This window comes from Kitasatospora sp. NPDC004240, assembly GCF_053603215.1.
Genome location: NZ_JBSGFD010000014.1, coordinates 1 through 55,194 on the forward strand (window position 1 = coordinate 1; position 55,194 = coordinate 55,194).

General features: G+C 74.4%; 53 protein-coding genes and 1 pseudogene. 29 read left to right on the forward strand and 25 right to left on the reverse strand.

The window, feature by feature from the left end:
* Positions 1 to 1,213, reverse strand: a 1,213-nt coding sequence (locus tag ACWEQL_RS06210) for a M20/M25/M40 family metallo-hydrolase (RefSeq protein WP_452148992.1), incomplete at its 3' end; no start/stop codon positions are given.
* 564 nt (positions 1,214 to 1,777) lie between these two features.
* A complete protein-coding gene (locus ACWEQL_RS06215; protein WP_452148993.1) occupies positions 1,778 to 1,987 on the reverse strand; it encodes a hypothetical protein in 210 nt (69 codons plus the stop codon).
* 52 nt (positions 1,988 to 2,039) lie between these two features.
* On the opposite strand from ACWEQL_RS06215, the gene ACWEQL_RS06220 reads away from it, so the two are divergent.
* The 4 genes from ACWEQL_RS06220 to ACWEQL_RS06235 all read left to right on the forward strand — a co-directional run bounded on the left by ACWEQL_RS06220 (position 2,040) and on the right by ACWEQL_RS06235 (position 6,252).
* A complete protein-coding gene (locus ACWEQL_RS06220) occupies positions 2,040 to 3,059 on the forward strand; it encodes an aldo/keto reductase (RefSeq protein WP_452148994.1) in 1,020 nt (339 codons plus the stop codon).
* 150 nt (positions 3,060 to 3,209) lie between these two features.
* Entirely contained in the window at positions 3,210 to 3,797 is a 588-nt protein-coding gene (locus ACWEQL_RS06225) for a TetR family transcriptional regulator (RefSeq protein WP_452148995.1), read from the forward strand.
* A gap of 151 nt (positions 3,798 to 3,948) precedes the next feature.
* Positions 3,949 to 4,899: an ADP-ribosylglycohydrolase family protein gene (locus ACWEQL_RS06230; RefSeq protein ID WP_452148996.1), complete on the forward strand. Its 951-nt coding sequence runs from the start codon at positions 3,949 to 3,951 to the stop codon at positions 4,897 to 4,899.
* Positions 4,900 to 4,995: 96 nt separating this feature from the next.
* Positions 4,996 to 6,252, forward strand: a complete 1,257-nt coding sequence (locus ACWEQL_RS06235; protein WP_452148997.1) for a glycosyltransferase — start codon at positions 4,996 to 4,998, stop codon at positions 6,250 to 6,252.
* A 52-nt stretch (positions 6,253 to 6,304) separates the two neighbouring features.
* On the opposite strand, the gene ACWEQL_RS06240 is transcribed toward ACWEQL_RS06235, so the two are convergent.
* The 4 genes from ACWEQL_RS06240 to ACWEQL_RS06255 form a co-directional block, all read right to left on the reverse strand.
* Positions 6,305 to 7,867, reverse strand: a complete 1,563-nt coding sequence (locus ACWEQL_RS06240; protein ID WP_452148998.1) for an NCS1 family nucleobase:cation symporter-1 — start codon at positions 7,865 to 7,867, stop codon at positions 6,305 to 6,307.
* Between the two features lie 127 nt (positions 7,868 to 7,994).
* Positions 7,995 to 9,017 carry a TIGR03842 family LLM class F420-dependent oxidoreductase gene (locus ACWEQL_RS06245; RefSeq protein WP_452148999.1) on the reverse strand — a complete coding sequence of 341 codons (1,023 nt, stop codon included), beginning with the start codon at positions 9,015 to 9,017 and terminating at the stop codon, positions 7,995 to 7,997.
* A 166-nt stretch (positions 9,018 to 9,183) separates the two neighbouring features.
* Entirely contained in the window at positions 9,184 to 10,587 is a 1,404-nt protein-coding gene (gene hydA, locus ACWEQL_RS06250; protein ID WP_452149000.1) for a dihydropyrimidinase, read from the reverse strand.
* Between the two features lie 13 nt (positions 10,588 to 10,600).
* Positions 10,601 to 11,443, reverse strand: a complete 843-nt coding sequence (locus tag ACWEQL_RS06255) for a nitrilase-related carbon-nitrogen hydrolase (protein WP_452149001.1) — start codon at positions 11,441 to 11,443, stop codon at positions 10,601 to 10,603.
* A gap of 497 nt (positions 11,444 to 11,940) precedes the next feature.
* Between ACWEQL_RS06255 and ACWEQL_RS06260 the strand changes: the two genes are divergently transcribed.
* The 9 genes from ACWEQL_RS06260 (at position 11,941) to ACWEQL_RS06300 (ending at position 19,958) form a co-directional block, all read left to right on the forward strand.
* On the forward strand, positions 11,941 to 12,018 hold the full coding sequence (locus ACWEQL_RS06260) for a putative leader peptide (RefSeq protein WP_452149056.1): 78 nt from the start codon (positions 11,941 to 11,943) through the stop codon (positions 12,016 to 12,018).
* A gap of 207 nt (positions 12,019 to 12,225) precedes the next feature.
* Positions 12,226 to 12,768 carry a cysteine dioxygenase gene (locus ACWEQL_RS06265; protein WP_452149002.1) on the forward strand — a complete coding sequence of 181 codons (543 nt, stop codon included), beginning with the start codon at positions 12,226 to 12,228 and terminating at the stop codon, positions 12,766 to 12,768.
* Positions 12,762 to 13,157 (forward strand): rhodanese-like domain-containing protein, encoded by a 396-nt coding sequence (locus tag ACWEQL_RS06270; protein WP_452149003.1) that lies wholly within the window; start codon positions 12,762 to 12,764, stop codon positions 13,155 to 13,157. Before ACWEQL_RS06265 ends, ACWEQL_RS06270 begins: the two co-directional genes overlap by 7 nt.
* A gap of 268 nt (positions 13,158 to 13,425) precedes the next feature.
* Positions 13,426 to 14,628 (forward strand): ABC transporter ATP-binding protein, encoded by a 1,203-nt coding sequence (locus tag ACWEQL_RS06275; RefSeq protein ID WP_452149004.1) that lies wholly within the window; start codon positions 13,426 to 13,428, stop codon positions 14,626 to 14,628.
* A complete protein-coding gene (locus tag ACWEQL_RS06280) occupies positions 14,618 to 15,286 on the forward strand; it encodes an ABC transporter permease (RefSeq protein WP_452149005.1) in 669 nt (222 codons plus the stop codon). Before ACWEQL_RS06275 ends, ACWEQL_RS06280 begins: the two co-directional genes overlap by 11 nt.
* Positions 15,283 to 15,960 (forward strand): ABC transporter permease, encoded by a 678-nt coding sequence (locus ACWEQL_RS06285; RefSeq protein WP_452149006.1) that lies wholly within the window; start codon positions 15,283 to 15,285, stop codon positions 15,958 to 15,960. Before ACWEQL_RS06280 ends, ACWEQL_RS06285 begins: the two co-directional genes overlap by 4 nt.
* 130 nt (positions 15,961 to 16,090) lie before the next feature.
* Positions 16,091 to 17,014 (forward strand): ABC transporter substrate-binding protein, encoded by a 924-nt coding sequence (locus ACWEQL_RS06290; protein WP_452149007.1) that lies wholly within the window; start codon positions 16,091 to 16,093, stop codon positions 17,012 to 17,014.
* A 118-nt stretch (positions 17,015 to 17,132) separates the two neighbouring features.
* Positions 17,133 to 17,657: a hypothetical protein gene (locus ACWEQL_RS06295; protein ID WP_452149008.1), complete on the forward strand. Its 525-nt coding sequence runs from the start codon at positions 17,133 to 17,135 to the stop codon at positions 17,655 to 17,657.
* A 531-nt stretch (positions 17,658 to 18,188) separates the two neighbouring features.
* The gene (locus ACWEQL_RS06300) at positions 18,189 to 19,958 is read left to right on the forward strand and encodes a carbohydrate binding domain-containing protein (RefSeq protein WP_452149009.1); all 1,770 of its coding nucleotides are present in this window, start codon (positions 18,189 to 18,191) and stop codon (positions 19,956 to 19,958) included.
* Positions 19,959 to 20,031: 73 nt separating this feature from the next.
* On the opposite strand, the gene ACWEQL_RS06305 is transcribed toward ACWEQL_RS06300, so the two are convergent.
* The 3 genes from ACWEQL_RS06305 to ACWEQL_RS06315 all read right to left on the reverse strand — a co-directional run bounded on the left by ACWEQL_RS06305 (position 20,032) and on the right by ACWEQL_RS06315 (position 23,304).
* On the reverse strand, positions 20,032 to 21,294 hold the full coding sequence (locus ACWEQL_RS06305) for a multidrug effflux MFS transporter (protein WP_452149010.1): 1,263 nt from the start codon (positions 21,292 to 21,294) through the stop codon (positions 20,032 to 20,034).
* Positions 21,295 to 21,418: 124 nt separating this feature from the next.
* A complete protein-coding gene (locus ACWEQL_RS06310) occupies positions 21,419 to 21,892 on the reverse strand; it encodes a hypothetical protein (protein WP_452149011.1) in 474 nt (157 codons plus the stop codon).
* A gap of 233 nt (positions 21,893 to 22,125) precedes the next feature.
* Positions 22,126 to 23,304: an acyl-CoA dehydrogenase family protein gene (locus tag ACWEQL_RS06315; protein WP_452149012.1), complete on the reverse strand. Its 1,179-nt coding sequence runs from the start codon at positions 23,302 to 23,304 to the stop codon at positions 22,126 to 22,128.
* A gap of 84 nt (positions 23,305 to 23,388) precedes the next feature.
* On the opposite strand from ACWEQL_RS06315, the gene ACWEQL_RS06320 reads away from it, so the two are divergent.
* A complete protein-coding gene (locus tag ACWEQL_RS06320) occupies positions 23,389 to 23,916 on the forward strand; it encodes a GNAT family N-acetyltransferase (protein ID WP_452149013.1) in 528 nt (175 codons plus the stop codon).
* Positions 23,917 to 24,011: 95 nt separating this feature from the next.
* Here the strand turns inward: ACWEQL_RS06320 and ACWEQL_RS06325 are convergent, their stop codons facing one another.
* Together ACWEQL_RS06325 and ACWEQL_RS06330 are read right to left on the reverse strand one after the other, a co-directional pair.
* Positions 24,012 to 24,320 carry an AzlD domain-containing protein gene (locus ACWEQL_RS06325; protein WP_452149057.1) on the reverse strand — a complete coding sequence of 103 codons (309 nt, stop codon included), beginning with the start codon at positions 24,318 to 24,320 and terminating at the stop codon, positions 24,012 to 24,014.
* Complete coding sequence (locus ACWEQL_RS06330) at positions 24,320 to 25,141, reverse strand: AzlC family ABC transporter permease (RefSeq protein WP_452149014.1); 822 nt, start codon at positions 25,139 to 25,141, stop codon at positions 24,320 to 24,322. Before ACWEQL_RS06330 ends, ACWEQL_RS06325 begins: the two co-directional genes overlap by 1 nt.
* 46 nt (positions 25,142 to 25,187) lie before the next feature.
* Between ACWEQL_RS06330 and ACWEQL_RS06335 the strand changes: the two genes are divergently transcribed.
* Positions 25,188 to 25,772: a helix-turn-helix domain-containing protein gene (locus ACWEQL_RS06335; protein ID WP_452149015.1), complete on the forward strand. Its 585-nt coding sequence runs from the start codon at positions 25,188 to 25,190 to the stop codon at positions 25,770 to 25,772.
* A 13-nt stretch (positions 25,773 to 25,785) separates the two neighbouring features.
* Here the strand turns inward: ACWEQL_RS06335 and ACWEQL_RS06340 are convergent, their stop codons facing one another.
* Entirely contained in the window at positions 25,786 to 27,024 is a 1,239-nt protein-coding gene (locus ACWEQL_RS06340; protein ID WP_452149016.1) for an RNA-guided endonuclease InsQ/TnpB family protein, read from the reverse strand.
* A 135-nt stretch (positions 27,025 to 27,159) separates the two neighbouring features.
* Here ACWEQL_RS06340 and tnpA point away from each other — a divergent pair, with 135 nt between their 5' ends.
* From tnpA to ACWEQL_RS06355, 3 genes and pseudogenes are all read left to right on the forward strand, one after another.
* A complete protein-coding gene (gene tnpA / locus ACWEQL_RS06345) occupies positions 27,160 to 27,453 on the forward strand; it encodes an IS200/IS605 family transposase (RefSeq protein ID WP_452149017.1) in 294 nt (97 codons plus the stop codon).
* A 154-nt stretch (positions 27,454 to 27,607) separates the two neighbouring features.
* A pseudogene (locus ACWEQL_RS06350) lies at positions 27,608 to 28,438 on the forward strand (IS5 family transposase).
* A 32-nt stretch (positions 28,439 to 28,470) separates the two neighbouring features.
* Positions 28,471 to 28,752 (forward strand): hypothetical protein, encoded by a 282-nt coding sequence (locus tag ACWEQL_RS06355; protein WP_452149018.1) that lies wholly within the window; start codon positions 28,471 to 28,473, stop codon positions 28,750 to 28,752.
* Between the two features lie 78 nt (positions 28,753 to 28,830).
* Here ACWEQL_RS06355 and ACWEQL_RS06360 read toward each other — a convergent pair whose 3' ends face one another.
* Positions 28,831 to 30,708 carry a cholesterol oxidase substrate-binding domain-containing protein gene (locus ACWEQL_RS06360; protein ID WP_452149019.1) on the reverse strand — a complete coding sequence of 626 codons (1,878 nt, stop codon included), beginning with the start codon at positions 30,706 to 30,708 and terminating at the stop codon, positions 28,831 to 28,833.
* Positions 30,709 to 31,144: 436 nt separating this feature from the next.
* Between ACWEQL_RS06360 and ACWEQL_RS06365 the strand changes: the two genes are divergently transcribed.
* Positions 31,145 to 32,539 (forward strand): class II fumarate hydratase, encoded by a 1,395-nt coding sequence (locus tag ACWEQL_RS06365; protein WP_452149020.1) that lies wholly within the window; start codon positions 31,145 to 31,147, stop codon positions 32,537 to 32,539.
* A gap of 121 nt (positions 32,540 to 32,660) precedes the next feature.
* Here ACWEQL_RS06365 and ACWEQL_RS06370 read toward each other — a convergent pair whose 3' ends face one another.
* The 3 genes from ACWEQL_RS06370 to ACWEQL_RS06380 form a co-directional block, all read right to left on the reverse strand.
* A complete protein-coding gene (locus ACWEQL_RS06370; RefSeq protein WP_452149021.1) occupies positions 32,661 to 33,134 on the reverse strand; it encodes an SPW repeat protein in 474 nt (157 codons plus the stop codon).
* 196 nt (positions 33,135 to 33,330) lie between these two features.
* Positions 33,331 to 34,641: a M28 family metallopeptidase gene (locus ACWEQL_RS06375; RefSeq protein WP_452149058.1), complete on the reverse strand. Its 1,311-nt coding sequence runs from the start codon at positions 34,639 to 34,641 to the stop codon at positions 33,331 to 33,333.
* Between the two features lie 253 nt (positions 34,642 to 34,894).
* Complete coding sequence (locus ACWEQL_RS06380) at positions 34,895 to 35,662, reverse strand: response regulator (protein WP_452149022.1); 768 nt, start codon at positions 35,660 to 35,662, stop codon at positions 34,895 to 34,897.
* Positions 35,663 to 35,800: 138 nt separating this feature from the next.
* Here ACWEQL_RS06380 and ACWEQL_RS06385 point away from each other — a divergent pair, with 138 nt between their 5' ends.
* On the forward strand, positions 35,801 to 37,942 hold the full coding sequence (locus tag ACWEQL_RS06385) for an ATP-binding protein (RefSeq protein WP_452149059.1): 2,142 nt from the start codon (positions 35,801 to 35,803) through the stop codon (positions 37,940 to 37,942).
* A gap of 172 nt (positions 37,943 to 38,114) precedes the next feature.
* Here the strand turns inward: ACWEQL_RS06385 and ACWEQL_RS06390 are convergent, their stop codons facing one another.
* From ACWEQL_RS06390 to ACWEQL_RS06415, 6 genes are all read right to left on the reverse strand, one after another.
* Positions 38,115 to 38,324 carry a hypothetical protein gene (locus ACWEQL_RS06390; RefSeq protein WP_452149023.1) on the reverse strand — a complete coding sequence of 70 codons (210 nt, stop codon included), beginning with the start codon at positions 38,322 to 38,324 and terminating at the stop codon, positions 38,115 to 38,117.
* A gap of 141 nt (positions 38,325 to 38,465) precedes the next feature.
* Positions 38,466 to 39,194, reverse strand: a complete 729-nt coding sequence (locus tag ACWEQL_RS06395; protein ID WP_452149024.1) for a cupin domain-containing protein — start codon at positions 39,192 to 39,194, stop codon at positions 38,466 to 38,468.
* Positions 39,195 to 39,276: 82 nt separating this feature from the next.
* Positions 39,277 to 39,684, reverse strand: coding sequence for a hypothetical protein (locus ACWEQL_RS06400; RefSeq protein WP_452149025.1), 408 nt, complete (start codon positions 39,682 to 39,684; stop codon positions 39,277 to 39,279).
* Positions 39,681 to 40,019 (reverse strand): hypothetical protein, encoded by a 339-nt coding sequence (locus ACWEQL_RS06405; protein ID WP_452149026.1) that lies wholly within the window; start codon positions 40,017 to 40,019, stop codon positions 39,681 to 39,683. Before ACWEQL_RS06405 ends, ACWEQL_RS06400 begins: the two co-directional genes overlap by 4 nt.
* A 288-nt stretch (positions 40,020 to 40,307) precedes the next feature.
* Positions 40,308 to 40,703, reverse strand: coding sequence for a hypothetical protein (locus tag ACWEQL_RS06410; protein ID WP_452149027.1), 396 nt, complete (start codon positions 40,701 to 40,703; stop codon positions 40,308 to 40,310).
* Positions 40,700 to 41,410 carry a cupin domain-containing protein gene (locus ACWEQL_RS06415; RefSeq protein ID WP_452149028.1) on the reverse strand — a complete coding sequence of 237 codons (711 nt, stop codon included), beginning with the start codon at positions 41,408 to 41,410 and terminating at the stop codon, positions 40,700 to 40,702. Before ACWEQL_RS06415 ends, ACWEQL_RS06410 begins: the two co-directional genes overlap by 4 nt.
* A gap of 243 nt (positions 41,411 to 41,653) precedes the next feature.
* On the opposite strand from ACWEQL_RS06415, the gene ACWEQL_RS06420 reads away from it, so the two are divergent.
* From ACWEQL_RS06420 to ACWEQL_RS06455, 8 genes are all read left to right on the forward strand, one after another.
* Positions 41,654 to 42,979 carry a phosphoribosyltransferase family protein gene (locus tag ACWEQL_RS06420; protein WP_452149060.1) on the forward strand — a complete coding sequence of 442 codons (1,326 nt, stop codon included), beginning with the start codon at positions 41,654 to 41,656 and terminating at the stop codon, positions 42,977 to 42,979.
* Positions 42,980 to 43,185: 206 nt separating this feature from the next.
* Positions 43,186 to 44,400 carry a 4-hydroxyphenylpyruvate dioxygenase gene (hppD, locus tag ACWEQL_RS06425; RefSeq protein ID WP_452149029.1) on the forward strand — a complete coding sequence of 405 codons (1,215 nt, stop codon included), beginning with the start codon at positions 43,186 to 43,188 and terminating at the stop codon, positions 44,398 to 44,400.
* 26 nt (positions 44,401 to 44,426) lie between these two features.
* Complete coding sequence (locus tag ACWEQL_RS06430; protein WP_452149030.1) at positions 44,427 to 45,626, forward strand: cupin domain-containing protein; 1,200 nt, start codon at positions 44,427 to 44,429, stop codon at positions 45,624 to 45,626.
* The gene (locus ACWEQL_RS06435) at positions 45,623 to 46,459 is read left to right on the forward strand and encodes a hypothetical protein (protein WP_452149031.1); all 837 of its coding nucleotides are present in this window, start codon (positions 45,623 to 45,625) and stop codon (positions 46,457 to 46,459) included. Before ACWEQL_RS06430 ends, ACWEQL_RS06435 begins: the two co-directional genes overlap by 4 nt.
* Positions 46,456 to 47,676 carry a fumarylacetoacetase gene (fahA, locus tag ACWEQL_RS06440; RefSeq protein ID WP_452149032.1) on the forward strand — a complete coding sequence of 407 codons (1,221 nt, stop codon included), beginning with the start codon at positions 46,456 to 46,458 and terminating at the stop codon, positions 47,674 to 47,676. The genes ACWEQL_RS06435 and fahA overlap by 4 nt, the downstream gene beginning before the upstream one ends.
* Positions 47,677 to 47,757: 81 nt before the next feature.
* On the forward strand, positions 47,758 to 48,804 hold the full coding sequence (locus tag ACWEQL_RS06445) for an enoyl-CoA hydratase/isomerase family protein (RefSeq protein WP_452149033.1): 1,047 nt from the start codon (positions 47,758 to 47,760) through the stop codon (positions 48,802 to 48,804).
* Positions 48,805 to 48,984: 180 nt separating this feature from the next.
* The gene (locus ACWEQL_RS06450) at positions 48,985 to 49,764 is read left to right on the forward strand and encodes an enoyl-CoA hydratase (RefSeq protein WP_452149034.1); all 780 of its coding nucleotides are present in this window, start codon (positions 48,985 to 48,987) and stop codon (positions 49,762 to 49,764) included.
* A 72-nt stretch (positions 49,765 to 49,836) separates the two neighbouring features.
* The gene (locus tag ACWEQL_RS06455) at positions 49,837 to 50,493 is read left to right on the forward strand and encodes an HdeD family acid-resistance protein (protein WP_452149035.1); all 657 of its coding nucleotides are present in this window, start codon (positions 49,837 to 49,839) and stop codon (positions 50,491 to 50,493) included.
* 51 nt (positions 50,494 to 50,544) lie between these two features.
* On the opposite strand, the gene ACWEQL_RS06460 is transcribed toward ACWEQL_RS06455, so the two are convergent.
* The 3 genes from ACWEQL_RS06460 to ACWEQL_RS06470 all read right to left on the reverse strand — a co-directional run bounded on the left by ACWEQL_RS06460 (position 50,545) and on the right by ACWEQL_RS06470 (position 53,928).
* Positions 50,545 to 51,189: a DUF6461 domain-containing protein gene (locus ACWEQL_RS06460; protein WP_452149036.1), complete on the reverse strand. Its 645-nt coding sequence runs from the start codon at positions 51,187 to 51,189 to the stop codon at positions 50,545 to 50,547.
* 32 nt (positions 51,190 to 51,221) lie between these two features.
* Positions 51,222 to 52,580 (reverse strand): CoA transferase, encoded by a 1,359-nt coding sequence (locus ACWEQL_RS06465; RefSeq protein WP_452149037.1) that lies wholly within the window; start codon positions 52,578 to 52,580, stop codon positions 51,222 to 51,224.
* Between the two features lie 100 nt (positions 52,581 to 52,680).
* The gene (locus ACWEQL_RS06470) at positions 52,681 to 53,928 is read right to left on the reverse strand and encodes a cytochrome P450 (protein WP_452149061.1); all 1,248 of its coding nucleotides are present in this window, start codon (positions 53,926 to 53,928) and stop codon (positions 52,681 to 52,683) included.
* 381 nt (positions 53,929 to 54,309) lie between these two features.
* On the opposite strand from ACWEQL_RS06470, the gene ACWEQL_RS06475 reads away from it, so the two are divergent.
* On the forward strand, positions 54,310 to 55,131 hold the full coding sequence (locus ACWEQL_RS06475; protein ID WP_452149038.1) for a hypothetical protein: 822 nt from the start codon (positions 54,310 to 54,312) through the stop codon (positions 55,129 to 55,131).
* Positions 55,132 to 55,194: the final 63 nt, after the last annotated feature.

Genomic DNA, 55,194 nt, shown 5'->3' on the forward strand with positions numbered 1-55,194 from the left:
GGCCGGAGCCACCCCGGACAGGACCACTTCGCGCTCCTGCCGCACATCGGTGCGCGCGTCGATGTCCACCGACGCACGCTCCGTCAGGTAGGCGTGCGGTGGAGAAGCGCAGGCCCAGCTCCGCCTCCGCCCGTCCGGCGATCACGTTGGCACGGGTGCCGCCGCTGATCCGGCCGGCGTTGAGCTCGGTGCCCGGGTGGCAGGCCAGCCCGCGGACCGCGACCAGTTGGTCGACCAGCTCGTCCACCGCCGACACGCCCTCGGCGGCGTCGTTGCCCGCGTGGGCCTCGCGACCGGTCACCGTCAACCGCACCCGGCTGCTGCCCCGCCGCGCGGTCTTGAGACGGCCGTCCGGGTGCGGCGGTTCGAGGCCCAGGACGGCGGCCGCTCCGCGCAGTTGGCGCTCGACCAGGCGCCGGCCGTCCGGACTGCCGACCTCCTCGTCCGAGACCACCACCAGCCGGACGGTGCGGTGCGGACGCTGCCCGAGGTCGGCCAGCAGCGCGAACGCGCCCTCCAGAACGGCCAGTCCGCCCTTCATGTCGACCACACCGGGGCCGCTGAGGGTGCCGTCCTGCTCGGTCACCGGCCAGTCCGCGAGGGTGCCGGCGGGCCAGACGGTGTCGTGGTGGCCGACCACCAGGAGGTGCGGGAGGCTCTCGTCCTGGCCGTCCCACTGGAGCACCAGGTGGTCGCCGGCCGGACCGGCCTCCCGGCGGGCGGTGGCCCCGGTGGCCCGGAATCCGGCGGCCAACTCCTCGGCCAGCGCGTCGAGTCGGGGGGCGTCGCCGCTGGGGGACTCCATTCCGGCCAGGTCCGCGCAACGGCGCCGGACGGCCCCGGCGAGCGTACGGGCCCGGGAGCTGAGCGCTCTGGGCAGGCCGGGGAGCGCGGCGGTGGGGGCCGCGGTGAGGGGCGCGGCGACGGGAGCGGCGAGGGACGCGCTGCCGGACAGGGTGGCGGTCGCGGTGGGGGCCGCGGCGGGAGAGGCGGTGGCGGACGCGGCGGGGAAGGACGCGGCGGGGGCCTGGGGAGCCCCGACGGCCGAGGCGCGTGGGGGCGCGGCAGCGGCGTCGGCCTGAACGGGGTGCACGGTGGCGGGGTCGGCGGTGGAGGAGTCGACGGTCGCGGAGTCGGCGGCGGCCGCGGCGGAGGCGGCGAGGTCGCTGGTCACGGTCGGCGCACCGGGGCGCCGGACCGTCTGGGAACTCAAAGCTCGCCTCCGCGGCCGCCACCGGTACTCAGCGGACGCCCGGACCAGGGGGCCCGGCGGGTCCGTCGGCCGCGTCGTGCGGTCCGACAGGACGGGCCGTCTGGCCCGAGTGCGGTGGAACGGCTGGGCGACGTGCTTGGCATTGCGTCCTCCTCGCTCGATCCGGTGACCCCGGTCGGCCCGGAGCCCCCGTTGGACGGCGGCTTCGAAGCGGTGGGCGCAGTCCCTGCCACCAGCACCGAACGAAAGCCGAGATGTGAGCCTAGAAGAACCGTTCGGTTTCCTGCGAGGTGGCCCTGCTCCCAGCGCGCCGGGGACCTGACCCCGCCTCGGACGCCCACCGGAGAACGGCGGCAGGCGCACGGCGCGCGGCCCGGATCGGCGCGCGAGCGCGGTCGCCGGATCGCGCCCAGTTCCACGATGAACCTCGCGCCCGGGTTCGGCAGCACAAGGCGCCAAGCGGGTGGGGCAAGGGGGCGGTGGGCGCGGGGCGGGGGGATTGAGGGTGACGGATGACGGGTGCCCTGCGACCGATTTCGGATGACAGGTGACAGGTGACAGACATCAGGCGACAGACGACAGGTGGCAGGTAACAGACATCGACTCACCGATCACGGAAAGCGGACGATCGATGACCGATAGCGACTTACAGATGACGGATGACAGATATTGAAATCTGTCATCCGTCATGCCATAGTTGAAATCAGCCAGCCGTCGACGGTCATCCGCCATCGGCCACCCGTCATCCGTGATCTGCGATCCGCGATCGGTCATCCGCGATCCGCCCGCCCCATCCCCACGCCCCGCCCCGCCCAGGAGCCTCCGCATGCCCACCACCACCCACACCCACGCCCCTCTTCGCACCCTCGGCGCCAACGGCCTCACCACCTCCGCCATCGGCCTCGGCTGCATGGGCATGTCAGACCTCTACGGCCCCGCCGACGAGACCGAGAGCACCGCCACCATCCACGCCGCCCTCGACGCCGGCGTGACCCTGCTCGACACCGGCGACTTCTACGGCATGGGCCACAACGAGCTGCTGATCCGCGAGGCCCTGCGCGGCCGCGACCGCTCGGAGGTCCAGATCAGCGTGAAGTACGGCGCCCTGCGCGGCGCGGACGGCACCTGGCTCGGCATGGACACCAGCCCGGCCGCCACCAAGGCCGCCCTCGCCTACACCCTGCGCCGCCTGGGCACCGACCACGTCGACGTGTACCGCCCCGCCCGCCTGGACCCGAGCGTCCCGATCGAGGAGACCGTCGGCGCGATCGCCGAGCTGGTCGAGGCCGGGTACGTACGCCACATCGGCCTCTCCGAGGTCGGCGCCGACACCCTGCGCCGGGCCGCCGCCGTCCACCCGATCAGCGACCTGCAGATCGAGTACTCGCTGGTCTCCCGCTCGCTGGAGGCCGAGATCCTGCCGACCGCCCGCGAACTCGGCATCGGCGTCACCGCGTACGGCGTGCTCTCCCGCGGTCTGCTCAGCGGTCACTGGAGCGCCGACCGCGAGATGGCCGGCACCGACTTCCGCGGTCACAGCCCGCGCTTCCAGGGCGAGAACCTGACCCACAATCTCCGCCTGGTCGAGGCGCTGCGCGCGGTGGCCGAGGGGCAGGGCGCGACCGTGGCGCAGGTGGCGACCGCGTGGGTGGCCTCGCGCGGCGAGGACGTCGTCCCACTGGTCGGCGCACGTCGGCGGGACCGCCTCGCCGAGTCGCTCGGCGCGCTGGACCTGACCCTGGGCGAGGCCGAGCTCGCCGCCATCGAGGCCGCCGTCCCGGCCGGGTCGGCCGCCGGGGAGCGGTACGCTGCCGCTCAGATGGCCCATCTCGACAGCGAGCGCTGACCCGCACCGCGGTTCCCCGCCCGCCGCCGGGCCCGGGGCCACCGGGCGTGGCGCTCCCCGCCGGAGCACCGCACCCGAACCGCCCGCCCAAGCCGCGGCTCCGGCCGTCAACCAACGACCGGCGCACCACCCGTAAGGACGTACCTCCCCGTGACGACGGACAGCGCACTCACCCCCGAGCAGATCCTGAGCGCGGCGGAGGACGTCCTTCGACGGTTCGGGCCGACCAAGGCGACCGTGGTGGACATCGCCCGCACCCTCGGCGTCAGCCACGGCAGCGTCTACCGGCACTTCCCGAGCAAGGCGGCGCTGCGCGAGGCGGTCACCCAGCGCTGGCTCGACCAGGCGCACCACAACCTGTCCTCGATCGCCAACGAGCCCGGCCCGGCGGTGGAGCGGCTGCACCGCTGGCTGGCGACGCTGTTCGCCGCCAAGCGGAAGAAGGCGCTGGACGACCCGGAGCTGTTCGCGACCTACATGTCCCTGATCCCGGACGCGAGCCGCACGGTCGGGGCCCATCTGGACACCCTGATCGCCCAGATCGGCCTGATCGTCCAGGACGGCATCCACAACGGCGAGTTCAAGCCGGTGCACGTCGGCACGGTCTCCCGCGCCGTCTTCGAGGCCACCGCCCACTACCACGACCCGGCCCACGCGGCCGAGTGGTCCGACCCCGAGGTCGAGAAGCGCTTCGAGGCCGTCTGGAACCTGCTCCTGCGCGGCCTGCGCGCCGCCTGACCGCCCCGGCGCCCCACCCACCCGGCCGCCCGGCCGCCCGCCCGCCCGGCCCACCGACAACGCCCACCCGGCCCGCCGAAAATCGGTCGCCCTCCCCTCCCCCGGCCCGGGAGACTGTGTCGCACACAGTTGATCTCACCCGGAGGATGACATGCCCGCCCCGGCCCCGTACGGCCCCCCGGTCCCCCACCGCCCGTCCGCGGCGGTCCTGGACAGCCTCCACGGCCTGGCGCTGGGCGACGCCTTCGGTGACCGCTGGTTCCCCGTCCCGGTCGACGAGGCGCCCGCCGCCCTCGCCGCCCGCGTCCCACGCGAAGCACCCTGGCACTGGACCGACGACACCGCCCAGGCCCTCGTCCTGGTCGGCCACCTGGGCCGGCACGGCGAGGTGGTCCAGGAGGAGCTGGCCCGCGACTTCGCCGCCGCCTACACCGCCGAGTACGGCCGCAAGTACGGGCCGTCGATGCACCGGGTGCTCCGCGAGGTCCACGGGGGTGCCGACTGGCGTTCGGTGACCCGGGCGCAGTTCGGCGGGCAGGGTTCGTACGGCAACGGCGCGGCGATGCGGGTGGCGCCGCTCGGGGCGTGGTTCGCCGCGGACCTCGCCGAGGTCGTCCGGCAGGCCGAACGGCAGGCGCTCGCCACGCACTTCCACCCCGAGGCGGTGGCCGGCGCGGTCGCGGTGGCCCTCGCGGCCGCCTTCGCGGTCAGGGGCCGCAGCGGATCCCCGGCCGGCCGGGAGGACCGCGGCGCGCTGCTGCTGGAGATCGCCGGCCGGCTGCCCGAGAGCGAGGTCCGCTCGGGCCTGCGGATCGCGGCCCGGCTGCCGGAGGGGACGAGCGTGCGGCACGCGGCGAACGTGCTCGGCTCCGGTCGCCTGATCTCCGCGCCCGACACCGTCCCGTTCGCCCTGTGGTCCGCCGCCGGGCACCTGGACTCGCTGCCCGAGGCGATCTGGCACACGGTCGAGGGCTGGGGCGACATCGACACCACCTGCGCCATCGCCGCCGGGGTGGTCGCCGCCCGGACCGGCCTGGCCGAGGTCCCCGCCGGCTGGCTGGCCGCCCGCGAGCCCCTGCCCGCCTGGGCCGCCACCGGATGACCGGGCCACCGGGCAACGGGCCCGCGCACCCGCGGCCCCGCCCGCCCAGGCGTGGCACCCTCCCCGGGAGCCGTCCGCGGCGCGATACTTCGGCCCATGCGCATCCTGATCGCGACCGCCGGTTCCCGGGGCGACGTGGCTCCCTTCACCGGTCTCGGCGCCCGGCTCCGGGCGGCGGGGCACCAGGTCGCGCTGGCCACCCACACCGGGTTCGCCCCGGACGTGCGGGCCGCGGGCCTGGAGTTCCGCCCGCTGCCGCTGGACCCGCGGGCCGAGCTCGCCTCGGCGCGCGGCCAGCGTCTGCTGAGAGCCGGTTCCGGGCCGCGCGCGATGCTCGAACTGCGGCGGCTGGCCCGCTCGTCGATGCCCGCCATGGCCGAGGCCGTGGTGGCCGCCACCGCCCGGGGCACGGACGTCCTGCTGACCACCGGGCCGACCACCGCCCTCGGCCAGGTCGTGGCGGAGGCACACGGCATCCCCTGCCTCGCACTCGGGCTGCAACCCCTCGCCCCCACCCGCGAGTTCGCCCCGGCGGTCACCGGCACCCGCTCGCTCGGCCGGACCGGCAACCTGCTGGCCGGCCATGCCGTCCAGGCGGCCGTGGACCAGCTGTTCGCCCCCGCGGTCCGGGAGTTGAGGCGCCGGCTGGGCCTGCCGCGGCGCGGCATCGCGAGCGCCCGGCGCGGGCGGCCGGTGCTGCACGGCTACTCCCCGCTGGTGGTCCCCCGCCCCTCCGACTGGCCGCCCGGCCTCGCCGTCACCGGCTACTGGTGGCCGCACCCGGATCCCGCCTGGCAGCCGCCGCCCGGGCTGCTGGACTTCCTCGACAGCGGCCCGCCGCCGGTGTTCGTCGGTTTCGGCAGCCTGGTCGTCGGCGACGGCGGCCGGCTGGCCGGGACCGTCCTGGAGGCGGTGCGGCGGGCCCGGGTGCGCGCGGTGCTGCAGTCCGGCTGGAGCGGGCTGACCGCGCCGCCCGGCGACGAGGTGTTCACCATCGGCGACGCGCCGCACGCGTGGCTGCTGCCCAGGATGGCCGCCGCCGTCCACCACGCCGGCGCCGGTACGACGGCGGCCGCGCTGCGGGCCGGGATCCCGGCCGTTCCGGTGCCCGCGCAGCTCGACGCGCCGTTCTGGTCCGGACGGCTGACCGCGCTCGGTGTCTCACCGGGCGCGGTCCCGCTCGCCGGGCTCACCGCGGACCGGCTGGCCACGGCCCTGCACCGGGCGACCACCGAACCGCGCTACCGGGAGCGTGCCCGTACGGTGGCCGCGGCGCTCGCCGCCGAGGACGGCGCCGCCGCGGTGGTCACGGCCGTCGAACGCCTGGCACGCCCGGCCGGGCAGGCTCCGTGAACACCCGGGTCCACCCCTCCCGCCAGCCTCCCGGGAGGGTGAACGCCCGGGTTCACCCCTCCCACGGTTCACCCCTCCCCCGCCGCCCCGCGAGGGTGAGCGCCGTGTAGAGCAGCATCGCCGAGGCGAAGCCGACCGCCCAGCCGTAGTCGGCCAGTGGCCGCAGCACCGGGATCACGCCGTCCGTCGGGAACGGCCCGGCCTTCTTCCCGGCGGCGTCCAGGGTCGAGTACGAGCCGCCGACCGCGAGGACCCCGCCGACGACGAAGGCCAGCACGGCTCGCCAGTTCCAGCCGGCCCGGTACCAGTAGCGGCCGCTGCCGGGGGTGTAGAGCTCGGCGAGGTGCAGCCGGGTGCGGCGGCAGATCCAGTAGTCGGCGATCAGGACGCCGGCCACCGTGCCGAGCAGCCCGCCGACCAGGCCGAGCCAGGTGAAGATGTACATCTGCGGGCTGGAGAGCAGCTTCCACGGGAAGATCGCGATCCCGACCACGCCGGTGATGAGCGCCCCGGTGCGGAAGTCGATGAGCCGCGGGGCCAGGTTGGCGAGGTCGTACGCGGGTGAGACGACGTTGGCGGCGATGTTGACCGAGAGGGTGGCGACCAGGACGGTGATCAGCGCGAAGAGGATGCCGGGGGCGCTGTCGATCTTCGCGGTGAGCTCGACCGGGTCCCAGATCGCCTCGCCGTAAACGGCCTCGGAGCCCGAGGTGACCAGGACCGACAGCACGGCGAAGGCGGTCATGGTGGTCGGCAGGCCGAGCGCCTGGCCGAGGGCCTGGGCGCGCTGGCTGCCGCCGAAGCGGGTGAAGTCGGGGATGTTCAGGCTGAGCGTCGCCCAGAACCCGATCATGCCCATCAGGCTGGGGAAGAAGACCTTCCAGAAGTCGCTGCCCCAGCCGAGCCGGGACGGCTGGGAGAGCAGGGTGCCGAGGCCGCCTGCCTCGGCCGCGATCCAGATCAGCAGCGCCACGGCGCCGACGATGACGAAGGGCGCGGCCCAGTTCTCGACCTTGCGCAGGAAGTCCATGCCCCGGTGGATGATGGCGATCTGCAGCGCCCAGAACGCCAGGAAGGCGAGCCAGAGCGTCCACGGGTGCCCGCCGAACTCCGCCGCCCCGCGCCAGGATTCGCCGAACAGCTTGCCCGCCAGCAGGTAGATGGCGGAGCCGCCGATCCAGGTCTGGATGCCGAACCAGGCGCAGGCCACCGCCGCCCGGACCAGGGCCGGCAGGTTGGCCCCGCGCAGGCCGAACGAGGCCCGCGCGAAGACCGGGAACGGGATGCCGTACTTGGTGCCGGCGTGGCCGGTGAGCAGCATGGGCACGAGCACGATCAGGTTGCCGAGGGCGATGGTGAGGACGGCCTGCTTCCAGTCCATGCCGAGCGCGACCAGGCCCGAGGCCAGTGTCCAGGACGGGATGTTGTGGGCCATGCCGACCCACAGGGCGAGGAAGTTGTACGTCGTCCAGGTGCGCCGGGCGACGGGGACGGGGAGCAGGTCGTCGTTGGTGAAGCCGTTGGCGGGGAGGTGGAGGGCCGGGTCGAGTTCGACCCGGCCGTCGGGGGTCTCGTGCTGTGTGCCGTCTCCTGTCGCTGTCCGGATTCCGGTCACGGTCGGCAACACCCCTCTCTTCCTGAGGACTCGGTACGGGTCACGTTCCCGGGCCGGCAGGGTCCGCGGCGGCCCGGGTCCGCGGGCGGGGCCGGCCGACGCCCGGCGGGTTCGGCCGGCCGGGGCCTCAGGCCGTCGTCAGCCGCGGGATGACCTCGGCGCCGTACGCGTCGATGGTCGACTCGACGGCGTCGTGCATCGCGTAGACGGCGAACTGGTCGACGCCCAGGGAGCGGAGGTGCTCCAGCCGCTCCAGTTGGGCCGCGGGCGGGCCGATGAGGCAGAAGCGGTCGACGATCTCGTCGGGGACGAAGGCGGTGTCGGGGTTCCCCGCCCGGCCGTGGTGGCTGTAGTCGTAGCCCTGACGGCCCTTGATGTAGTCGGTGAGCGCCTCGGGCACCAGGTCGGAGTGCTCGCCGTAGTGGGTGACCAGGTCGGCGACGTGGTTGCCGACCATGCCGCCGAACCAGCGGCACTGCTCCCGGGCGTGGGCGAGCGCGTCCGGCGAGTCGTCGGCGGTCACGTAGGCGGGGGCGGCGACGCAGATGGTGATCGCGTCGGGGTCGCGGCCGGCCTCGACGGCCGAGCGGCGGACCGCCTTGACCATGAACTCGGTGAGGTACGGGTCGGCGAGCTGCAGGATGAAACCGTCCGCCTGCCGGCCGACCAACGCGAGCGCCTTGGGCCCGTACGCGCCCATCCAGATGGGCAGCCGTGCCCCCTCGGGCGCCCAGGGCAGGTGCATCTCGGTGCCGTCGACGACCACCGACCGGCCCTCGGCGAGCTCCTTGATGGCGTGCATGGCCTCGGCGAGCCGGGCCAGGGTGGCGGGGTGGCGGCCGGCCACCCGCATCGCGGAGTCACCGCGGCCGATGCCGCAGACGGTGCGGTTGCCGTACATGTCGTTGAGGGTCGCGAAGAGGGAGGCGGTGACCTCCCAGGTGCGGGTGGAGGGGTTGGTGACCATCGGGCCGACGGTGAGCCGGCCGGTCTCGGCGAGGATCCGGCTGTAGATGACGAACGGCTCCTGCCAGAGCACGCAGGAGTCGAAGGTCCAGCCGTGGGTGAAGCCGGCCCGTTCGGCGCGGATCATGCGGTCGATGAGCAGGCGGGCGGGCGGGTCGGTCTGCAGGACGAGGCCGATGTCCATCAAGGCTCCAGGGGGTCGGGCGGAGGGGCCGGGGGATGCCGGAGAGGGGAACGCCGGGGCGTTCAGGGGAACGCCGGAGGGAGGGCACCCGGGACGCGGGCCGCCGTGACGGGGCGGGCCGGGCCCCGGATGCCCCAAGGGATCGGGGGATCGGGGGATCGGGGGGTCAGATCAGGTAGCGGCAGGTGTCCCGGCGCAGGAAGGTGCCGTGGCCGGCGCGGCCCTGCCAGGTGCCGTCGTCCAGCACGACGGTGCCGCGCGAGAGCACCGTGCGCACCCGGCCGGTGATTCGCTTGCCCTCGTACGCCGAGTAGTCGACGTTCATGTGGTGGGTGGCGGCGGACACGGTCTGGACGGCCGTGGGGTCGTAGACGACCACGTCGGCGTCGGCGCCGGGGGCGATGGTGCCCTTGCGCGGGTGCAGGCCGAACATCCGGGCGGGCGTGGTGCAGGCGATCTCGACCCAGCGGCGGCGGCTGATCCGGCCCTCGACGACGGCCTGGTGCAGCAGGTCCATCCGGTTCTCGACGCCGGGCAGCCCGTTGGGGATCTTGGAGAAGTCGCCGCGGCCGAGCTCCTTCTGGCCGACGAAGCAGAACGGGCAGTGGTCGGTGGAGACCACCTGGAGGTCGTTGGTCCGCAGGCCGCGCCAGAGCGCCTCCTGGTGCTCGCGGGGGCGCAGCGGGGTGCTGCAGACGTACTTGGCGCCCTCGAAGCCGGGTTCGGCCAGGTTGTCGGTGGAGAGGAACAGGTACTGCGGGCAGGTCTCGCCGAAGACGTTGAGGCCGGTGTCCCGGGCCTGGGCGATCTCGGCGAGGGCGCTGGCGGCGGACACGTGGACGACGTACAGCGGGCTGCCGGCGACCTGGGCGAGCTTGATCGCGCGGTGGGTGGCCTCGGCCTCCAGCAGTTCGCGGCGGACCTCGCCGTGGTAGCGGGGGTCGGTGTGGCCGGCCGCGAGGGCCTGTTCGACCAGGACGTCGATGGCGATGCCGTTCTCCGCGTGCATCATGATCAGCCCGCCGTTGGCGGCGCCGCGCTGCATGGCGCGCAGGATCCGGCCGTCGTCGCTGTAGAAGACGCCGGGGTAGGCCATGAAGAGCTTGAAGGAGGTGGACTCGCCGGAGTCGACGAGGGCGTCCATCTCCTTCAGCACGGCCTCGTTGACGTCCGAGACGATGGTGTGGAAGGCGTAGTCGATCGCGCAGTTGCCGTCGGCCTTGGCGTGCCAGGCGTCCAGGCCCTCGCGCAGGGTGCCGCCGACGGGCTGGACGGCGAAGTCGACGATGGTGGTGGTGCCGCCCCAGGCGGCGGCGCGGGTGCCGGTCTCGAAGGTGTCCGAGGCCGCGGTGCCACCGAAGGGCAGTTCCATGTGGGTGTGGGCGTCGACCCCGCCGGGGACGACGTAGTGGCCGGTGGCGTCGATGACCTGCTCGGCGCTCCAGCCGGCGGCGGTGGCGCTGCCGCTCGCGGCGAGGGCGACGACCTGCTCGCCCTCGATCAGCACGTCGGCGTGGAGTTCCTCGGTGGCGGTGATGACGAGGCCGCCCCGGATGACGGTACGGGTCACAGCGGCTCCCCTCTCAGGCCTGGCTCAGCGGTCCGTAGGCCTCGGGCCGGCGGTCGCGGTAGAACGCCCACTGCTGGCGGACCTGTTCGATCAGCCCGAGGTCGAGGTCGCGGACGACCAGCTCCTCCTCCTTGTCGGAGGCGACGTCGCCGACGAACTGGCCGCGCGGGTCGACGAAGTACGAGGTGCCGTAGAAGTCGTTGTCGCCGTACTCCTCGGTGCCGACCCGGTTGATGGCGGCGATGAAGTACTCGTTGGCGACGGCGGCGGCGGGCTGCTCCAGCTGCCACAGGTACGCGGACAGGCCCCGGCTGGTGGCGGAGGGGTTGTAGACGATCTGCGCGCCGGCCAGGCCGAGGGCGCGCCAGCCCTCGGGGAAGTGCCGGTCGTAGCAGATGTAGACGCCGACCTTGCCGACGGCGGTGTCGAAGACCGGCCAGCCGAGGTTGCCGGGCTTGAAGTAGTACTTCTCCCAGAAGCCCTTGACCTGCGGGATGTGGTGCTTGCGGTACTTGCCGAGGTAGCTGCCGTCGGCGTCGATCACGGCGGCGGTGTTGTAGTAGATCCCGCTCTGCTCCTCCTCGTAGACCGGGACGACGATGACCAGGCCGAGTTCGCGGGCGAGTTCCTGCATCCGGCGGGTGGTGGGGCCGTCCGGGACGGCCTCGGCCCAGCGGTAGTGCTCGGGTTCCTGGACCTGACAGAAGTACGGCGCGTTGAAGACCTCCTGGAAGCCGATGATCTTCGCGCCCCGGGCGGCGGCCTCGCGGGCGTACCGTTCGTGGAGGGCGATCATCGACTCCTGATCGCCGGTCCACCGGGTCTGGACGAGGGCCGCGCGGACGATCTGCGACATGGGTACCTCCGCAACTCCGTGGCCCGCCCGGGGGACGGGCCTGCGGTCTGAGGGTTGTCGGGGCGGATCTACCGGTGAGTCCACGTACGCGACCGCACGGATCCCAGCTGATCTCCGTGTGGCGTCTACGTGCGTAGACCGTAGGCCCGGCCTCGGTGGCCTGACAATACGTCGGGCGAAACGCGGCAGGGACGGTCTTGCTGCGCGGACACGCGGGGTCTCCCGGATGGGATGAAACGGTCATCTACCCCGGACGTCGTCTCCTTACTCATTCGGGTGAATCTCCGTACGATCTCCCGCGCGGATCCGGACGCCGTGCCGCGATCCGGTTCGCACGCCCGAGGCACGCCGGCATACAGCCGACGTGCGGCCGACGCATGCCCGACGTACGGCCGCCACACCGCCGCCACACCGCCGAAACGCCGTGCCCCGACCGCCCGTTCGGGCCGGCGGGCCTTGCTTGACTCGTACCCGTCCGGTCGGGAAGGATCCGGCGCATGGACTCCGGCGCCACTCTGGTCTGCCGCCTGCACGTCGATCTGCGACGCCAGGCGAGTTCCATCTGTGCCCGCTGATCCCGCCTCCGCCCGCCGGCCCCGCCCTGTGACGCCCGCCAGGGACCGCGCCGCGCACCGCTGAACCCCGCGCCACCCGCCGTCACCCGGTCGCCCCCGCCCTCCCCCGAGCGGGCGGGGCCCGCACCGGCCCGGCCCGGCGCACCCCTGCCGCAGCCGCCGTCCGCCCGGCCTCCGCCGCGAACGGCTCTCCCCGAGGACTCCGCCATGCCCCTGGTTCCCGTGCTCCCCGTCGAACCCCCGACCCCCGCACCACCCGGCAGGCCACCTGCCGAACCGCCCGCCACGGGCCGTCCGCCGCTGTCGCCCAACGCCCTGCGCAAGATCGTCCGCGAGCTGGCCGAACAGCCGGACCGGTGGATCCACGAGGTCCGGCTCGCCACCGACGAGCGCTGGTACCGGCGGCTGGCGGCCGACGAGGACCACGAGGTGTGGCTGATCAGCTGGCTCCCCGGGCAGTCCACCGGCTTCCACGACCACGGCGGCTCGCGCGGCGCGTTCACCGTGGCGCTCGGCGAGCTGGAGGAGCTCTCGCTCGGCGGGCCGGAACACGGGCTGCTGATCCGCCGGATCCCCCGCGGCACCGCGCGGGCCTTCGGCGCCGAGTACGTGCACGACGTCCGCAACACGGCGAGCGGCCCCGCGGTGACCATCCACGCGTACTCGCCGCCGCTCAGCTCGATGGCGCACTACGACCTGCGGGCCGGTGGGCTCGTCCGCACCTCGACGGAAGGACCTGAGCAGTGGTGACCACGATCGACGACCTGGTGGAGCGGGCCCGCGAGGGCGTCCACCGGCCGCGCGGCCGGGAGGCGTACGAGGCGCAGGTGGCCGGTGCGCTGCTGGTGGACATCCGCCCGGCGGCCCAGCGGGCGGCCGAGGGGGAGATCCCGGACGCGCTGATCATCGAACGGAACGTGCTGGAGTGGCGGCTCGATCCGGCGGGCAGCCACCGGATCCCGGAGGCGGCGGGGTACGACGTCGAGGTGATCGTGGTCTGCTCGGAGGGGTACGCCTCCTCGCTGGCGGCGGCCTCGCTGCGCGAACTGGGGCTGCGCCGGGCCACCGACCTGGACGGCGGCTTCGTCGGCTGGGCGGCGGAGGGCCTGCCGACCCGGTCGACGGCCGACCCGGCGTAGGGCGCGCCTGACGATTCCCGACGGGCGCGCGGCGCGCGGGCCCGAGCCTCGGGCCGGACCCGAGCCTCGGGTCGGATCCGGCCCCGCGACCGGAACGATCAGGACCGGTTCGCACTCCGCGCGTTTCCGCGCGGAAATGACGGACAGAAGTTGATCCTGGGTCATAGGCTGATCGGAGCAACGGAAATTTGTCGACATACCGTCAAGCCATGGCCGATCGGCCGAACGCGAGCGTGACGACCGAGGAAGCCCGACCGAGGAATCCCCCGTGATCAGATTCGACGGCGCCGGCAAGCGCCACCCCGACGGCACCATCGCCGTCGGGGGCATCGACCTCGACGTCCCGGCCGGGAGGACCACCGTCCTGGTGGGCCCGTCCGGCTGCGGGAAGACCACCCTGCTGCGGATGGTCAACCGGATGGTCGAGCCGACCTCGGGCCGGGTGCTGCTGGACGGGCGGGACGTCGCCGGGCTGGAGCCGGCCAAGCTGCGCCGGGGCATCGGGTACGTGATCCAGCAGGCGGGGCTGTTCCCGCACCGGCGGGTCATCGACAACGTCGCCACCGTCCCCTACCTGCTCGGCTGGGACCGCCGCAGGGCCCGGGCCCGCGCCGCCGAGCTGCTCGAACTGGTCGGGCTGCCCCCGGAGACCGCCCGGCGCTACCCGTTCCAGCTCTCCGGCGGCCAGCAGCAGCGCGTCGGGGTGGCCCGGGCGCTGGCCGCGGATCCGCCGCTCCTGCTGATGGACGAGCCGTTCAGCGCCGTCGACCCGGTGGTCCGCGCCGGACTCCAGGACGAACTGCTGCGCCTGCAGTCCGAGTTGCACAAGACCGTGCTGTTCGTCACCCATGACATCGAGGAGGCGGTGCGGCTCGGCGACCAGGTCGTGGTGCTCCGCGAACAGGGGCGGATCGCCCAGGTCGCCGACCCGCACACACTGCTGACCGCCCCCGCCGACGAGGGCGTGGCCGCCTTCCTCGGCCGTGACCGCGGCCTACGCGGCCTCGGCCTGCGGCCGGCGAGCGCGGTGGCCGTCCGCCCGACGGCGCAGGGCCTGCGGCACGGCGACTGGGAGCTGGCGCTGGACGAGCGTCACCGCCCGCTCGGCTGGATCGACCGCTCGGCCGGCACTCCCGGCGGCCCCGACACCTCCGGAGACCCCGGCGGCTCCGGCGGTCCCGAAGGCGCCCGGCACCCGGTGGCCACCTTCCGCCCGGCCACCGACACCCTGCGCTCCGCGCTGGACGCGGCCGTGCTCTCCCCGTCCGGGGTCGCCGTGGCGCTGGACGCCGACGGCCGGGTCACCGGCACCGCCACCCGGGAGGCCGTCCTCGCCGCCCTGGCCGCACCCGCGTCCTCCTCCACGTCGGCCACACCCGGGCCCGCCGCCGCGCCCGCACCCGGGGCGACCGCGCACGGGCCGGCCGCGATACCGGCCACCGACCCGGCGGGTGTCACCCGTGGACGATGAACCGATCGTCCGCTGGTACTGGATCGGCGACCACGTCGGCTACCTGCGCGACCTGACGCTCGACCACGTGCTGCTCGCGCTCCTCCCGGTGCTGATCGGCCTGCTGCTCGCCCTGCCGCTGGGCCTGGCCTGCGCCCGCTTCCCGCGGCTCTACCAGCCGCTGGCCGCCGTCTTCAACACGGTGTACGCGCTGCCCTCGGTGGCGGTCTTCGTGGTGCTGATCCCGTACACCGGGCTGGCCACCCTGGAGACCGTGATGCTGCCGCTCACCTTCTACGCGCTGGCCGTGCTGCTGCCCACCGTGGTGGACGGGCTGCGCGCGGTGCCGGAGGCCGTCCGGCAGGCGGCGACCGCGATGGGGTACGGGCCGTGGCGCCGGCTGGCCGCCGTGGAGCTGCCCGCCGCGGTGCCCTTCCTGCTGGCCGGGCTGCGGGTGGCGGCGGTGTCCAGCATCTCGCTGGCCAGCGTCGGCGCGCTGATCGGGCGCGGCGGGCTGGGCTACCTGTTCATCGACGGCTTCCAGCGGACCTTCCCGACGCCGATCGTGGTCGGCATCGTGCTGATCGCCGCGCTGGCGCTGGTCGTCGACCTGCTGCTGGTCGGCGCCGGCCGGCTGCTGGCGCCCTGGGCCGTGCGCGAGCGGGGGTCGGGCCGGTGAACTGGATCTCCTGGCTGTCCGATTTCTTCTCCTCCCCCGACCGGCGCGGCGGGCCGGACGCGATCGTCCACCGGGTCACCGAGCACCTGCTGTTCTGCGGCGAGGCGCTGCTGTTCGCGGCGGTGCTGGCCGTGCCGCTGGGCCTGCTGATCGGCTACACCGGGCGCGGGATGACCGTGGTCACCGCGCTGTCCGGGACGGCCCGCGCACTGCCGACCCTGGGGCTGGTGACGCTGGTGGTCCTGCTGGCCGGGGTCGGCGACACCGCCGTGCTGGTGCCGCTGGTGGTGCTGGCCGTGCCGCCGCTGCTGGTGGCGGCGGCCGAGGGCGTGCGCGGTACGGATCCCGACGTCCGGGACGCCGCCCGCGGGGTCGGCCTGACGCACCCGCAGGTCCTGCGGCAGGTCTGCGTGCCCGCCGCGCTGCCGACCCTGCTGGCCGGGTTCCGGACCGCGACCGTGCAGGTGATCGCGACCGCGACGATCGCCGCGTACGTGGGGCTCGGCGGGCTCGGCCGGTACGTCTTCGACGGACTGGCCACCCGTGACTACCCGGTCGCGGCGGGCGGGGCGCTGCTGGTGGTGCTGCTCGCGGTGGGCGCCCAGCTGCTCTTCGCCCTGCTCGGCCGCTACGCGCTCCCGCCGGGCCTGCGTACGGGGCGCCGCGACCACTGATCCCCCCCACCCCCGCCCACGGAACCGACGGACCGGCACCGAGGCACGCCGTCCGCACGACAGCCGAAGTATCCCTGCGACAGCCGAAGTACCCGACAACCGCCCGTTCCTCGAAAGGACCCGTCCCACCATGTCGACTCGCACCCGCCGGGCGTTCACCCTCGGCACCCTGGCCGTCCTGGCCCTCGGCGCCACCGCCTGCGGCTCCTCGGGCGGCGACCCGCTGAAGCCCGCCTCCGGCACGTCCGCGGCCGGCGGCGGCTCCGGTTCGACCGTCGTGGTCGGCTCGGCGAACTTCCCGGAGAGCGTGCTGCTCGGTTCGATCTACTCGCAGGCGCTGAAGGCCAAGGGCGTCAAGGTCGAGGAGAAGTTCAACATCGGCAGCCGCGAGGTGCTGTACGGGCAGGTGGAGTCCGGCAAGCTGACCGTGCTGCCGGAGTACAACGGCGCCCTGCTCGGCTACCTGGACGCCAAGGCGACCGCCGCCACCAAGGAGGAGGTGAACGCGGCGCTGGTCAAGGTGCTGCCGGCCCCGCTCGGGATACTGGAGTCCTCGGCGGCCGAGGACAAGGACTCGCTGAGCGTCAGCCAGGAGACCGCCGACAAGTACAACCTGAAGAGCATCGCGGACCTGGCGGCCAAGGCCGGCGAGTTCAGCATCGGCGGCCCGGCGGAGTTCAAGTCCCGCCGCGAGCAGCAGTTCAAGGACGTCTACGGGCTGAACTTCAAGGAGTGGAAGCCGACCGGCGAGACCACGGCGAACGCCCTCAAGGACGGCGCGATCCAGGTCGGCAACGTCTTCACCACCGACCCGAAGATCGTGCAGCTGAAGCTCGTCCCGCTGGCCGACCCGAAGAACCTGTTCGGCGCGCAGAACGTGACCCCGCTGGTCCACAAGGCCGGGGTGGACGCCAAGGCGACGGCCGCCCTCAACGCGGTGTCGGCCAAGCTCGACACCGCCGGCCTGACGGCGCTGATGAAGCGGGTCGCGGTCGACAAGGAGGACCCGTCGGCGGTGGCGAAGGAGTGGCTCAAGAGCAACGGCCTGGGATGAACTCCCGGTCACCGGTCGCCCGGTGGTGCCACCGCGTGGCACCACCGGGGGCGCCGGCCCTCGGACCGGTGAAAATCGGATCTTCCCTTTGACGCCGCGAACATGACAGGGTGGCGGCATGCGCACTCGCCTCCTCGCCGCCACCCTCACGGCGCTCGCCGTGGTGGGGCTCGCCGCCTGCTCCGGCTCCGGCTCGGACAGCAAGGCCGCCGCCTCCCCCACCGGCGCGTCCGCCCCCGCGACGGCCGCGCCCTCCGCGCCCGGCACCCCCGCGGCCACCACCGCCCCGACGGCCGCGCCGACCGCCGCCCCCGCACCCGGCGAAACGACCCCCGCTCCCGCGAAGCCGGCACCGCCCAGCGACGCCGGGCTGCCCGCCAAGCCGGACGCGGCGGCCACCGCCAAGGTCATCGCCGCACTGGAGGCCATCGACCCGGCGATCGTCGGCGGCAAGCCCGAGCAGGCCGTCGACCGGGCCCGTAACCAGTGCCAGTCGATGTACCAGTTCCCCAAGGACCGGGCCAAGTTGATCGAGCTGGCCGACCAGCGCTTCACCGCGCCGGACCACCCGCAGGGCTTCGGCCCGGAGAAGGCCGAGAAGATCGTGGACGCGCTCCGCACCACCCTCTGCCCCACCCGCTGAACACCCGCCCGCCGAGCACCCGCCCCCTGAGCACCCGCCCAGCGCCACCGACCGCCCGACGAGCGCCCCACCCAAAACCCTCCCCCGTACCCGCCCGGTGTCCTGAGCGCCGGTCGGAGCCGCGGCCGCGCACCCCTCCGGGAGCGCGGCCGCGGCGTTTCCCGGGCGCGCGTACGTCAACAGGCGGAAGCCGCAGGCGCCTTGACATCAACATGGTCTAGTCCAATCATGGGCATGTCGATCCGACCGGGATGCACTGTGGGGGTGTGACCACCGGCGGCTGAGGCATCGCCCTGCCTGCACCCGCGCCACCCCCTGCCCGAACGGCGAACCACGCCCGGCGTACCCGTCCCATCCGTACCCCGTCGCGCCCGCCGCCCCTCCCTGCGCCGCACCACCGGCACCACGTGCACGACCACCGTCACCCGCACGACCGGTACCACGCGCGGCACCACCAGCGCCGGCACCACATCACGTTCGCACCTTCGCACCTCGCCAACCGCCGACGTCACCACGTTCGTTGGAGAACCCATGCGTCTACGCAGAACGATCCAGGCCGCCCTGACCGCCTGTGCCACCCTGGCCGCCGCGGCCGGCCTGATGGCCTTCGGCACCGCCCCCGCCGGGGCCACCGAGTCCCCCGGGGCAACCGCGGCAGCCGCGGCCCCGCTGCCCACCCGGGTGTTCGCCCCGTACTTCGAGATGTGGACCGGCGAGAGCCCGGCCGCCCTCTCCGCCCGGTCCGGCGCCAAGCACCTGTCGCTGGCCTTCCTGCAGACCGCCACCGCCGGCTCCTGCGTCCCGTACTGGAACGGCGACACCTCGCTGCCCGTCGCGCAGTCCTCCTTCGGGGCGGACATCGACACCATCCAGGCGGCCGGCGGCGATGTGATCCCGTCCTTCGGCGGCTACACCGCGACCGACACCGGCACCGAGCTGGCCGACAGCTGCACCGACGTCAACAAGATCGCGGACGCCTGGAAGAACCTCATCACCACGTACGACATCAGCCGGATCGACCTGGACATCGAGGGCAAGTCCCTCGACAACCAGGCCGGCATCGACCGGCGCAACAAGGCGATCAAGCTGGTGCAGGACTGGGGCGCCGCCAACGGCCGGACGATCCAGTTCTCCTACACCCTGCCCACCACCACGACCGGGCTGGCCTCCAGCGGGCTCAACCTGCTGCGCAACGCGGTCAGCAACAACGCCCGGGTCGACGTGGTCAACATCATGACCTTCGACTACTACGACGGCGCCGCCCACGACATGGCCGCCGACACCAAGACCGCCGCCACCGGGCTCTACAACCAGCTCGCCTCGCTCTACCCGTCCCGGACCCCGGCGCAGCTGTGGGGCTCCATCGGCATCATCGAGATGATCGGCGTCTCCGACTACGGCCCGGAGGAGACCTTCACCGTCGCCAACGCCCGTACCGTCTACGACTGGGCGCTCTCCAAGGGCGTCAACACCCTGTCGTTCTGGGCGCTCCAGCGCGACAACGGCGGCTGCCCGGGCACCAGGGGCGGCAACAACTGCTCCGGGATCCCGCAGAGCACCTGGGAGTTCAGCCGGATCTTCGCGCCCTACACCAGCGGCACCCCGGTGGGCGACGACTTCTCGGTGGCGGTGAACCCGGGCGCGGGCACCGTGGCACCCGGCGCCTCCACCAGTGCGACCGTGGGCACCGCGGTCACCAACGGCGCCGCGCAGAGCGTCGGGCTGACCGTCTCCGGCGCCCCGGCCGGGGTCACCGCCACCGTCGCCCCGGGCAGTGTGACGGCCGGCGGTTCGGCGACGCTCAGCATCAGCACCACCGCGGCGGCCGCCCCGGGCGTCTACCCGCTGACCGTCACCGGCACCGCGCCGTCCGGCAGCCACACCGCCACGTACACGCTCACCGTCTCCGGCGGCACCCCGACCGGGCTGGTGAACGGCGGGCTGGAGACCGGCGCCCTGGCGCCCTGGACCTGCCAGAGCGGTGGCGCGGTGGTCGGCACCCCGGCCCACTCCGGCTCGTACGCGCTGAAGGTGGCGCCGACCGCCGGCCAGACCGGGCAGTGCCAGCAGACCGTGGCCCTGCAGCCCAACACCCGGTACACGCTGAGCGCCTGGGTCCAGGGCAGCTACGCCTACCTCGGCGTCAGCGGCGGCGCCACCGGCAGCAGCTGGACCAACTCGGCCGGCTGGACCAAGCTGTCCGTGCCGTTCACCACCGGCGCCAACGGCGGCGTCACCGTCTACCTGCACGGCTGGTACGGGCAGGGCGCGGTGTACGCGGACGACTTCGCGATCGCCTGACCCGTCCCGCGGTGCACGGCACCGCACCGGCACGATCCGGGTGCCCCGCCGTCCACGGCGGGGCACCCCCGTGTCAGTCGGCGGCCGGCATCCGGCGGCAGAGCAGCAGGTACGCGGCGCCGGAGAGCAGCGCGCAGGTCAGCACGACCACGCCCAGCAGCACCGCGGACGGCTCGCCGCCGAGGCTGCTCAGCGGCGCGACCAGGGCGCCGCACAGGAAGGTGCCGGTGCCGATCAGCGCCGCGGCCGAACCGGCCGACTGCGGGGGCACCAGGCTCAGCGCCCGCGCGTTGGAGTTCGGCACGGTCACGCCGAGGCCGGCCATCAGCACGAACAGCGCGGCGCTGAAGCCGACCAGCCCGGCGTCCCACACCGCGGTCACCAGCACCAGGGCCACCCCGGCGGCGACCGCCGCGCCCAGGCCGGCGCGCATCAGCACGTGGGCGGTGAAGCGCTGCGCCAGCACCCGGCCGTTGAGCTGGGTGGCGGCGACCAGGGCGATCGAGTTGAGGCCGAACAGCAGGCCGTAGGTCTGCGGCGAGACGTGGTAGACCTGCTGGAGCACGGTCGAGGAGCCGCTGATGTAGCCGAACAGCGCCCCGAAGGCGAAGGTGCTGGTCAGCATCAGGCCGAGGAAGGAGCGCTCGCGCAGCAGGCCGCCCATGGTGCGCAGCGCGGTGGTGAGCCCGCCCTCGCGGCGGGACTCCGGGGGCAGGGTCTCGCGCAGCGCCAGCGCGGCGACCACGGTGAGCAGCAGGCCCAGCGCGGCCAGCGCGGCGAAGGTGCCGCGCCAGGAGGTGACCCGCAGCAGCTGCGAGCCGAACACCGGGGCGAGGATCGGCGCGAGCCCGGATATCAGGCTGATCGAGGCGAGGAAGCGCAGCATGGCGATGCCCTCGAAGCGGTCCCGGGCGACGGCGCGGCCGATCACCAGCCCGGCCGCCCCGGCCGCGCCCTGGAGGAAGCGTCCGGCGACCAGCACGGTCAGGTTGGGCGCGGCCACGCAGACCAGGGTGGCGAGGGTGTAGACGACGAGCCCGGCGAGCAGCGGCGGGCGCCGGCCGAGGCGGTCGCTGAGCGGGCCGAAGACCAGCTGGCCGGCGGCGACGCCGAACATCGAGAAGGTGAGGGTGAGCTGCACGGCGGCCGGTTCGGCGGTGAGGTCGTCGGCGATCGCGGGCAGGCCGGGCAGGTACAGGTCGGTGGTGAGCGGGCCGAGGGCGACCAGGCCGCCCAGGACGGCGACGGTGGAGCGGCCCACGCGGGCGGACGGGCGGGTATCGGTGCTGCTGGCGGTCGACGTGTCGCCGACGGGGTCGGCGGTCGGACCAGGCATGGGGCTCCTTCATGGGACGGGTACGAATGTCTCGCTCCGTCCTACACCGGCGGCCCCGGGCACCGACACCCGGGGTCGGCCGCGTGGAGTCAGCGCCGACCCCGGGCCCCGCTCAGGGCAGGACCTAGCGCTGGGCCGCGCGCAGGGAGGCCTGCACGGCGGCGCCGTCCTGCCAGGCGTAGAGCTGGTTGCCGGCGACCGTGACGGTGTAGTGGCCGCAGGTGCCGGTGGGCCGGGTCACCGCGTCCAGCGGGAACCAGCCGGCCTTGAGGCGGACGGTCACCGGCTTGGTGGCGCCGTGCCGGGTGGCCGTGCACCCGGCGGGCAGCCGGCCGCCCTCGGGGAGCGTGGCCCGCAGCAGGCGGTCGTCGCCGGTGGTGGACATCAGGTAGCGGACGGCGGAGGCGTCGTCCGGCAGCCAGGCGGGCACCGAGCGGCGGTCCGCCTTGGCCTCGGTGCCCGTGGCGTAGCTGGACTGCTCACGGTGACGGTTGTCGTACCAGTCGGACACCCGCGGCCCCATCGCCACGGCCGCCACGGCGACGGCCATGCCGGTACCCGCGATCCCGACCGCGACCTTGCCCACGAAGCCCTTCATGCCGTCCTGCCCTCTCCACCGCCCACGGCGCCCGCGCGCCGACCGTGATCCCATCCTGACCTCCCCGGCCCTGCCGGGGCGTCAGCACGAGGTCGCGAGTCCTCCTCCGTCCCAGGGGGTGCCCGCCTCCACCTTGAGGCGTACACCGGCCCCCCGGGACCGACCCCTCCGGCGGACACCGCCGGAGGGGAGCCAGGGGCGGAACTCGTGGACCACCTCGATGCGGCCGGCCGTCAGCGGTACGCCTGCTCGCCGGTGATCGTCTCGCCGAGGACCAGGGTGTGGATCTCGCTGGTGCCCTCGTAGGTGAGCACCGACTCCAGGTTGTTGGCGTGCCGCAGCGGCGAGTACGCGGTGGTGACGCCGTTGGCGCCGAGCACCGTACGGGCGCTGCGGGCGATCTCCAGGGCGGCCCGGACGTTGTTGAGCTTGCCGAAGCTGATGTGGGCGGGACGGGCCGCGCCCTCGTCCTTGAGCCGGCCGATCCGCAGGGCCACCAGGTAGGCCTTCTCGACCTCCAGCATCATCTCGACCAGCTTCTCCTGGGTGAGCTGGAAGCCCGCGATCGGGCGGTCGAACTGGATCCGGGTCCGCGCGTAGTCCAGCGCGGTGGTGTAGCAGTCGCGGGCGGCGCCGACCGTGCCCCAGAGGATGCCGTAGCGGGCCTCGCCGAGCGAGGAGAGCGGGCCGCGCAGCCCGGTGACCTCCGGCAGGACGGCGTCGGCCGGCAGCACCACCTCGTCCAGGACGAGTTCGCTGGTCACCGAGGCCCGCAGCGACAGCTTGCCGGACACGTCGCGGGTGGTGAAGCCGGGCGTGCCGCGCTCGACCAGGAAGCCGCGCACCCCCTCCTCGGTCTGCGCCCAGACGACGGCCACGTCGGAGATCGAGCCGTTGGTGATCCACATCTTGCTGCCGGTGAGCACCCAGTCGCCGCCCTTGCGGGTGGCCCGGGTGCGCATGTTGGCGGGGTCGGAGCCGAAGTCCGGCTCGGTGAGCGCGAAGCAGCCGATCAGCTCGCCGGCCGCCATCCCGGGCAGCCAGCGCCGCTTCTGCTCCTCCGAGCCGAACGCGTGGATCGAACGCATCGCCAGCGAGCCCTGCACCGAGACGAAGCTGCGCAGACCCGAGTCGGCGGCCTCCAGCTCCATGCAGGCCACGCCGTACGCCACCGCGCTGGAGCCGGTGCAGCCGTAGCCGTCCAGGTGCATGCCGAGCACCCCGAGGGAGCCCAGCTCGGGGGCGAGCTCGCGGGCCGGGAAGACGCCGCGCTCGAACCAGTCGCCGATGTGCGGGCGGATCCGCTCGTCGGCCCACGCCCGGACGGTGTCGCGGATCAGCCGTTCCTCGTCGCTCAGCAGGTCACCGACGGCGAGCAGGTCGGCCGGGTCGATCCGGGGCGGCTTGGGCATGGATGCTCCTTGTGGTCTCGGCGTTCAGCGGCGAGTATTCCGCACGCGGGCACGGGAGAGGCCCGCCGGAACGAGGGTGTGACCATGTACACGATCGGCAGGCTGTCGGCGGCGGAGCTCGCGGACTCGGCGGAGGAGCTGGGCGGGCTGCTGGTGGACACCGTCGGGGGCGGTTCCTCGCTCGGCTTCCTCGCCGGGCTGCGCCCGGACGAGGCCACCGCCTGGTGGGAGGCGCTGATCCCGGACGTGGACGCCGGCCGGATCCTGCTGTGGACGGCCCGCTCGTCACAGGACGGCCGGATCGCCGGCACCGTACAGCTGCGCCCGGCGGTCCCCGCCAACGGCCGGCACCGGGGCGAGGTCGCCAAGCTGATGGTGCACCGGGCGGACCGGGGCCGGCGGCTCGCCGACCGCCTGCTCGACGCGCTGGAGTCGGCCGCGGCGGGCCTGGGCCTGCGCCTGCTGGTCCTGGACACCGAGACCGGCAGTCCGGCCGAGCGGATGTACGAGCGCGCGGGCTGGACCAGGGTCGGCACCATCCCGGACTACGCCGCCGACCCGGCGGGCACACTGCACCCGACGACGCTGTTCTACCGCTCGCTGCCGGCCTGAGCGCCCGCCCCGGGGCCGGTCCGGCGGGCACCCGGGGCCGTCGGGCACTCGGCACCGTCGGGCACTCGGCACCGTCGGGCCGCGGTGGCCGTCCGTCAGGAGACCCCGCACAGCCGTAGCAGGGCCGTGGTGCCGGCGGCCGCGACCACCACCAGCGGGAAGGGGGCGCGGCGCAGGGCGAGGACGGCGGCGACCAGGACGCCGGCCGGGCGGGCCCAGCCGGCGAAGTGCTGGCCCTGGGTCAGGGCGCCGGTGGCGACCAGGGCGACCAGCAGCACGGCGGCGGCCACGGCGAGCAGCCGCTGCACGCGGTCGGAGACGCTCAGCCGGTGTCCGAGCAGCGGGCCGGCCAGGCGCAGCGCGTAGGTGCCGGCGGCCAGCAGGGCGATGGCGAGCAGCGGCATCATCGGACCTCCTCCAGGGTCGGCGCGGCGGGCGTGTCGGGATCAGCCGGTCCGTCGGGCGCGTCCGGTACGTCGGGGTCGGCCGGCGCCTCGGGCGCGGCGGCCGCCTCGGGCCGGTCCGGGCGCAAGGCCAGGGCCAGCCCGGCCAGGGCGAGCAGCACGGGGACACCGACCGGCAGGAACGGGGTGGCGGCGACCGCGACGCCCGCGCCGAGCAGGGCGGCATGGCGGGTGCGGCGGTCGCGCAGGGCGGGCAGGACCAGGGCGAGCAGGACGGCGGGGAAGGCGGCGTCGAGGCCGAGGGCGTCGGTGTCGCCGAGGGCGGAGCCGGCCAGCGCGCCGAGCAGGACGGAGAGGTTCCAGATCACGAACAGGGCCAGGCCGCACACCCAGAACGCGGCGCGCCGCCCCCGGCGGTCGCGCTGGAGCAGGGTGAACGCCACCGACTCGTCGGTGATCAGGTGGGCGCCGACCAGCCGCTGCCACCGGCGGGGGCCGAGGGCGTCGGCGACCGTGAGGCCGAACGGCAGCAGCCGGGCGTTGAGCACCAGGCCGGTGAGCACGGCGGCGGCCGCCCCGCCGCCGGCGAGCACCACGCCCACGGCGGCGAACTGGGAGCCGCCGGCGAAGACCAGGACGGACATGGCGATCGGCACCCAGGCGGGCAGGCCGCCGGAGAGACTGATGGCGCCGAAGGAGGCGCCGACCAGGGCGTCGGCGAGGCAGACCAGGGCGATGTCGCGCAGGGTGGCGCGGTCGAGCGCCCGCAGGGCCCGTACCGACGGGGCGAAGGACTTCAGTGTTCGTGATGGCGAACGCATGTCCACTAGAATGAACACAACGGCGATCGTTCGTCAAGGCGAACGCATGGACTTCTGGAGCGAACGGACCATGACGAGCAGCAGCCCCGGCCTGATCGACCTGATCGCGGCCTCGATCCGCCGCGAGCGCGAGCGCACCGGACTGTCGATGACCGAGCTCGCCAAGCGGGCGGGGATCGCCAAGTCGACGCTGTCGCAGCTGGAGTCGGGGGCCGGCAACCCCAGCGTGGAGACGCTGTGGGCGCTGAGCGTGGCACTCGACGTGCAGTTCAGCCGGCTGGTCGACCCGCCGCGGCCCCAGGTGCGGATCATCCGCTCCGGCGAGGGCCCGGTCACCCACTCGGAGCGCGCCGACTACGCGGCAACCCTGCTGGCCTCCTGCCCGCCGAACGCCCGCCGGGACGTCTACCGGATCGACGCCCAGCCGGACGGCACCCGGGCCTCGGACCCGCACCAGGCCGGCACGGTGGAGCACGTGGTGCTGAGCTCCGGCCGGGCGCTGGTCGGCCCGCCGGAGCAGCCGGTCGAGCTGGGCCCCGGCGACTACGTGAGCTACCCGGGCGACGCGCCGCACATCTTCCGCGCGCTCGCCCCGGACACCGCGGCGGTGCTGGTGATGGAGTACCTTTGACATCCTCCCCGGCTTAAGGGCCGGGGATTCCCGCCTGCTCCCACCGGAGGGGTGAGGGCTTCGGGTGGGTTCCTGCTTCGCCGCGCTGTGCGGGCACGGATGCCCGGCTTACCTGCGCTCCACAGGCCGACACCGCCAGTCCGGCGGCCTTGGCGACGTTGACCGCCGCGTTGACGTCCCGGTCGAGGACGCTCCCGCACGCCCCACACGTCCATGCCCGGACGTGCAGGGGCTTGGGGCCGTCCTTGACGCCGCACCGTGAGCACACCTGACTGGTGGGCTCGAAGCGGCCAATGCGCACCAGGGTGCGCCCGTACCGTGCGGCCTTGTACGCCAGCATGGCCACGAACCGGGACCAGCCGGCGTCGTGCACCGACTTGGCCATGCGCGTGCGCGCGAGTCCCTTCACCGCCAGGTCCTCGACGGCGACCGCTTGGTTGTCACGGATCAGCCGGGTGGAGACCTGGTGGTGGAACTCGCGCCGCGCATCCGCGACCCGGGCGTGAGCGCGGGCGACCTCGGTGCGGGCCTTGTCACGGTTCTTCGAGCCCCTGGCCTTGCGGGACAGGGCCCGCTGCGCCTTCCTGAGCTTCTTCTCGGCGCGGCGCAGGAACCGCGGGCTGTCGATCTTCGTGCCGTCGGAGAGGATCGCGAAGTGCGTCAGCCCCAGGTCGATGCCCACCGCCGTGTCGGTGTCGGGCATGCGGGCCAGGTCGGCGGCAGGGTCGGTCTCGATGACGAAGGAGGCGAAGTACCGGCCGGCGCAGTCCTTGACCACCGTCACCGTGGACGGCGCGGACGGCAGGGTGCGGGACCATGTCACCGTCAGGTCGCCGATCTTCGGCAGGCGCAGCTTTCCGCCGGGGGTGATCCGCCAGGCCGCGTTGGCGGTGAAGCGGATCGCCTGCCGGGTGTCCTTGCGGCTCTTGAACCGCGGCGCGCCCATATGGGGGCGTTTGCCCTTGAGGCCGTCGAAGAAGTTCCGGTAGGCGGTGTCCAGGTCCCGCAGGGACTGCTGGAGGACCACGGCCGACACCTCGCCGAGCCACGCCCGCTGCGGGGTCTTCTTCGCCTCCGTGATCAGCGCCTTCGACAGCTCGCCCGTCCCCGGGAACGGCAGCCCGGCCGCGCGGGCGTCCTCGCGGGCGCGCAGCGCGTCGTTGTACACCGTCCGCGCACACCCGAACGCCCGCGCCAGCGCCGCGCGCTGACCCGCCGTCGGGTAGACGCGGAAGGAGTACCTGAGCTGCACGAAGTCACTCTAACGCTCTGGCCGGTGACTGAGTGTCAGAATATTCGCGCCGTGCTTCGCCCTGCACGCCCCACGTGGTTTCGTGACCGGGTACCGGCACACGGTGTTCGCCGACCGACACCTACCCGACTCGAAGTGATCACGCGGAGCGTCCGTGCCGACTTCGAGGTCGAGCCGGCCGAGTTCGACGGCGAGAGCGACCACGTCCACCCGCTCGTGCACCTCCCGCCCCAGGTCGCCCCGTCCGAGCCGGTCAACAGCCTCAAGGGCGCCAACTCCCGCCGGACGCGCCAGGAGTTCCCCGACCCGGTCGAGCACCACCGGCGTGCGCAGCGCCTCCGGTCCGGCTCGTACGTCGCCGGCTCCGTCGGCGGCGCACCCCTGTCGGTGGTCCGCCGGTACATCGAGCAGCACAACCGCCCGGCCTGAACGCCCGCGGTGGACGCCGTCCACCGTGCGGGAGAGCGCCCACCGCTGGCGTCGGAGCAGGACTCGGAATCGCTTCACCACCGGGCTGAAGCCCGCTGCACTGCGATTAGGGCCGGTTGCGAAAGTGGATCAAGGTCGTAGATGATCACGGTCTGTGGGGCGTGGTGATCTGACGAACGGCCAGTGGGAGCGGCTGGAGCCGTTGCTGCCGGTGGGAAAGAAGCCGGGCCGCCCGCGGACGTGGACTCGCCGGCAGTTGATCGACGGCATACGGTGGCGTACTCGGACCGGGGCGCCCTGGCGTGACCTGCCTGAGCGGTACGGGCCGTGGGGCCGGGCTTACGACCTGTTCCGGCGGTGACAGCGTGACGGCACCTGGAAGCGCATCTTCGAACAGTTGCAGGCCGAGGCCGACGCAAGGCCTGATCACGTGGGACGTGAGCGTGGACTCCACTATCGCGCGCGCCCACCAGCATGCCGCTGGGGCGCGTAAAAGGGGATCTCCAGAAGGAGCCTCCCGGTGGCGTCGACACTGAGCCCGACGACCACGGACTCGGGCGCTCGCGCGGCGGGCTGACCACCAAGCTGCACCTGGCGGTCGAGCAGGGACAGAAGCCGCTGTCCCTGCTCGTCACCGCTGGCCAGCGGCACGACAGTGCCCAGGATCGGCCCCGGCCGCCCCCGCACGAAGCCGGACAGGGTCCGTGCGGACAGGGCGTACGGCTCCCGCGCGAACCGTTCCTACCTGCGCCGACGCGGCGTGAAGTGCACCATCCCCGGAGAAGACGGACCAGATCCGCAACCGCCGGAGGCTCGGCTCCCAGGCGGCCGCCCGCCCCAGTTCGACAAGGACGACTACAAGCAGCGGCACGCGGTCGAGTGCGGGATCAACCGGCTCAAGCGCCACCGCGCGGTCGCCACGAGGTACGACAAGCTCGCCGTCCGTTATCACGCGACGGTGCTGGTCGCCGCCGTAAACGAATGACTGTGAGGCGCCCTGAGTGCGACCATGCGGCAGTGAACGCAGATCTCCCCGACGGATGGACGATCGAGCGGGTCCGTTCCGTTTCCGGCGACGCCGAAGCGGATCTGCTCTCGCCTGAACGACTCGTCGTTGTCGAACAGCCCGGCTCCGCGGACTACGACGTCCTCCAGCCTGACATCATCCTGTCCTTCCATGGCCTGTGCCTCGCCCGAGCTGACGACGAGTGGTTCATGGGACAGCTCGCCGCCGACGGCTCACTCATCTGCTGGGCGTCCTACGGCCCCAACCTTGCCGAAGCCATCCGCGGGTTGTGAGCCACGCAGGCGACCTTGATCCACTTTCGCAACCGACCCTAGTCCTGGTAGCCCCGCCGACGGCCCGGGGGCGGCCGGTCAGGGCGTCAGCAGCCCGTCCAGGAAGGCGTTGCCGAAGACCCGGTACGGGTCGTGGCGGTCCAGGACGGCGACCGCCTCGTCCCAGCCCGGGCCGCCGCCCGCCCGGAGGCTGTCCGGGACCACCCGGCCCAGCACCTCGGGATCGGCCCAGGCCGCGGTGTCGGTGTAGGCCCAGCCCTTGGACCACTCGACGCGCAGACCGGCCCGGGTGCCGTCGAAGGTCCGCAGCAGGAACCGCTCGACGTCCCGGGCGAAGCGGTGCAGCCCGGGGGTACCGGGCAGCGAGAGGACGTCCAGCCAGACGGCGGTGTCCCAGTCGGGCCGGTCGGGGCGCGGTCGCACCGCGGACAGCAGCGGCGGACGGGCCCCGGGCACCTCGCACCAGGCGGGGTCGTCCAGGCCGGTGACCCGGATCTCCACCGCGCCGTTCACCGGGAACTCCCCGCGGGCCCGGTACTCCGCCAGCGCCGTGCGGTAGTACGCGGCGAACTCGCCCACCACCCACTGGAGGTCGGCGCGCCGGGCGAGCACCGCGTAGCCGTTGGCGGTGACCCGCAGGGTGGTGGGCCGCACGTACTGGAGCAGGGTGCGGGAGGGACCCCACAGGTCGGAGCGCAGGCCGCCGGCCAGCAGGTGGGTGAGCAGGTCGCCGGTGAGCAGGTCGCGCAGCAGGCCGTCCGAGAGCAGCACGTCGGTGAGGTCGCCGGTGAGCGCCACCTTGGCGATCAGGTACTGGAGTTGGCCGAAGAGCGGGGCCGATCCCCAGGCGCCGGCGACGAGTTGGCCGGCGAGCCGGGCGACCGGCTCCGGAACGTTGTCGGAGAAGGGGTAGTTGTAGGGCTCGTCGACCGCGCGGGAGGCGAGCGGGCGGCTCGGGGCGTGGCTCCAGGTCTTCAGCCACGGGTACTCGGTGTGGGCGAACCAGATCGCCTCGGCGCGCCCGTCGCGTTCGACGAACTCGGCGAAGGTGCGCGGCCCGCCGCCGCCCGTCAGACCGCCGAGCACGCCGCCCAGCAGGCCGCCCGACGGGCCCGGGGCGGTGCCCGGGCGGGCGAACAGCTCGGTGGCCGGGATGTCCAACCGGCTGACGCAGCGCAGCGGGCGGTCGGCGCCGGCGCGCAGCACCACCTCGGTGAGGAAGGCCCGGCCGAGGTGGACCAGGAAGGCCGCGCTGTCCGCCTCGGAGCGGTCGAAGGTACGCAGCCGGTACCGGCCGGTGGCGGGGTCGTGGACCACCGCGGTCAGCGAGGTGACCTGGTTGCTGAGCGAGCCGTAGCCGTGGCCCGCGGGGCGGCTCTCGCCGGCGGCCGGGACGGCGGTGCCGTGGCCGCCGATGGCGAGCACCCCGCCGACGGTGAGTTCGCCGGGCGCCGGGCAGGCGGTGACGCCGAGGCCGCGCCCGGCCAGGTGGGCGAGCAGCTCCTCCATGCCGGCGCCGGTCTGCACCCGGACGGTGTCCGGGGAGTCCGCGGTGATCGCGGTGAGGTGCCGGGTGGTGTCCAGCAGCAGCACCCGGGCGCTGCCGGGCGTGGCGTCGGCGACGGTGAGCGGCGCCCAGGTGTGCCGGTGGCCCTGGGCGCGCAGCCGCCAGCCGTTGGACCGCGCCCAGTCGGCGAGCAGGGGGACGTCCTCCGGGGTGCGCGGGGCGCAGGTCCAGAGCTGGTCGGCGCGGACCTCGCCGGACCAGTTCTCGTACACCCGGCGGTACGGCTCCAGGCCGGCCGGGAGTGCCGGCGGGGCCGGGACGCCGGCCCCGGCACCGTCCGGTCCGAGGGTGCCGCGCAGCAGCCAGACGGCGCCGCCGAGGGCCGCCGAGACGCCCAGTACCTCCCGCCGGGTGAGCCCCTCGCCCTGCCCGTGCCGCCCCGCCGCCATCGCCCGGTCCCTCCGTCCGTACCGCACCTTCCGTGCCGTGCCCTTCCGCACCCCGCCGGGTTCCCGGCCGGCCGCCGGCGTCCGTCCGCACCCCGGTGGCACCCCCGCCGGGTGCCACCGGGCCGTCCGCCGGCCCGCTCCGCCCGAGGCGTTCCGAGGGGAACGGCCCCGAGCCGCCCCCTTGATCGTTCCGCCTCGGTGCCGAGCGTACGGGCGGCGGCGGCCGGGCCCGTACGGGAAGGTCGCGACCTTCACTCTTTCGAGGGAAAACCATCCGGTTCGGCCGCGCGGTGGCACAGTGGTCGTGATCATCCCCGGGCACTCGTTCGAGTGACGATCGGAGGGCCGGAAATACCCGGACCCGCCGCGGGGCTGTGGTGATCGGAAGGTGATCGCGGGCGGCACCGGGCCGCCGCGACAGGGAGGTGGGCGCACGATGGCCGAGGAGCTGGAGTACCGGACCGAGCACGACTCGATGGGCGAGGTGCGGGTGCCGGCGGCGGCGAAGTGGCAGGCGCAGACGCAGCGCGCGGTGGAGAACTTCCCGGTCTCCGGCCAGCGGCTGGAGCGGGCCCACATCGCGGCGCTGGCCCGGATCAAGGCCGCCGCGGCCCGGGTGAACGCCCGGCTCGGGGTGCTGGACGAGGAGACCGCCGCGGCGGTCGCGGCCGCCGCCGAGGAGGTCGCGGAGGGCCGCTGGGACGCCGAGTTCCCGGTGGACGTGTTCCAGACCGGCTCCGGCACCTCCTCCAACATGAACGCCAACGAGGTGATCGCCACCCTGGCCGCGGAGCGCCTGGGCCGTCCGGTCCACCCCAACGACGAGGTCAACGCGAGCCAGTCGTCCAACGACGTGTTCCCGTCCTCGATCCACATCGCCGCCACCGCCGCGGTCACCCACGACCTGATCCCGGCGCTGGAGCACCTGGCGGAGGCGCTGGAGCGCAAGGCGGCCGAGTTCGCCGAGGTGGTGAAGTCGGGCCGCACGCACCTGATGGACGCGACGCCGGTCACCCTGGGCCAGGAGTTCGGCGGGTACGCCGCCCAGGTGCGGCACGGGCGGGAGCGGCTGCTGGCCACCCTCCCCCGGGTCGCCGAGCTGCCGCTGGGCGGCACGGCGGTCGGCACCGGCATCAACACCCCGCCGGGCTTCGCCGCCGCCGTGATCGAGGAGGTCTCCCGGGCCACCGGCCTGCCGCTGACCGAGGCCCGCGACCACTTCGAGGCGCAGGGCGCCCGGGACGGGCTGGTCGAGCTGAGCGGTCAGCTGCGCACGGTCGCGGTCGGCTTCACCAAGATCGCCAACGATCTGCGCTGGATGGGCTCCGGCCCGCGCACCGGCCTGGCGGAGATCAACCTGCCCGACCTCCAGCCCGGTTCGTCCATCATGCCGGGCAAGGTCAACCCGGTGCTGCCCGAGGTGGTGCTGATGGTCGCCGCCCAGGTGATCGGCAACGACGCCACGGTCACGGTGGCCGGCGCCAGCGGCAACTTCGAGCTGAACGTGATGCTCCCGGTGATCGCCCGCAATGTGCTGGAGTCGGTACGGCTGCTCGCCAACGGCGCCCGGCTGCTCGCCGACCGCGCCGTGGACGGCATCACCGCCAACGCCGAGCGGGCCCGCGAGTACGCCGAGTCCTCACCCTCGGTGGTGACCCCGCTCAACCGCTACATCGGCTACGAGGAGGCGGCCAAGGTGGCCAAGCAGGCGCTGGCCGAGCGCAGGACCATCCGTCAGGTGGTGCTGGAGCGCGGCTACCTGGAGCAGGGGAAGCTCACCGTCGAGCAGCTGGACGAGGCACTGGACGTGCTGCGGATGACCCGGCCGTAGGGCCTGCCCGGACGTGCCGTGGCCGGGGTGCGGAGCTCCCTCCGTCACCCCGGCCGAGGGCCTTTTCCGAAAGAAAGGCCCGAGGGGTCAGGGCCCCGTCGCGACGGGCCCTCGTCCCGGGTCAGCCGCCCGCTGCCCGGCTGCGCCGGCCGAGGCGCATCGCCGCTCCGTTCGCCGTCATGGTGGCCATCGAGATCGCCGCGAGGCCGAGCAGACACATCACGGCACCCGTGATCAGGCAGGTGACGATGTTCTTGCCGCGGTCGACCTCACCCGAGATGACCCAGGGGGAGACGATCGTCCACACACCGAGAAGGGTCGCGGCCCAGGCCCGTGCGTGTGTGCGCTCGTAGGCGGACCCGTACCCGGCCATCAGGACGGCGTACGCGATGCCGACGATGAGGCAGGTGACGGTCAGCGTGTTGAAGGCGGTGAATCCGACGATCCACGGGGATGCCGCCAGGAAGAGACCGCACAGCGTGGCCAGGGCCTCGACGGCCTGGGCACGCGGGGTCGTGGTGACCCGCTCGTAGTGTTCGCGTAGTTCGACGATGTCCGGGTGGTGCTCCATGCCCATCGGAATCTGGGTAGACACCGATACCACCTCCTAGGTTCGGAACATGGAAGGCGCTTGCCCAGTACCCATTCTGGCCCTCTTCTAACGTTTTGCATCCTTTTGACCGTTACAGCCGGTGCGGCCCGTTCCAGCAGGCGAGCGGCTGTGCAACGAGTTGCACAGCCGCTCGGGGTCACCCGGGGTGACCGGCGCCCGCGGGCGCCGGCCGGGGTGGTCAGAAGGTGAGCTTCCAGCTGTTCACGTAGCCGGTGTCCTGCGCGGCCACGTCCTGCACCCGCAGCTTCCAGGTGCCGTTGGCGACCTCGGAGGAGGCGTTGACCGTGTAGCTGGCGATCACGTTGTCGGCGGAGTCGTTGGAGCTGGAGTTCTTCAGCCGGTACGTGCTGCCGTCCGGCGCCACCAGGTCGACGACCAGGTCGCCGCGCCAGGTGTGCCTGATGTCCACGTCCACCTTCAGGGCGGCCGGGGCGTTGCCGGTCCGGCCGGTGACGGCGACCGGGGACTCGACGGCCGTGCCCGCGTCCGGGATCTGGTAGTCGGCGGTGTTCTCGAAGACCGTCCCGCCGGGCGGCTGGGTGGTGCCGTCGCCGGCCAGGGTCCAGATGCCGTGCGCAATCGCGTCGCTCATCCGGTCCAGCGCGGTGTCGTTGATGTTGGCGGTGGTGTCGCAGGAGGAGTGGTAGCAGCGGTCGAAGGCCTGGCCCGCCGTCCCGCCCCACTTGCTCGCCTGGGCACTCGTCTTGGTGTAGTCGGCGCCGCTGAACAGGCCGCCGACCGCGATGCCCACGTTCTTGAAGGGCGCGTGGTCCGAACGGCCGTCGCCCTCGGTCTCCGGCTCGGTGGCCACGCCGAGTCCGGCGAAGTAGTCCTTGAACAGCGAGTCCAGCCGGGAGTCGTCGTCGTAGACGAAGTAGCCGGGGTTGGGCGAGCCGATCATGTCGAAGTTGAGGTACGCCTCGATCTTCGAACGGTCCGCCGCCGTCAGCTTGTTGACGTAGTTCTTGGAGCCGATCATCCCGTACTCCTCGGCGCCCCACCAGCCGAAGCGGATGTGCTTGGTGGGCTTGAGGCCGGCGCGGGATATCGCGAGGGCGGTCTCCAGGATCCCGGCGGAGCCGGACCCGTTGTCGTTGATGCCGGGGCCTCCGGTGACCGAGTCCAGGTGGGAGCCGGCCATGATGACGTGGTCCGGGTCGCCGCCCGGCCAGTCGGCTATCAGGTTGTAGCCGGTGGCGCCGTTGTAACTGAAGGTCTGCAGCGTGGTGGTGTAGCCCGCCGCGTCCAACTTGCCCTTCACATAGTCGATCGAGGCCTTGAAGCCGGCCCGGCCGTGGGCGCGGTTGCCGCCGTTGGCGGTGGCTATCGACTGCAACTGGGCGAGGTGCGCCTTGACGTTGGCCACCGGTATGTCCGGTGCGGCGACGACGGCGGCCGGGGCCGACCGCCCGTCGGCCGGAACGGGCCCGGCGAGGGCGGCGGGTGCGGACAGGACGGTGGCGAGGGTGACGACCGCCACGGTCGACAGGCTGGTTCGGCGCAGGCGGGATCGCCGCGGGGCGCGCTCGTTCAATGGAGGCTCCAGATTCTGGTGGGGCAGAACGGAACGTGCGCCAAGGGGGTTCGCGGGGTGGAGGGGGGTCGGGTCCGCGAAGTTGACGCGACCATGATGATTGGGCCAAGTCCCGGTTCCGTCAAGGGCTTCCGGGCGGACGCGACACCCACCGCGTCCGACAGTGCCTCAATTCACCTCCTGCGGGGCCGGTTCCGACCCAAGGGGCTCAGCCGTCCCCCAGTCCCATGTCCCGCGCCCGGGCCACCGCCTCGGCACGGGTCGCCACGTGCAGCTTCTCGAAGATGTGCGTGACGTGGTTGCGGACGGTCTTCTCGGCGACCACCAACTCCCGTGCGATCCGCCGGTTGTCCAGCCCTCGGGCGACCAGGTCCAGCACCTCCGCCTCCCGGGCCGTCAGCTCCGGGAACAGCTGCCCCGCCTCCCGCAGCCTGGCCCCCGCCAGCAGCGCGGTGATCCGCCCCGCCACGTCCGAGCCGAACACCGCGCCGCCCGCCGCGACCGTCCGCACCGCGTGCAGCACCTCCTCGCGCCCGGCGCCCTTCACCAGGTAGCCGCGCGCCCCCGCCTGGAGGGCGGCCAGCAGGCTGCCGTCGTCGTCGGACATGGTCAGCATCAGCACCGGGGGGCTCCCTCCGGGGCCCGCCGCGCCCTCCCCGGAGCCGCCACCCCCGCCACCCTCGCCACCGCCACCCTCGCCACCACCGGCACCGGCACCGGCACCGGCACCACCGGTCTCGGCGAGCCGGCGGGCGGCCTCCAGCCCGGAGCCGTCCGGCAGCGAGAGGTCCATCACCACCACGTCCGGCCGGCACCGCCCGACCGCCGCCGGCACCTCGGCGACCCGCTCCGCCTCGCCCACCACCTCGATGTCCTCGGCGCTCTCCAGGGCGGCCCTCAGCCCCTCCCGGAACAGCGGGTGGTCATCGACGATCAGTACACGGACGGGCGAGTCGCCCCGCTGCTCTTCATCCACCCGGCCGACACTACCAGCGAGGATTCCGTGACTATCCGTGACATGCTCGGACGGCCGGGCGATTGTCCCGCGACCGGGGGCAGGGCGCCGCGCCCCCGGCTCACCAGCGCGCGTTGCGAGGGCAGTGCCTTGAACACCGTGACCTCCCCCCGGCCCAGGGGCCCCGCCCGCCGGGCCCTGTTCGGCGGCCTGCGCCGGACACCGCGACGCCCCCCGCGGCGGACCCCCGCCCAGCGGCATCTGCTGGGCGCCGCCGCGTGCACCGCGCTCTGCGTGGTGGTCAGCACCCTGTGGGCCTGCTACGTCCTGGCCCACCTGGGGGAACCGGGCATCCGCTGGCCCCGCGACCAGCTGGCCAACCTCGCGATCGTGCTGCCCACCGCCGCCGCCGGGATGCTGCTCCACGCCCACCGGCCCGGCAGCCCGCTCGGCTGGGTGATGCTCACCTACGCGACCGCCACCCTGCTGCCGCTGGCCGCCGCCGCCCCCGTCTGGAACGAGCTCGCCGACCCCGGCCTGGTGGGCACGGTCGCGGTGGTCCGGGTGCTGGGCAACACCGTGGCCGACACGGTCTTCTACACGCTGCTGCTCTGGCTGCCCGCCGGACGGCTCACCGACCGGCGCTGGTGGGCGTACGTCGCCGCCGTCGGCCTGTGGACGCTGACCTGGGACCTCGCCTTCCTGGCCCGCCCCCGGGCGTACGGGCACCCCGACCCGCTGGCCGGTACGGCGGTGGCGCGGTTCGCCGGCGACCTCACCACCCGGCTGGACGAGGCCTGGCTGCCCGTCCACCTCACCCTGATCACCGTCGCCTGCGCCGTCCTGCTGAGCCGGCTGCTGCGTTCCGCCCCCGGCCACCGGCTGCCCGTCGCCGGCATGCTCGCCGCCTACCTGCTGTACGCGGGCGCCGAACGCTTCTACGCCTACCGCTTCGCCGACGCCTACTGGCCCGCCTACGGGCTGCTCACCGCGGCCGGCTGCCTCTGGTCGGTGGCGGTGGCGTACCTGGTGATCAAGGACGGCGGCTGGCGCCTCGACCGGGCCGCCCGCCAGGTGCTGATCGCGCTGCTGCTCGGCACCGGGATCACCGCGCTGTTCGTGGTGCTGGCCGCGCTGCTCTCCGCCTGGCTGGTGCCCGGCCGGGGCGCGGCCGCGCTGCTGCTGATCGCCCTGGTCCTCGCCGTCGGGGCCGGACTGCCCAAGGCCACCGGCCGGGTCGCCGCCGCCGTCGACCGGCTGTACTACGGCGAACGCGCCCAGCCCTACCAGGTGCTGAGCACCCTGGCCGGCCGGATCCGGCAGGTCGTCGACCCCGAACGGCTCCCGCTCACGCTCTGCGCCACCATCGCCGAGGAGCTGCGGCTGCCCGGCGTCGCCCTGAGCGCCACCACCCGCTCCGGCACCCGCCCGCTCGCCTCCGTCGGCCGCCTCGACCGGCCCGGCCGGGACTTCCCGCTGGTCCACCACGGCGCCACGGTCGGCCTGCTGACCGTCACCCCGCGGGCCGGCGAGGAACGGCTGGACACCGGCGACCTCGCCATCCTGCGCACCCTCGCCGACCAGGCCTCCCCCGCCGTCGCCTCGCTGGCGCTCCAGGAGGACCTGCGGGCCGGCCGGGAACGGATCGTCGCCGCCCGCGAGGAGGAGCGGCGCCGGCTGCGCCGGGACATCCACGACGGCCTCGGCCCGGCGCTGGCCGGACTCCGGCTGCGGGTCGACAGCGCGGCGGGCGGGGCCGTCGGCGCGCCCCCGCCCGCGCTCGGGGAGCTGCTGCAGGGCGTCTCCGCCGACCTCGGGCTGGCGATCACCGAGGTCCGCCGGATCACCGACCGGCTCGGCCCGGCCCCGCTCGGCGAGTTCGGCCTGGCCCGGGCGATCCGCCAGCTGGCCGCCGGCTTCACCGGCACCGAACTGGCCGTCAGCGCCGAACTGGAACCGGACCCGCTGCCCGAACTTCCCCCCGCCGTCGAGGTCGCCGCCTACCGGATCGCCGCCGAGGCGCTCAACAACGTGCTGCGCCACGCCCGGGCCCGGCACGCCCGGGTCAGCCTGCGGGTGGACGGGACGGCGCTGACCCTGCTCGTCGAGGACGACGGGGTGGGGCTGGCGCCCGAACCGTCCGCCGAGGGCACCGGGGTGGGCCTGCGGTCGATGGCGGAGCGGGCCGCCGAGGTCGGCGGCCACTGCGCGGTCGGCGCCCCGCCCCGCGGCGGCGGCACCCGCGTCCGCGCGGTGCTGCCCCGGCACCCGGTCGTCCGGGACCGGGCCGCCCGGGGCTGAGGTGCCCGGGGCCCGGCGCACGGGTCCGGGCGTACGGGGCTGAGCCGTACCGGTGGACGCCCGCCCGCCCCCGGTCCTGTGCGGGACCGGGGGCGGGCTTCAGGGGTGGCCGGGTGGAGTGGCCCGGTGGGGCCGGGGGTCGGTGGGGCCGGGGGTCGGTGGGGCCGGCGGATCAGCTCGGGCAGTCGGGCTCGCCGACCCGGCAGATCGGGCCACTGCCGGGGTCGCCCGGGCCGGCCTTGCCGGTCGGGCCGCCGCCGGGCGCCGCCGCCTTGGCGGAGCCGCCGCCGGCGCGGCCGCTGCGCAGGGCGGCCGCCGCGGTGACGGCGCCGACCAGGAGGGAGGCCGCCGCGAGCGTCTTGGTCACGGTCCTGGCTGTCATGGGGTGCTTCCTCGCTCTGCCGGTGCGGCCGGACGGTCCGGCCGCCTCGCTTCCTCCACCATGCGCCCGGTGACCGCCCGGGCGCATGGGGTAGTGGTCCCGGATTTCCCGGCGGTGGCCGGCCCGCCGGGAGATCCGGGCTCAGGCCGCGGCCGCCGTCCCCGGCTCCAGGAACTGGTGCCCGGCCTGGGCCGGGCTGGCCGCGCCCAGGTAGCCGTACAGCGCGACGGTGGCCGTGCCGGGCCGGGGGCGGTGGCCGTGCCACTCCCCCGCCGGGACGAACACCAGGTCGCCCCGGTGCAGCGGGACCTCGCCGGTCTCGGTCAGGTGGTGGCCGCCGCCCTCGACGACCAGGAAGAACTGGTCGGCGCGCGGGTGCCGGTGCAGCCCGTACCCGCCCTCGGGGGCGAAGACCGCGGCCGCCACGGTGACCCGGCGGGCGCCCACGGTCCGCTCGGTGGCCAGCCAGCGCACCAGAGGCCCGGGCGGGCCGTCGGAGGCGTTGGGCCGGTTGGCGGGACGGTCCAGGGGGACCGGCTCCCGCAGGTGGGGGGCCGCGCGGGCGACCGGGCGCGGCCGGACGGTCAGCACGGCGGCGGGCACGCCGGACAGCGCGGTGAGGCCGCAGGAGCTGCCCGGCGGGTGGTAGAGCCCGGTGCCGGGGCCGAGGATCCGGCCGGCGGCGCGGATCCGGCCGGAGAGCACCACGGTCACCGACTCGGCGCGGTGGGAGGGGTGCTGCTCCACCCGGATCCCGGGCGGCAGGGTCTCCACCGTCAGCGCGCCGTGGGCGGCGGGCAGGTGGGACGGGTCGATCAGCCGGCGGAAGACCGGGGCGGTGCCCGGTACCGCGGCGGGTACGAGGATCACGGAGTGCCTTCCCGGCCCCCGGTCGGGGGCCGTTGGTCGTGGCGGGTGCGGGGCGGCGGGCCGGTGCGCCCGCGGGCCGGCCTCACGGCCGGGTCCTTCCGGGGGCCGCGCGGTGGGCGGCGGTACGGCGGGCGGGGACCCGCCGGCGGGCGGCGAGGGTCAGGCGGAGCACCTCGGCGCCCAGCGGGCCGGCCTGGAGGCGCAGCGAGTGCCCGCGCCGGGTCAGCACCAGGTCGCCCTCGGCGGCCAGGTGCTCGGGCCGGTCGGCCACCTCGCCGACCAGCAGCGGTCCGCGCAGCACGTACCAGACGGTCTCGGTGTCGGTGCGGCCGGCGAAGGAGTGCCGGGCGCCGGGGCCGAGCCGCAGGTGGTCGAAGGACTCGCAGGCGCTGGCGAGCATCTCCCGCCGGGCGAGGCCGCGGACGCGGACCTTGCTGCCGTCCGGGCCGAGGATGACGGTGGCCGAGCCGAAGTCGGTGGTGACGATCATGACGGCTGTTCTCCTTCCGGGCTTGCCGCCGCCGGGACGACGAGGACGGCGTGGAAGCACTCCAGGCCCGCCTCCCCGGCGGTCAGGACGGTACGGGTGCCGAGCGGCAGGGTCAGCGCGGTGCCCTCGACCAGCGGCACGTCGCCGTCGGGGGCCTGTGCGGAGCCCTCGCCGGCGGTCACGTAGAGCGCGTGCTCGGCGTCGTCGGCGACGAACTCGACGCTGTCGCCCGGGTCGATCCGCTGGAGGCCGACGCCGCGCAGCGGGCCGGTGAGCAGTCGGCGGGGGTCGACCGCGCCGCGTCGGCGGAGGTCGGTGATGACGGTGCCGGTCATGGGTGGGATTCCTTCGTTCCGCGGCTCCGGTCCCCCGGGCCGCCCTTCGATCTCCACCGTCCGGCGCCCGGCGTCCCGGCCGCACGGGGACGAGGTCCCGTTCCGCTCCCGCCGCCGCCCGAGGGCCCGGCCGGGCGGCGGCGGACCCGGGTCCCGGACGCTCCCGGGGCCGTCCCGTACGGGTCCCGTCGGCGTCCCGCCGGCCTCCCGTACGGGTCGCCGCGGCCCGGGCGGGCAGCCGGAGGGGCCGCCGCACCGGGGTGGTGCGGCGGCCCCTGGGACGGCGGTTCAGCGGGGTGCCGGCAGGTCGGGCCGCCGGCCCGGGAGCGGCTCGGCGGCGGTCGCGGGCAGCACGGTGAGGCAGAGCAGCTCCGCGCCCAGCGGGCCGCCGTGCAGGTGGACCTCCTGGGCGCGCGGGGCGAGCAGCAGGTCGCCGTGGTCGAGGATGCGCTGCGGGTGGTCCGGGCAGTCGATCAGGACGACCGGGCCGCGCAGCACGTACCAGGCGGCCTCGGCGCCCTCGCGTCCGCCGAGGTCGTAGCAGGCGCCGGGGCTGAGCCGGACGTGCTCCACGGACTCGCAGGCGCTGTGCAGCATGGCCCGGCGGGCCAGGCAGCGGGTGCGCACCCGCTGGGTGCCCGGTCCGAGCAGGACCTGCGGGTGGTCGGTGTCGGCGACGATCATCGGTCGGCGCTCCCTTCGGTGGTCGCCCCGGCGGCCGGGACGGCCAGGACGGCGTGCACGTACTCGAGTCCGTCGGGCCCGGCGGTCAGGGTGACCGAGGTGCCGAGCGGCAGGGTGAGCGCGGTGCCGGGCCGCACCGGGACCCGGACGTCGCCGGTGGCGGCCCGGCCTCCGCCGGCGGCGACGAACAGGGTGTGCTCGACCCCGTCGGCGGTGTGCTCGGCGCGTTCGCCGGCCCCGAGGCGTGCCACCCGCAGCAGGCGCAGCGGCCCGCCGAGGGCGACCGAGGGGTCGAGCGGGCCGATCCGGCGGAGGTTGGTGATGACGACGCCGTCGAACAGCGGCGGGTGCCGGGCGGGTATCTCGATCATGAGTCGTTCCAGGGGTCGGTCTCCGAGGTTGCGCAGGCCGTAGCGGGTGCCGACGGTGATCAGCACGGCGTCTGCGGCCCGGACGGGGTGGGTGCGGCCGTCGAGGGTCAGCTCCCCGTGGCCGGAGAGCAGGACGTGCACCGCCTCGGTGCGGGTGTGCAGGTGTTCGTGGCCGGCCGCGCCCGGGGGCAGGCCGGCCCATTCGACGGCCTCCCAGCCGCCGGACAGTCCGGTGCGGCGGGCCAGGCAGACCCACCGGGCGACCGGGTCGGGGCCGGCCGTGCCGTACACCAGGGCCGGTGACCTGGTGTCGGCGACCACGACGGCGCTACGCATGGACGTCTCCTCCGGGAGGGTGTGATCCGGCCGTCGCCCGGGGCTCCGGGACGGGCCGGTTCCGGGTCTCCACGCTGCTCCGCCCGCCGTCCCGGGCGCACGGGCAGCGGGCCCCGTCCACGCCCCACGCCCGCCCGGCCCGGACGCCGACCCGGGCGCCGACCCGTCCCGGCCCCGGCTCCTCCCCCGGCTCCTCCCGGCTCCCCTCCGGCGGACGTACCGTGGAACTCGGAGGCCGTGAACATGCACGTCACCGGCACGCACTTCACCGACCGCACCGACGCCGGCCGCCGGCTGGCCCCGCTCCTGGACCACCTGCGGGGCGCCGACCCGGTGGTGGTGGCGCTGCCGCGCGGCGGTCTGCCGGTGGCGGCCGAGGTCGCCGCGGCGCTCGGCGCGCCGCTGGACATCTGCGTGATCCGCAAGCTGGGCGTGCCGTACCAGCCGGAGCTGGGCATGGGGGCGATCGGCGAGGACGGCGTGCGGGTGCTCAACGAGCAGGTGATCCGGATGGGCGGGGTGCGTCCGGAGCAGCTGGCCGAGGTGGAGCGGCGCGAGCGGGCCGAGCTGGCCCGGCGGGCCCGCCGCTACCGGGGCGACCGGCCGCCGGTGGAGGTGCGCGGGCGGACCGTGGTGGTGGTCGACGACGGCATCGCGACCGGCTCCACCGCCCGGGCGGCCTGTCTGATCGTCCGGGCCAGGGGCGCGGCCCGGGTGGTGCTGGCCGTGCCGGTGGCGCCCCGGGACTGGACCGAGCGGCTGACCGGGGTGGCCGACGAGCTGGTCTGCGTGGGCACCCCGTCGCCGTTCTTCGCGATCGGCGAGTTCTACGCGGACTTCTCGCAGACCTCCGACGAGGAGGTGCTGCGCTGCCTGGCCGAGGCGAGGGCCGCCGCACCGCGCCCCGCCGCCGCCGTGCCGGCCGACCGGGAGCTGACGGTGGACGCGGGCGGCGTACGGCTGGCGGGCAGGCTGACGGTGCCGGCCGGGGCGCGCGGCGCGGTGGTGTTCGCGCACGGCAGCGGCAGCGGCCGGCACAGCCCGCGCAACCGGGCCGTGGCCGCCTTCCTCAACCGGGCGGGCCTGGGGACGCTGCTGTTCGACCTGCTGACCGAGGACGAGGAGCCGGACCGCCGCAACGTGTTCGACGTGGAGCTGCTCGGCGGCCGGCTGACCGACGTGACCGCCCGGCTGGCGGAGCTCCCGGAGACGGCGGGCCTGCCGCTGGGCCTGTTCGGGGCCAGTACGGGCGCGGCGGCGGCCCTGTGGGCGGCGGCCCGGCTGGGGGACGGCGTGGGCGCGGTGGTCTCGCGCGGCGGGCGGCCGGACCTGGCGGGTCCGGCGCTGGCCGCGGTGACGGCGCCGACCCTGCTGATCGTCGGCGCCCGCGACGGGACGGTGGTCGAGCTGAACCGGCGGGCGCGGGAGCGGCTGCGCTGCGACAGTGAACTGGTGCTCGTGCCGCACGCCGGCCACCTGTTCGAGGAGCCCGGCACCCTGGACCGGGTCTGTGAGCTGGCCCGGGACTGGTTCCTGGTCAGACTGCCGGCCGCCGCGGCACGGCGCTGAAGCGACCTCCGGAAAACCCCGCCCGAGCAGGACAATGTGCGCAGCCCGCCCTCGGATTTCCTGATCACCTTGTACACATTGAACAGTGAAAATCCGACCTGTTGCCCAACCACCTGGACTGGAGCAAGCTCAGCGCTCAACCGCACCGCCCACCCCCGCAGTGCGACGGACCCCCAAGCGGATGCCTCAACGTGGAGGAACAACCGATGACCCCGCAGCCCCATGCCCTTGAGCTGACCCCCGAGGAGCGCGAGGCAGGTCTCGACGCCGAGCAGCTGCGCCGACTCGTCGGCCTCGTCGAGCACGACCCCGCTTCGGACCCGTTCCCGGTCACGGCCCAGGACGCCGTGGTGTTCGTGGTCGGGAACGCCACCCAGACGGCCCAGTTCTACCAGGTCGTCTTCGGCATGGAGCTGGTCGCCTACTCCGGCCCGGAGACCGGCCGCCGCGACCGCAAGGCCTACGTGCTGCGCTCCGGCTCCTGCCGCTTCGTGATCAAGGGCGGCGTCTCGCCGGACAGCCCCCTGCTGGACCACCACCGCCGCCACGGCGACGGCGTCGTCGACCTGGCCCTGGAGGTCCCGGACGTCGACAAGTGCATCGCGCACGCCCGCGCCACCGGCGCCATCGTGCTGGAGGAGCCGAACGACGTCTCCGACGAGAACGGCACCGTGCGCCGCGCCGCCATCGCCACCTACGGCGAGACCCGGCACACCCTGATCGACCGCTCCCGCTACCACGGCCCCTACCTGCCGGGCTTCGTCGCCGCCGAGAGCAAGGTGGTCCGTCCCGAGGGCGCGCCGAAGCGGCTGTTCCAGGCGCTCGACCACGCGGTCGGCAACGTCGAGCTCGGCAAGATGGACGAGTGGGTCTCGTTCTACAACCGGGTCATGGGCTTCGTGAACATGGCCGAGTTCGTCGGCGACGACATCGCCACCGACTACTCCGCGCTGATGTCCAAGGTCGTCGCCAGCGGCAACCACCGGGTGAAGTTCCCGCTGAACGAGCCGGCGATCGCCAAGAAGCGCTCGCAGATCGACGAGTACCTGGAGTTCTACACCGGCCCCGGCTGCCAGCACATGGCGCTGGCCACCAACGACATCCTCACCACCGTGGACGTGCTGCGCTCGCGCGGCGTGGAGTTCCTGAACACCCCGGACTCGTACTACGACGACCCGTCGCTGCGCGAGCGCATCGGCAAGGTGCGGGTGCCGATCGAGGAGCTCAAGAAGCGCGGCATCCTGGTCGACCGGGACGAGGACGGCTACCTGCTGCAGATCTTCACCAAGCCGATCGGCGACCGCCCGACCGTCTTCTACGAGTTCATCGAGCGGCACGGTTCGCTGGGCTTCGGGAAGGGCAACTTCAAGGCGCTCTTCCAGGCGATCGAGCGCGAGCAGGAGCGTCGCGGCAACCTCTGAGCCGCGGAAAGGTTGGGAGCAGGGACATGGCGTACTACCGGCAGCTGGGCAGCATCCCGCCCAAGCGGCACACGCAGCACCGCACGCCCGAGGGCGGGCTGTACTACGAGGAGTTGATGGGTGAGGAGGGGTTCTCCTCGGACTCCTCGCTGCTCTACCACCGGGGCATCCCGTCGGCCGTGGTCAACGCGGTGCCCTGGGAGCTGCCGGACCAGTCGCTGGTGCCGAACCACCCCCTGCTCCCGCGGCACCTCAAGCTGCACGAACTGTTCGCGGGCCAGGAGTGGAAGTCCGCGGACGTCGTCTCCGGCCGCCGGCTGGTCCTCGGCAACGGCGACGTACGGATCTCGTACGTCGTCGCCGGGGCCCCGAGCGAGCTGTACCGCAACGGGCTCGGCGACGAGTGCGTCTACGTCGAGTCGGGCACCGGCACGGTGGAGACGGTCTTCGGCGCGCTGGAGGTCGGCCAGGGCGACTACGTGATCATCCCCCGGGCCACCACCCACCGCTGGGTGCCGACCGGTGACGAGCCGCTGCGCGCCTACTGCATCGAGGCGAACAGCCACATCACCCCGGTCAAGCGCTTCCTGTCCAAGTGGGGCCAGCTGCTGGAGCACGCCCCGTACTGCGAGCGCGACCTACGCGGCCCCGAGGGGCCGCTGCTGGTGGACGGCGAGGACGTCGACGTCCTGGTCAAGCACCGCGGCCCGAACGGGATCGCCGGCACCCGCTACACCGTGCCGCACCACCCCTTCGACGTGGTCGGCTGGGACGGCTGCCTCTACCCGTACGTCTTCAACATCGCCGACTACGAGCCGATCACCGGCCGGATCCACCAGCCGCCGCCGGCCCACCAGGTCTTCGAGGGCAACGGCTTCGTGATCTGCAACTTCGTGCCCCGCAAGGTGGACTACCACCCGCTGGCCATCCCGGTGCCGTACTACCACTCCAACGTGGACAGCGACGAGGTCATGTTCTACTGCGGCGGCGACTACGCGGCCCGCAAGGGCTCCGGCATCGGCCAGGGCTCGATCTCGCTGCACCCCGGCGGCCACACCCACGGCCCGCAGCCGGGCGCGTACGAGCGCAGCATCGGCGCGGAGTTCTTCGACGAGCTCGCGGTCATGGTGGACACCTTCCGCCCGCTGGACCTCGGCGAGGGCGGCCGGGCCTCCGAGGACCCGAACTACGCCTGGACCTGGGCGGGTCGGGGGCCGGCGCAGTGAGCCTCCCGGCCCTGTACCGCGGCCTCTTCGACGACGCCGCGGTCTTCCCGCCCGGCAACCTGCCGGTCGCCGAGGCGGCCCCGGCGCACATCCGGCACCGCAGCGCCTGGTACGCCGACGCGGTCGGCCCGTTCCTCTGCGGGGCGGGCCGGCTGGCCGAACTGGCCGCCGTACCCGGCGCGGCCGGCCTGCGGGTCGGGCTCGTGCTGCCGGGGGGCAGCGCCGAGCTCGGCCCGGCCCTCGCCGACGCGGCGTCCTTCGAGGTCGCCGGCGTCGAACTCGCCACCACCGACGCCCGCGAGGCCGTCGCCGCCCTCGACCTGCTGCTGCCGCCGCACGTGCCGGCCGCCGTGGAGGTGCCGCGCGAGCGGCTGCGCGGCGACGGGCTGGACGAGGTGCTGGACGTGCTCGTCGACAGCCCCTACCGGGCCAAGTTCCGCACCGGCGGCACGGTCGCCGGCGCGTTCCCCGGCGAGGAGGAGCTGGCGCGCTTCCTCACCGGCTGCGCGCAGCGCGGACTGCCGTACAAGTGCACGGCCGGGCTGCACAACGCCCTGCGGCACACCGACCCGGTGACCGGCTTCGAGCACCACGGCTTCCTGAACGTGCTGCTGGCCGCGCAGGAGACCGACCCCGCCACCGCCGCCGAGGTCCTCGCCGAGCGCTCCGGCGAGGTGCTGGCCAAGGCCGTCCTGGCGCTGACCGACCATCAGGTGACGGTGATCCGCAACTCGTTCACCGCGTTCGGCACCTGTAGCATCGCCGAACCCCTGGACGACCTGGCCGCCCTCGGCCTGCTGTCGTCCGACCCGACGCCCCAGGAGGACCGTTGACCACCCCCCGCAGCTGGCTCGCCCCCGCGAACGACTCGCCGTTCGGCGCGCACAACCTGCCGTACGGCGTCTTCACGGCCGGCGACCGGCCGGGGCAGCGGCGGATCGGCGTGCGGATCGGGGACTTCGTGCTGGACGCCGGGGCCGCCGCCCGCGCCACCGGCGCGCCCTCCGTGCTGCTGGACGCGGACACCCTCAACCCGCTCATGGGCGCCGGCCGCGCGGTGTGGACCGAGGTCCGCGCCTCGCTCACCCGCTGGCTGACCGACGAGTCGTACCGGGACGCCCTCGCGCCGCTGCTGCTGCCGCTCGACGAGGTCGAGCTGCACCTGCCGTTCGAGGTCGCCGACTACGTCGACTTCTACGCCTCCGAGCACCACGCCACCAACCTGGGACGGCTGTTCCGCCCGGGCACGGAGCCGCTCACCCCCAACTGGAAGCACCTGCCGATCGGCTACCACGGCCGCTCCGGCACCGTCGTGGTCTCCGGCACCCCGGTCGTGCGCCCCAACGGGCAGCGCAAGGCGCCCGCCGACGCCGTGCCGTCCTTCGGCGCGTCCCGCCGGCTGGACATCGAGGCCGAGGTCGGCTTCGTCGTCGGCGCCCCGTCCGTGCTCGGCACCCCGGTCACCATGGCGGACTTCCGCGAGCACGTGTTCGGCGTCTGCCTGGTCAACGACTGGTCGGCGCGCGACATCCAGGCCTGGGAGTACGTGCCGCTGGGCCCGTTCCTCGGCAAGTCCTTCACCACCTCGGTCTCCCCGTGGATCGTCCCGCTGGACGCCCTGGAGCACGCCCGGGTCGCCCCGCCGGCCCGCGACTTCGAGCTGCTGCCCTACCTGGACGACCGCGACGGCGAGCCCTGGGGCCTGGACCTCGCCATGGAGGTCCACCTCAACGGCCACCGGATCTCCCGGCCGCCGTTCGCCACCATGTACTGGACGGCCGCCCAGCAGCTCGCCCACATGACGGTCAACGGCGCCTCGCTGCGCACCGGCGACCTGTTCGCCTCCGGCACCGTCAGCGGCCCCGAGCCGGACACCCGGGGCGCCCTGATCGAGCTCACCTGGAACGGCGAGGAGCCGGTCAAGCTCCCCGACGGCACCACCCGCACCTTCCTGGAGGACGGCGACGAGGTCACCGTCACCGCCACCGCCCCGGGCCCGGACGGCACGGTGATCGGCTTCGGCGAGGTGACCGGCCGGATCGCGCCGTAGGGGCGTGTCGTAGGGGCTGACGGCTCCGTGATCTAGGGTCGGTAGGCGTCAGAGCTGATCGACTGAAGGGGAGCGGGCCCGATGAGCACAGAGGTGGACGTACAGGTCTTCGTGGACGGCCGGGTCGGGCGCATCGTGCTCGACCGGCCGAAGGCCCTCAACTCGCTGACCCACGGCATGATCACCGCCGTGCGGGAGGCGCTGGACGGCTGGGCCGCGGACGACGCGGTCACCGCCGTGGTGCTGACCGGGGCCGGCGAGCGCGGGCTCTGCGCCGGCGCCGACATCCGGCTGTTCCACCGGGACGCCCAAGCCGGCGGGGCCGGATCCCGGGCGTTCTTCCGGGACGAGTACCGGCTGAACGCGCTCATCGCCCGCTACCCCAAGCCGTACGTCGCGGTGATGGACGGCATCACCATGGGCGGCGGGGTCGGCCTCTCCGCCCACGGCGGCGTGCGGATCGTCACCGAGCGGTCGGTGGTCGCGATGCCGGAGACCCGGATCGGCCTGGTCCCGGACGTCGGCGGCACCCGGCTGCTCGCCCGCGCCCCCGGCGAGCTGGGCACCCACCTCGGCCTGACCGCCGGTTCGATGGGCCCCGGCGACGCGCTGCTGTGCGGCTTCGCCGACCACTTCGTGCCGTCCGCCGCCCTGCCGGAGCTGCTGGCCGCGCTCGCGGCCGGCGACGCGCCGGTCGAGGACGTGGTCGCCCGCTACGCCGGAGCGGCCCCGGCCGCCGCGCTGGCCGGGCGGCGCGGGTGGATCGACGACTGCTACGCCGCGGACACCGTCGAGGAGATCGTCGACCGGCTGCTCGCCTCGGGTGTCCCGGAGGCCAAGGAGAGCGCCGAGGAGATCCTGGACAAGTCCCCCACCATGCTGAAGGTGACGCTGGCCGCCCTGCGCGACGCCCGCTCGCACACCTCGCTGGAGCAGAGCCTGGAGCGGGAGTACCGGGTCTCCTGCGCGGCGCTCGGCCACCCGGACCTGGTCGAGGGCATCCGGGCGCAGGTGGTCGACAAGGACCGCGACCCGCACTGGCGGCCCGCCGTCCTGGCCGGGGTGGACGCCGCCGCGGTGGCCGGATTCCTCGCCGCGCCGGCCTCGGGCGACCTCACCTTCGAGTGAGCCGGGGCGGAACGGGGAAGCGCTCACCCGGGTGGCCCGCGGGAACCGGGTCACCTGACGGAGAACGGGTGACCTGGGGGAACGCGTGACCACCGTCTCGCCTGTCGAGACTGGCGCGCGGGGTACCCCGTCGGCGATCGTATCCACCGTCAGTCGAGCAGCGAAGGGGAGTCAACGGCGATGACCGAGACCTACGAGACCATCCTGGTGGAGCGCAAGGGCCGGGTCGGGCTGATCACGCTCAACCGTCCCAAGGCGCTCAACGCGCTGAACAACCAGCTGATGAACGAGGTGGTCGCCGCCGCGACCGCGTTCGACCGGGACCCGGAGATCGGCTGTCTGGTGATCACCGGCTCGGAGAAGGCGTTCGCCGCCGGGGCCGACATCAAGGAGATGCAGGGCAACGAGTTCCCCGGCGTCTACCTGGACGACTGGCTCGGCCCCTGGGACCGCCTGGGTGAGCTGCGCAAGCCGGTGATCGCCGCGGTCGCCGGGTTCGCCCTGGGCGGCGGCTGCGAGCTGGCCATGCTCTGCGACGTCCTGCTGGCGGCGGACACCGCCAAGTTCGGCCAGCCGGAGATCAAGCTGGGCGTGATCCCGGGCATCGGCGGCTCGCAGCGGCTCACCCGCGCGATCGGCAAGGCCAAGGCCATGGAGCTGTGCCTGACCGGCCGGATGATGGGCGCCGAGGAGGCCGAGCGGGCCGGTCTGGTCTCCCGGATCGTCCCGGCGGACCAGCTGCTCGCCGAGGCGCTGGCCACCGCGGAGACGATCGCCGCGATGTCCACCCCGGCCGCGATCATGATGAAGGAGAGCGTCAACCGCGCCTTCGAGACCACCCTCTCGGAGGGCGTGCGCTTCGAGCGCCGGATGTTCCACGCGCTGTTCGCCACCGCCGACCAGAAGGAGGGCATGGCGGCCTTCGCCGAGAAGCGCCCGCCGTCCTTCAACCACCGCTGACGGGACCGCCCCGCCCTCCGGGCAGACCCGTTCGGGCTAACCGGCGGGCGGGGTGCGGCGGACCGGCCGAGCATGGGAGCCAGCGTTCCCGTGCCGTCCGTCCGTCAGGAGTCCGCCGTGGTCACCCCGATCTCCTCACCCGCCGGTCCGCCGGCCGACCCGGACCTCCCCGGACCGCTCGGACTGCTCGCCAGGACCGCCTGGCAGGTGCTGCTGGCGGCCGGCCTGGTCTCGCTCACGCTCGGGGTGATCGTCTTCGCCTGGCCGGAGCAGACGCTGCGGGTGGTCGGCGTGCTGTTCGGCCTCTACCTGCTGATCATCGGCATCGTGCAGCTGGTGGCCGCGTTCGGCACCCACACCACCACCGCGCTACGGGTGCTGGCCTTCATCAGCGGCATCATCTGCATCCTGCTGGGTCTGCTCTGCTTCCGCAGCGCGGCCCAGTCGCTGCTGCTGCTGGCGATCTGGATCGGCATCGGCTGGCTGTTCCGGGGCATCACCCAGCTCGTCGCCGCGGCCTCCGACTCCGCCATGCCGGCCCGGGGCTGGCAGATCTTCGCGGGTCTGGCCAACAGCGTGGCCGGCATCCTGCTGATGGTCTGGCCGGTGGGCTCGATCACCGCCCTGACCGTCCTGGCCGGGATCTGGCTGCTGGTACTGGGCGTGATCGAGATCGTCACCGCCTTCCTGGTCCGCCGCCGGGCGAAGGAGATCCCGCAGGGCGTCTGACCCCGCAGGACGTCCGATCCGGGGGGCCGCTGCCCGTCGGCGTGGTGGTCGTCAGGGCCGCGGCGCGTAGCCGAGCCGGAAGTCCGCCGCGCCGAGGCGCTCCTCGGTCAGCCGGACGTCCGTGAGCCGCTCGGCGAGCGCGAAGGCCGCCTCGGTGTGCAGGTTCTTCGTCGTGCCCTCCTCCCGCAGGTCGAAGCCGCAGTGCTCCAGAAGCTCCGGGATGCCGGGCGCCTCGGCGTCCTCGCCGTCCCGCTGGGCCGGGAACAGCGGCTCGAAGTGCAGCCGGTTGCGCCCGTGCTCCCACCAGTGGAAGGAGTCCACGGCGTTGCAGTTGCGGTAGTGGGAGACCATCCGGGTGCCCTCGGCGAGCCGGGGCAGCAGCTCCCAGATGGTGCCGAGGTATCCGTTGACCTCGACCGCGACCGCCCAGCCGTCGAGCTCGGTGACGGCCACGAGCAGCGGGTCGTCACCGACCTCGACCGGGACGTCGGCGTCCTCGCCGTCCTCGAAGAGGTCGTGCGCCGCCACCACCGCGGCCAGGCCGGTGACCCGCCGCCCCGGCACGGCGGCGAACCGGCGCAGCAGGTCCTCGGGGGTGATCCCCTCGACCATGGTCACGCAGTGCGCCTCACTGAGGAAGTCGTAGCCCGCGGTGAACCAGGTGAAGTCATCGGCGTGTGCGACGTGTACGGTCATGCCGCCCATGCTGCCACCCGGCTGTGACACCGTCAGACCCAGGTGGCCCGGTCCGTCCCCCAGCGGCCCGGCGGACGGGACCAGTCGGCGGGCGCACCGGCGTACCCGATCGGCGGCAGGGCGTGCCGCAGCCGCCCGTACGGGGAGTCGGTGTCGGTGATCCAGCGGTCGGGGTCGTACGGCTCGGCGCCGGTGGCGGGCTCGTCCTCGGGGATGTCGCGCATCAGCCAGGTCGCCGTGCCGGCGAGCGAGTACCGCAGGTGGCGGCCGCCGGGGCGGCCGGTGCGCTGCTCGGTGAGGGCCCGCAGCACGCCGGCGGCGATCAGGTAGCCGGTGCCGTGGTCGAGGGCCTGGGCGGGCAGCGCGCCGGGGCGGCCGTCCGGGCCGGCCTCGATCGCGGCGATGCCGCAGCCGGCCTGGACCAGGCTGTCGAAGCCGCGCCGGCCGGCCCACGGACCGGTCCGGCCCCAGGCGCGGAGGTCGGCGACGATCAGGCCGGGGCGGCGTTCGAGGAGGGCCTCGGGGGCGAGGCCCAGCCGGTCGAGGGCGCCGGGGCGGTAGCCGCTGACGACCACGTCGGCGGAGGCGAGCAGCTCCTCGAAGACGGCCCGGTCGGCGGGGTCGGCGAGGTCCAGGCGGGTGGAGCGCTTGCCGAAGCCGGTGTCCGCGTGGGCGTCCTCGGCCTCGGGCAGCGACGGGGAGTCGACGCGCAGCACGTCCGCGCCGAGCAGCGCGAGGGTGCGGGTGGCGACCGGCCCGGCGATCACCCGGGTGAGGTCCAGGACGCGGATCCCGGCGGCCGGCAGCGCGGCCGGGCCGAGCGGGCGGGCGGCGGGCCCGTCGAGGACGGTGGTCTCCACCAGGGGGTGGCGCTCCTCGGTCGGGGGCGCGACGGCGACCGCGAGCGCCCCCGCCTCGTACGCGCGCTCCTGGATGCTCCGGGCCGGGTGCGCGCGCAGCTCGGCGGCCAGCTCCTCGGGCCCGGTGCCCTCCGGCAGGCCCAGGGCGGCCAGCAGCCGGGCGCGGTGGTGCGGGTAGTTGGCGTGCGTGCGCAGCCAGCCGTCGGCGGTCTGCCAGAAGCCGGACAGCGGGGCGAAGGAGACCGGCGCGCGGCCGTCGATCCGCAGGTGGCGCTCGCTCACGAAGGCGGTGGCGACGGCGCCCTGGTCGATCCGCACCTCGGGCACCGGGCCGCCGCCGCGGTGCGCGGACAGCTCGGCGGCGGCCAGCGAGGCGGTGGCCACGGTGGCCCGGGCGAGCCGGCGCACCGGGAGGCCGGAGGGCAGCACGGCGTCGGGGCCGTGGAAGGAGACCCGCCCGAGCAGCTCGGTGGGCCCGCCGAGGGCGGCCCAGGCGTGCGCGGTCGGCCGGTCGATCGAACGTTCTGTCATGAGCGCATTCTGCGCCCGAGGTTGGCCCGAGCGCTGTGATCCCGGTTACGGGTGGGGCGCGAGGGGCGGACCTCGCCGGGGGCGTGTCGGGGGCCGCGGCTCAGAAGGTGAAGCCCAGCGAGCGGATCCGGTGGTCGAAGCTGGAGGGCACCGCCTCCGGCTCGCCGACCGAGCGCAGCCCGGGCAGCCGGGAGAACAGCTCGCGGTAGAGCACCTTCATCTCCTGGCGGGCCAGGTGGGCGCCGAGGCAGAAGTGCGGCCCGCCGCCGCCGAAGCCCAGGTGCGGGTTGGGGGTGCGGGTGATGTCGAAGGCGTCCGGGTCGGGGAAGACCGTCTCGTCCCGGTTGGCCGAGCCGAAGTAGAGCACCACCTTGTCCCCCGCGCGCAGCCGGGTGGTGCCGATCCGGTGGTCGGTGGCCACCGTGCGGCGGAACTGGATGATCGGGGTGGAGTGGCGCACGATCTCGTCCACCGCGCCGCCGAGGTGGCGGTCGAGGTCACGGAGGAGCAGGGCCCGCTGCTCGGGGTGGGTGGTGAGCAGGTGCAGCCCGTGGGCGAGGGCGTTGCGGGTGGTCTCCACTCCGGCGACCAGCAGCAGCGAGAAGAAGGCGCCGAGCTCGCGGCCGGTCAGCCGGCGTCCGTCCACGTCAGCGGTGACCAGCGCGGAGATCAGGTCCTCGGTGGGCCGGCGACGGCGCTCCCGGCCGAGCTCGGCCACCATGCCCTGCATCCGGGCCAGCGCCATCAGCCCGCGTCCGGGCACGCGCAGGCGGCGGCGGGCGACGCCGGTGTGCTCGGAGGCGTGGTCGACCTGGTCGAGGATCGCCCGGCGGGGCTCCTCGGGGATGCCCATCATGTTGCAGATGACCTGGAAGGGCAGTTCGGCGGCGACGGCGGTGACGAAGTCCTCGGGCCGTTCCTCGGTCACCCGGTCGACCAGCCGGACGGCCACCCGGCGGATGTCCTCCTCCACCCGGGCGATCAGGCGCGGGGTGAAGGCCTTGGAGACGATCCGGCGCAGCTGGGCGTGGCGGGGGTCGTCCAGGTTCACCATCGAGTCGCCGAACAGCAGCCGCACCCAGCGGGCCGGTTCGGGGGTGGTGACGCCGGGGCCGCTGATGAAGACGGCGGGGGCGCGGCTGGCCTCGACCACGTCGGCGTGCCGGACCAGCGCGTAGTGGCCCCGGGCGGGGCGCCGGCCGGCGGCGGGGCGCTCGACGACGAACACCGGGCCCGGTAGGCGGCGGAGTTCGGCGAAGGCGGCGGCCCGCTCGGCCGCGGACAGCCGCCAGAAGCTCGGGTCGGCGAGGGCGACGGGGGCGGTCAGGGGATGCGCCGCGGTGGCCATGTCGGAGGGGCTCCTGTCCTGCTGGGTGCCCACATTTAGGGGATAGGGGAGGTGCGGTGTCAAACCGCAATGACCTTATGATTTAAGGCTTTTCTGGCATGGAGAGCGGGAGAGGGGGAGAAGGCGGGCACTCCGGGAACGGCTCGCCGGGCGGGCGGCCCGGAGGCGGGCGGGGCTCGCCAGGCGGGCGGGGCTCGACGGATGCGCGGGCTTGCCGGACGGGCGGGAGCCGAGACCGGGTCAGGTCCGGTGCCGGCACCGGGGGTCGGGTGCGCGGCCCGTACCGGCCTGGTGGGCGCCGGCGGCCGGGGCATAGTCTCACGGAGTGGAACCGGCCGATGACCGAGGGGGCGGCACGTCCGGGCCGTCGGAGGTGCGACGATGAGTGCCATCGTGTTGACCGACCGGATCCGCTCGCTGCGCGCCGTGGTCTTCGCCGCCCTGTGCGTGGCGTTGGCCGCCACGGCGCACGTCGCCATGGCCGGGCCCGGGGTGTCCGTACCGGCGCTGGTCGGCGCGTTCACCCTGGTGCTCCTGCCGACCTGGCTGCTGGCCGGGTCGCGGCGCGGGCCGGTCCTGATCGCCGCTTGGATGACGGCCGCCCAGTTCGGTCTGCACCGGCTGTTCGAGCGGGCCGGGTCCGGTGCGTCCGGTGCGACGGCGGGCCCCGACTGGGCCGGGCTGCTGCTCTGCAACCCGGACCGCGCGCCGGCCGGCCTCTCCCCCGCCGACCTGGCCCGGATGGCCGGGCTGGACCCGGACGCCGCCGTCGTCGGCGGGATCCCGCCGCTCGGCGGGGCGCACCACGCGGGCCACGGCACCGCCCTGACGGCGACCGCCCACCCGGCGGCCGGCCCCGGAGCGGCCTCGCACGCGGTGTCCGGCCACGGGATGTCCGGTCACGCGATGCCGGGCCACGACATGGCGGCCGGGATGTCCGCCGGCATGCTGGCCGCGCACCTGCTGGCCGCGCTCGCCTGCGCGCTGCTGCTGTGGCGCGGGGAGGCGGCGCTGAGCCGGCTCCCCGAACTGCTGGGCACGCTGGCGGCGGGGCTGCTGCCGCTGCTGGTCCTCGTGGTGCGGCCCGCGTACGAGCCGCCGGCCCTCCCCCGGTGTGCCGGGCGCCGCGCCCGGCGTCCCCGGCCCGCCCCGCTCTCGCACGTCCTGGTCCGGCGCGGTCCGCCCACCGCACTCGCGTACTGACGCGCCCGCCGGCGGCACCGCCGCGGTGGGCAGGTCGCCCCGCGTGTCAGCCCCCGGCCGTCG

What these genes read in the sequence shown, in the direction of transcription:
- hppD (WP_452149029.1), top strand. Translation starts at nt 43,186, where the DNA reads ATGACCCCGCAGCCCCATGCCCTTGAGCTGACCCCCGAGGAGCGCGAG.
- ACWEQL_RS06445 (WP_452149033.1), top strand. Translation starts at nt 47,758, where the DNA reads ATGAGCACAGAGGTGGACGTACAGGTCTTCGTGGACGGCCGGGTCGGG.
- ACWEQL_RS06455 (WP_452149035.1), top strand. Translation starts at nt 49,837, where the DNA reads ATGGGAGCCAGCGTTCCCGTGCCGTCCGTCCGTCAGGAGTCCGCCGTG.
- ACWEQL_RS06310 (WP_452149011.1), bottom strand. Translation starts at nt 21,892, where the DNA reads ATGAAGGGCTTCGTGGGCAAGGTCGCGGTCGGGATCGCGGGTACCGGC.
- ACWEQL_RS06410 (WP_452149027.1), bottom strand. Translation starts at nt 40,703, where the DNA reads ATGATCGTCGCCGACACCGACCACCCGCAGGTCCTGCTCGGACCGGGC.
- ACWEQL_RS06295 (WP_452149008.1), top strand. Translation starts at nt 17,133, where the DNA reads ATGCGCACTCGCCTCCTCGCCGCCACCCTCACGGCGCTCGCCGTGGTG.
- ACWEQL_RS06390 (WP_452149023.1), bottom strand. Translation starts at nt 38,324, where the DNA reads ATGACAGCCAGGACCGTGACCAAGACGCTCGCGGCGGCCTCCCTCCTG.
- ACWEQL_RS06315 (WP_452149012.1), bottom strand. Translation starts at nt 23,304, where the DNA reads ATGCCCAAGCCGCCCCGGATCGACCCGGCCGACCTGCTCGCCGTCGGT.
- ACWEQL_RS06465 (WP_452149037.1), bottom strand. Translation starts at nt 52,580, where the DNA reads ATGACAGAACGTTCGATCGACCGGCCGACCGCGCACGCCTGGGCCGCC.
- ACWEQL_RS06405 (WP_452149026.1), bottom strand. Translation starts at nt 40,019, where the DNA reads ATGACCGGCACCGTCATCACCGACCTCCGCCGACGCGGCGCGGTCGAC.
- ACWEQL_RS06330 (WP_452149014.1), bottom strand. Translation starts at nt 25,141, where the DNA reads ATGCGTTCGCCATCACGAACACTGAAGTCCTTCGCCCCGTCGGTACGG.
- ACWEQL_RS06470 (WP_452149061.1), bottom strand. Translation starts at nt 53,928, where the DNA reads ATGGCCACCGCGGCGCATCCCCTGACCGCCCCCGTCGCCCTCGCCGAC.
- ACWEQL_RS06415 (WP_452149028.1), bottom strand. Translation starts at nt 41,410, where the DNA reads ATGCGTAGCGCCGTCGTGGTCGCCGACACCAGGTCACCGGCCCTGGTG.
- ACWEQL_RS06215 (WP_452148993.1), bottom strand. Translation starts at nt 1,987, where the DNA reads ATGACCGATCGCGGATCGCAGATCACGGATGACGGGTGGCCGATGGCG.
- ACWEQL_RS06430 (WP_452149030.1), top strand. Translation starts at nt 44,427, where the DNA reads ATGGCGTACTACCGGCAGCTGGGCAGCATCCCGCCCAAGCGGCACACG.
- ACWEQL_RS06245 (WP_452148999.1), bottom strand. Translation starts at nt 9,017, where the DNA reads ATGGACATCGGCCTCGTCCTGCAGACCGACCCGCCCGCCCGCCTGCTC.
- ACWEQL_RS06305 (WP_452149010.1), bottom strand. Translation starts at nt 21,294, where the DNA reads ATGCCTGGTCCGACCGCCGACCCCGTCGGCGACACGTCGACCGCCAGC.
- ACWEQL_RS06265 (WP_452149002.1), top strand. Translation starts at nt 12,226, where the DNA reads ATGCCCCTGGTTCCCGTGCTCCCCGTCGAACCCCCGACCCCCGCACCA.
- ACWEQL_RS06335 (WP_452149015.1), top strand. Translation starts at nt 25,188, where the DNA reads ATGGACTTCTGGAGCGAACGGACCATGACGAGCAGCAGCCCCGGCCTG.
- ACWEQL_RS06400 (WP_452149025.1), bottom strand. Translation starts at nt 39,684, where the DNA reads ATGATCGTCACCACCGACTTCGGCTCGGCCACCGTCATCCTCGGCCCG.
- ACWEQL_RS06360 (WP_452149019.1), bottom strand. Translation starts at nt 30,708, where the DNA reads ATGGCGGCGGGGCGGCACGGGCAGGGCGAGGGGCTCACCCGGCGGGAG.
- ACWEQL_RS06475 (WP_452149038.1), top strand. Translation starts at nt 54,310, where the DNA reads ATGAGTGCCATCGTGTTGACCGACCGGATCCGCTCGCTGCGCGCCGTG.
- ACWEQL_RS06365 (WP_452149020.1), top strand. Translation starts at nt 31,145, where the DNA reads ATGGCCGAGGAGCTGGAGTACCGGACCGAGCACGACTCGATGGGCGAG.
- ACWEQL_RS06230 (WP_452148996.1), top strand. Translation starts at nt 3,949, where the DNA reads ATGCCCGCCCCGGCCCCGTACGGCCCCCCGGTCCCCCACCGCCCGTCC.
- ACWEQL_RS06325 (WP_452149057.1), bottom strand. Translation starts at nt 24,320, where the DNA reads ATGCCGCTGCTCGCCATCGCCCTGCTGGCCGCCGGCACCTACGCGCTG.
- ACWEQL_RS06235 (WP_452148997.1), top strand. Translation starts at nt 4,996, where the DNA reads ATGCGCATCCTGATCGCGACCGCCGGTTCCCGGGGCGACGTGGCTCCC.
- ACWEQL_RS06220 (WP_452148994.1), top strand. Translation starts at nt 2,040, where the DNA reads ATGCCCACCACCACCCACACCCACGCCCCTCTTCGCACCCTCGGCGCC.
- ACWEQL_RS06420 (WP_452149060.1), top strand. Translation starts at nt 41,654, where the DNA reads ATGCACGTCACCGGCACGCACTTCACCGACCGCACCGACGCCGGCCGC.
- ACWEQL_RS06260 (WP_452149056.1), top strand. Translation starts at nt 11,941, where the DNA reads ATGGACTCCGGCGCCACTCTGGTCTGCCGCCTGCACGTCGATCTGCGA.
- ACWEQL_RS06300 (WP_452149009.1), top strand. Translation starts at nt 18,189, where the DNA reads ATGCGTCTACGCAGAACGATCCAGGCCGCCCTGACCGCCTGTGCCACC.
- ACWEQL_RS06450 (WP_452149034.1), top strand. Translation starts at nt 48,985, where the DNA reads ATGACCGAGACCTACGAGACCATCCTGGTGGAGCGCAAGGGCCGGGTC.
- ACWEQL_RS06255 (WP_452149001.1), bottom strand. Translation starts at nt 11,443, where the DNA reads ATGTCGCAGATCGTCCGCGCGGCCCTCGTCCAGACCCGGTGGACCGGC.
- ACWEQL_RS06290 (WP_452149007.1), top strand. Translation starts at nt 16,091, where the DNA reads ATGTCGACTCGCACCCGCCGGGCGTTCACCCTCGGCACCCTGGCCGTC.
- ACWEQL_RS06320 (WP_452149013.1), top strand. Translation starts at nt 23,389, where the DNA reads ATGTACACGATCGGCAGGCTGTCGGCGGCGGAGCTCGCGGACTCGGCG.
- ACWEQL_RS06460 (WP_452149036.1), bottom strand. Translation starts at nt 51,189, where the DNA reads ATGACCGTACACGTCGCACACGCCGATGACTTCACCTGGTTCACCGCG.